Source organism: Adhaeribacter aerolatus (genome assembly GCF_007991635.1).
Classification (GTDB): domain Bacteria; phylum Bacteroidota; class Bacteroidia; order Cytophagales; family Hymenobacteraceae; genus Adhaeribacter; species Adhaeribacter aerolatus.
In genome coordinates this window covers 1-55,532 of sequence record NZ_BJYS01000034.1, presented here as the reverse complement: position 1 = coordinate 55,532, position 55,532 = coordinate 1, and the positions used below count along the sequence as shown (strand labels likewise).

At 44.8% G+C, this 55,532-nt stretch carries 47 protein-coding genes; 26 read left to right on the top strand and 21 right to left on the bottom strand.

The genetic code is table 11. The features are described 5' to 3' along the window. Positions 1 to 103: 103 nt before the first annotated feature. From AAE02nite_RS20210 to AAE02nite_RS20175, 8 genes are all read right to left on the bottom strand, one after another. Positions 104 to 1,216, bottom strand: a complete 1,113-nt coding sequence (locus tag AAE02nite_RS20210) for a M20 family metallo-hydrolase (protein WP_146902194.1) — start codon at positions 1,214 to 1,216, stop codon at positions 104 to 106. Between the two features lie 21 nt (positions 1,217 to 1,237). Further along, a complete protein-coding gene (gene proC, locus AAE02nite_RS20205; RefSeq protein ID WP_146902191.1) occupies positions 1,238 to 2,056 on the bottom strand; it encodes a pyrroline-5-carboxylate reductase in 819 nt (272 codons plus the stop codon). 73 nt (positions 2,057 to 2,129) lie between these two features. Next, complete coding sequence (argB, locus tag AAE02nite_RS20200; protein ID WP_146902188.1) at positions 2,130 to 2,936, bottom strand: acetylglutamate kinase; 807 nt, start codon at positions 2,934 to 2,936, stop codon at positions 2,130 to 2,132. Then, positions 2,911 to 3,897: a Rossmann-fold NAD(P)-binding domain-containing protein gene (locus tag AAE02nite_RS20195; RefSeq protein WP_146902185.1), complete on the bottom strand. Its 987-nt coding sequence runs from the start codon at positions 3,895 to 3,897 to the stop codon at positions 2,911 to 2,913. Before AAE02nite_RS20195 ends, argB begins: the two co-directional genes overlap by 26 nt. 2 nt (positions 3,898 to 3,899) lie before the next feature. Next, entirely contained in the window at positions 3,900 to 5,039 is a 1,140-nt protein-coding gene (locus tag AAE02nite_RS20190) for an aspartate aminotransferase family protein (protein ID WP_146902182.1), read from the bottom strand. Between the two features lie 185 nt (positions 5,040 to 5,224). Further along, positions 5,225 to 6,229 carry an N-acetyl-gamma-glutamyl-phosphate reductase gene (gene argC, locus AAE02nite_RS20185; RefSeq protein ID WP_146902179.1) on the bottom strand — a complete coding sequence of 335 codons (1,005 nt, stop codon included), beginning with the start codon at positions 6,227 to 6,229 and terminating at the stop codon, positions 5,225 to 5,227. Then, complete coding sequence (gene argG / locus AAE02nite_RS20180) at positions 6,219 to 7,406, bottom strand: argininosuccinate synthase (RefSeq protein WP_146902176.1); 1,188 nt, start codon at positions 7,404 to 7,406, stop codon at positions 6,219 to 6,221. Before argG ends, argC begins: the two co-directional genes overlap by 11 nt. A 97-nt stretch (positions 7,407 to 7,503) precedes the next feature. Next, a complete protein-coding gene (locus tag AAE02nite_RS20175) occupies positions 7,504 to 8,289 on the bottom strand; it encodes a GNAT family N-acetyltransferase (RefSeq protein WP_146902173.1) in 786 nt (261 codons plus the stop codon). 472 nt (positions 8,290 to 8,761) lie between these two features. Here AAE02nite_RS20175 and AAE02nite_RS20170 point away from each other — a divergent pair, with 472 nt between their 5' ends. Beyond that, positions 8,762 to 9,616 carry a prephenate dehydrogenase gene (locus AAE02nite_RS20170; RefSeq protein ID WP_146902170.1) on the top strand — a complete coding sequence of 285 codons (855 nt, stop codon included), beginning with the start codon at positions 8,762 to 8,764 and terminating at the stop codon, positions 9,614 to 9,616. An 18-nt stretch (positions 9,617 to 9,634) separates the two neighbouring features. Here AAE02nite_RS20170 and AAE02nite_RS20165 read toward each other — a convergent pair whose 3' ends face one another. Further along, a complete protein-coding gene (locus AAE02nite_RS20165) occupies positions 9,635 to 10,069 on the bottom strand; it encodes a Rieske (2Fe-2S) protein (RefSeq protein ID WP_146902167.1) in 435 nt (144 codons plus the stop codon). 401 nt (positions 10,070 to 10,470) lie between these two features. Here AAE02nite_RS20165 and AAE02nite_RS20160 point away from each other — a divergent pair, with 401 nt between their 5' ends. The 5 genes from AAE02nite_RS20160 (at position 10,471) to AAE02nite_RS20140 (ending at position 16,733) form a co-directional block, all read left to right on the top strand. Further along, a complete protein-coding gene (locus AAE02nite_RS20160; RefSeq protein ID WP_146902164.1) occupies positions 10,471 to 10,704 on the top strand; it encodes a hypothetical protein in 234 nt (77 codons plus the stop codon). Between the two features lie 77 nt (positions 10,705 to 10,781). After that, positions 10,782 to 13,334 (top strand): DNA gyrase subunit A, encoded by a 2,553-nt coding sequence (gene gyrA, locus AAE02nite_RS20155; protein ID WP_146902161.1) that lies wholly within the window; start codon positions 10,782 to 10,784, stop codon positions 13,332 to 13,334. Positions 13,335 to 13,370: 36 nt separating this feature from the next. Continuing rightward, positions 13,371 to 14,525 (top strand): tetratricopeptide repeat protein, encoded by a 1,155-nt coding sequence (locus tag AAE02nite_RS20150; RefSeq protein ID WP_146902158.1) that lies wholly within the window; start codon positions 13,371 to 13,373, stop codon positions 14,523 to 14,525. A gap of 446 nt (positions 14,526 to 14,971) precedes the next feature. Further along, entirely contained in the window at positions 14,972 to 15,742 is a 771-nt protein-coding gene (locus AAE02nite_RS20145) for a copper homeostasis protein CutC (RefSeq protein WP_146902155.1), read from the top strand. Positions 15,743 to 15,752: 10 nt separating this feature from the next. After that, positions 15,753 to 16,733, top strand: coding sequence for an isoaspartyl peptidase/L-asparaginase family protein (locus AAE02nite_RS20140; protein ID WP_146902152.1), 981 nt, complete (start codon positions 15,753 to 15,755; stop codon positions 16,731 to 16,733). Between the two features lie 457 nt (positions 16,734 to 17,190). Here the strand turns inward: AAE02nite_RS20140 and AAE02nite_RS20135 are convergent, their stop codons facing one another. Continuing rightward, entirely contained in the window at positions 17,191 to 17,556 is a 366-nt protein-coding gene (locus tag AAE02nite_RS20135; RefSeq protein ID WP_146902149.1) for a winged helix-turn-helix transcriptional regulator, read from the bottom strand. A 190-nt stretch (positions 17,557 to 17,746) separates the two neighbouring features. On the opposite strand from AAE02nite_RS20135, the gene AAE02nite_RS20130 reads away from it, so the two are divergent. From AAE02nite_RS20130 to AAE02nite_RS20120, 3 genes are read left to right on the top strand one after another with little or no spacing between them, the layout of a single operon-like run. Continuing rightward, on the top strand, positions 17,747 to 18,493 hold the full coding sequence (locus tag AAE02nite_RS20130) for an NADPH-dependent F420 reductase (RefSeq protein ID WP_146902146.1): 747 nt from the start codon (positions 17,747 to 17,749) through the stop codon (positions 18,491 to 18,493). Positions 18,494 to 18,510: 17 nt separating this feature from the next. Further along, positions 18,511 to 19,896 carry an NtaA/DmoA family FMN-dependent monooxygenase gene (locus AAE02nite_RS20125; protein ID WP_146902143.1) on the top strand — a complete coding sequence of 462 codons (1,386 nt, stop codon included), beginning with the start codon at positions 18,511 to 18,513 and terminating at the stop codon, positions 19,894 to 19,896. 40 nt (positions 19,897 to 19,936) lie between these two features. Next, the gene (locus tag AAE02nite_RS20120; RefSeq protein WP_146902140.1) at positions 19,937 to 20,617 is read left to right on the top strand and encodes an NADPH-dependent F420 reductase; all 681 of its coding nucleotides are present in this window, start codon (positions 19,937 to 19,939) and stop codon (positions 20,615 to 20,617) included. A gap of 198 nt (positions 20,618 to 20,815) precedes the next feature. Here AAE02nite_RS20120 and AAE02nite_RS20115 read toward each other — a convergent pair whose 3' ends face one another. Then, positions 20,816 to 21,478, bottom strand: a complete 663-nt coding sequence (locus AAE02nite_RS20115) for a transmembrane-type terpene cyclase (protein ID WP_218033528.1) — start codon at positions 21,476 to 21,478, stop codon at positions 20,816 to 20,818. Between the two features lie 458 nt (positions 21,479 to 21,936). Further along, on the bottom strand, positions 21,937 to 24,879 hold the full coding sequence (locus AAE02nite_RS20110; protein ID WP_146902137.1) for an FAD-binding and (Fe-S)-binding domain-containing protein: 2,943 nt from the start codon (positions 24,877 to 24,879) through the stop codon (positions 21,937 to 21,939). 431 nt (positions 24,880 to 25,310) lie between these two features. Here AAE02nite_RS20110 and AAE02nite_RS20105 point away from each other — a divergent pair, with 431 nt between their 5' ends. Next, positions 25,311 to 26,186 (top strand): sugar phosphate isomerase/epimerase family protein, encoded by an 876-nt coding sequence (locus AAE02nite_RS20105; RefSeq protein WP_146902134.1) that lies wholly within the window; start codon positions 25,311 to 25,313, stop codon positions 26,184 to 26,186. Positions 26,187 to 27,085: 899 nt separating this feature from the next. Beyond that, on the top strand, positions 27,086 to 28,087 hold the full coding sequence (gene yiaK / locus AAE02nite_RS20100; protein WP_146902131.1) for a 3-dehydro-L-gulonate 2-dehydrogenase: 1,002 nt from the start codon (positions 27,086 to 27,088) through the stop codon (positions 28,085 to 28,087). Between the two features lie 52 nt (positions 28,088 to 28,139). Here the strand turns inward: yiaK and AAE02nite_RS26765 are convergent, their stop codons facing one another. The 6 genes from AAE02nite_RS26765 to AAE02nite_RS20075 all read right to left on the bottom strand — a co-directional run bounded on the left by AAE02nite_RS26765 (position 28,140) and on the right by AAE02nite_RS20075 (position 33,871). Then, entirely contained in the window at positions 28,140 to 28,517 is a 378-nt protein-coding gene (locus AAE02nite_RS26765) for an FUSC family protein (protein ID WP_262713471.1), read from the bottom strand. Positions 28,518 to 28,532: 15 nt separating this feature from the next. Continuing rightward, positions 28,533 to 29,192, bottom strand: a complete 660-nt coding sequence (locus tag AAE02nite_RS26760; protein WP_246151196.1) for an FUSC family protein — start codon at positions 29,190 to 29,192, stop codon at positions 28,533 to 28,535. A 114-nt stretch (positions 29,193 to 29,306) separates the two neighbouring features. Continuing rightward, on the bottom strand, positions 29,307 to 30,806 hold the full coding sequence (locus tag AAE02nite_RS20090; protein WP_146902128.1) for a potassium/proton antiporter: 1,500 nt from the start codon (positions 30,804 to 30,806) through the stop codon (positions 29,307 to 29,309). A gap of 156 nt (positions 30,807 to 30,962) precedes the next feature. Next, positions 30,963 to 31,811, bottom strand: a complete 849-nt coding sequence (gene estT, locus AAE02nite_RS20085) for a macrolide hydrolase EstT (RefSeq protein ID WP_146902125.1) — start codon at positions 31,809 to 31,811, stop codon at positions 30,963 to 30,965. 153 nt (positions 31,812 to 31,964) lie between these two features. Beyond that, positions 31,965 to 32,456 carry a hypothetical protein gene (locus AAE02nite_RS20080; protein WP_146902121.1) on the bottom strand — a complete coding sequence of 164 codons (492 nt, stop codon included), beginning with the start codon at positions 32,454 to 32,456 and terminating at the stop codon, positions 31,965 to 31,967. Positions 32,457 to 32,959: 503 nt separating this feature from the next. Continuing rightward, entirely contained in the window at positions 32,960 to 33,871 is a 912-nt protein-coding gene (locus AAE02nite_RS20075; protein ID WP_146902118.1) for an NmrA family NAD(P)-binding protein, read from the bottom strand. 340 nt (positions 33,872 to 34,211) lie between these two features. On the opposite strand from AAE02nite_RS20075, the gene AAE02nite_RS20070 reads away from it, so the two are divergent. Together AAE02nite_RS20070 and AAE02nite_RS20065 are read left to right on the top strand one after the other, a co-directional pair. Further along, positions 34,212 to 34,781, top strand: a complete 570-nt coding sequence (locus AAE02nite_RS20070; RefSeq protein WP_146902115.1) for a D-lyxose/D-mannose family sugar isomerase — start codon at positions 34,212 to 34,214, stop codon at positions 34,779 to 34,781. Between the two features lie 273 nt (positions 34,782 to 35,054). Next, the gene (locus AAE02nite_RS20065; protein ID WP_146902112.1) at positions 35,055 to 36,491 is read left to right on the top strand and encodes a putative oxidoreductase C-terminal domain-containing protein; all 1,437 of its coding nucleotides are present in this window, start codon (positions 35,055 to 35,057) and stop codon (positions 36,489 to 36,491) included. A 290-nt stretch (positions 36,492 to 36,781) separates the two neighbouring features. Here the strand turns inward: AAE02nite_RS20065 and xylA are convergent, their stop codons facing one another. Further along, entirely contained in the window at positions 36,782 to 38,116 is a 1,335-nt protein-coding gene (gene xylA / locus AAE02nite_RS20060) for a xylose isomerase (protein WP_146902109.1), read from the bottom strand. 51 nt (positions 38,117 to 38,167) lie between these two features. Continuing rightward, the gene (locus AAE02nite_RS20055; protein ID WP_146902105.1) at positions 38,168 to 39,685 is read right to left on the bottom strand and encodes a xylulokinase; all 1,518 of its coding nucleotides are present in this window, start codon (positions 39,683 to 39,685) and stop codon (positions 38,168 to 38,170) included. Between the two features lie 322 nt (positions 39,686 to 40,007). Here AAE02nite_RS20055 and AAE02nite_RS20050 point away from each other — a divergent pair, with 322 nt between their 5' ends. From AAE02nite_RS20050 to AAE02nite_RS20030, 5 genes are all read left to right on the top strand, one after another. Continuing rightward, positions 40,008 to 40,697, top strand: coding sequence for an NUDIX hydrolase (locus AAE02nite_RS20050; RefSeq protein WP_146902102.1), 690 nt, complete (start codon positions 40,008 to 40,010; stop codon positions 40,695 to 40,697). A gap of 23 nt (positions 40,698 to 40,720) precedes the next feature. Next, entirely contained in the window at positions 40,721 to 41,395 is a 675-nt protein-coding gene (locus AAE02nite_RS20045; protein WP_146902099.1) for a response regulator transcription factor, read from the top strand. Between the two features lie 5 nt (positions 41,396 to 41,400). Beyond that, on the top strand, positions 41,401 to 42,786 hold the full coding sequence (locus AAE02nite_RS20040) for a HAMP domain-containing sensor histidine kinase (RefSeq protein ID WP_146902096.1): 1,386 nt from the start codon (positions 41,401 to 41,403) through the stop codon (positions 42,784 to 42,786). 125 nt (positions 42,787 to 42,911) lie between these two features. Beyond that, complete coding sequence (locus tag AAE02nite_RS20035) at positions 42,912 to 44,483, top strand: SulP family inorganic anion transporter (protein WP_146902091.1); 1,572 nt, start codon at positions 42,912 to 42,914, stop codon at positions 44,481 to 44,483. Between the two features lie 41 nt (positions 44,484 to 44,524). Beyond that, positions 44,525 to 45,172, top strand: a complete 648-nt coding sequence (locus AAE02nite_RS20030) for a carbonic anhydrase (RefSeq protein ID WP_307725559.1) — start codon at positions 44,525 to 44,527, stop codon at positions 45,170 to 45,172. Positions 45,173 to 45,317: 145 nt separating this feature from the next. Here AAE02nite_RS20030 and AAE02nite_RS20025 read toward each other — a convergent pair whose 3' ends face one another. Then, on the bottom strand, positions 45,318 to 46,250 hold the full coding sequence (locus tag AAE02nite_RS20025; RefSeq protein ID WP_146902088.1) for a hypothetical protein: 933 nt from the start codon (positions 46,248 to 46,250) through the stop codon (positions 45,318 to 45,320). Between the two features lie 328 nt (positions 46,251 to 46,578). Between AAE02nite_RS20025 and AAE02nite_RS20020 the strand changes: the two genes are divergently transcribed. The 8 genes from AAE02nite_RS20020 to AAE02nite_RS26575 all read left to right on the top strand — a co-directional run. Then, entirely contained in the window at positions 46,579 to 47,055 is a 477-nt protein-coding gene (locus AAE02nite_RS20020; protein WP_146902085.1) for a hypothetical protein, read from the top strand. Positions 47,056 to 47,303: 248 nt separating this feature from the next. Beyond that, complete coding sequence (locus AAE02nite_RS20015; protein WP_146902082.1) at positions 47,304 to 49,748, top strand: type IA DNA topoisomerase; 2,445 nt, start codon at positions 47,304 to 47,306, stop codon at positions 49,746 to 49,748. A 188-nt stretch (positions 49,749 to 49,936) separates the two neighbouring features. Further along, positions 49,937 to 50,764: a metallophosphoesterase family protein gene (locus AAE02nite_RS20010; RefSeq protein ID WP_146902079.1), complete on the top strand. Its 828-nt coding sequence runs from the start codon at positions 49,937 to 49,939 to the stop codon at positions 50,762 to 50,764. Between the two features lie 10 nt (positions 50,765 to 50,774). Next, a complete protein-coding gene (locus tag AAE02nite_RS20005; protein ID WP_146902076.1) occupies positions 50,775 to 51,383 on the top strand; it encodes a hypothetical protein in 609 nt (202 codons plus the stop codon). Between the two features lie 283 nt (positions 51,384 to 51,666). Further along, on the top strand, positions 51,667 to 51,888 hold the full coding sequence (locus tag AAE02nite_RS20000) for a DUF2905 domain-containing protein (protein WP_146902071.1): 222 nt from the start codon (positions 51,667 to 51,669) through the stop codon (positions 51,886 to 51,888). Positions 51,889 to 51,946: 58 nt separating this feature from the next. After that, positions 51,947 to 53,716, top strand: coding sequence for a DUF885 domain-containing protein (locus AAE02nite_RS19995; RefSeq protein WP_146902068.1), 1,770 nt, complete (start codon positions 51,947 to 51,949; stop codon positions 53,714 to 53,716). A 148-nt stretch (positions 53,717 to 53,864) separates the two neighbouring features. Then, positions 53,865 to 54,626, top strand: coding sequence for a YdcF family protein (locus AAE02nite_RS19990; protein ID WP_146902065.1), 762 nt, complete (start codon positions 53,865 to 53,867; stop codon positions 54,624 to 54,626). A 704-nt stretch (positions 54,627 to 55,330) separates the two neighbouring features. Further along, a partial coding sequence (locus AAE02nite_RS26575) for a hypothetical protein (protein WP_218033527.1) occupies positions 55,331 to 55,532 on the top strand: 202 nt, incomplete at its 3' end.

Genomic DNA, 55,532 nt, shown 5'->3' with positions numbered 1-55,532 from the left:
AAAGTCCTGTATATATTAAATGAGCGGGCAATTTAGTTAAATATTGGTTCTTTCTAATTATACAATTATGGTAACGTATCTCGTTAAACGTCCAACATACAACTTAAAATACCACCTGACTTAAAAGCCTAATGTATAAGTCAATTCCTTCTTCCAGTTCGCGTAAGTAAATATATTCATCGGCGGTGTGGGAGCGGGCCGAGTCGCCGGGGCCTATTTTTAAAGATGGAACCGGCATTAAAGCTTGATCGGATGTAGTAGGAGAACCATAAGTTTTACGGCCGAGTGCCAGCCCCGCCTGCACGATTTTGCTGTCTTTGGCGATGCTCGAAGAACGCAACCGGGTAGAACGGGGCGTTACTTCCGAATCCACCTGCTCCTTAATAAGAGCCAATACTTCTTCATTGGTATAACTATCCGTTACCCGCACATCTACCGTAAAGTTGCAACGGTCGGGAACGACGTTGTGCTGGGTACCGGCCTGAATAACAGTTACACTCATTTTTACCGGGCCTAAATATTCCGATACCTTCGGGAATTGAAAAGTTTGGAACCAATTAATATCCGGCAAAGCTTTATAAATAGCGTTCTCACCTTCCTCCCGGGCGGCATGCCCCGATTTGCCGGTCGTAACGCAATCCAGTACCATTAATCCTTTTTCGGCAACAGCCAAATGCATTTCGGTAGGTTCTCCCACAATGGCAAACTGAATATTCCCTAAATCGGGCCAGATACGTTCGATGCCATTGCGTCCCGAAATTTCTTCTTCGGCAGTAGCTGCTAAAACCAAATTATAAGCCAGGTCTTTTTGCGGGTAAAAATATAAGAAGGTTGCAATCAGCGAAACCAGGCAACCACCGGCATCGTTGCTGCCCAGTCCGAACAGCTTGCCTTCTTCTTCCAAAGGGAAAAAAGGATCCTTGGTCCAGCCTTTATTCGGTTTTACAGTGTCGTGGTGCGAATTTAGCAGCACCGTAGGCAAACCCGGATTATAATGTTGGTTAAAGGCCCATATATTATTTAGTTGCCGCTGGGTAGATACGCCGTGACGTTTCAAAAAATTGTTAATCAGGTCGGCCGTCTGATGTTCCTCACGGCTAAATGAAGGCACAGAAATTAAGTCTTTTAACAAACCCAACGCTTCCTGGTAAAGAAAACTGATTTGCTGATTTGCTGCCTGCCCAATATTCTGATTAAAAGAATCCGCTCCGCTCATGCCAATATTGTTGCCAAAAATCTAATCGTTTACGTAAAGGTTACCGGCTTTAATGGATGATTGCCGGATGCCTTTAATTAGCGCCGAGCTAAAGCCCGAGTGCTCCATTTCGTTCAGCCCGGCAATGGTACACCCTTTGGGCGAGGTAACTTTATCAATTTCGTTTTCCGGATGACTTTTGTTGGTCAGCAATAACTCGGCGGCACCTTTGGCCGTTTGGGCCGCCATGTGCAATGCTTCTGCCGCATGAAAGCCAATCTCGATGCCGCCCTGGGAAGCCGCCCGGATAGCCCGCAGGAAAAAAGCAATGCCGCAGGCACAAAGCGCCGTAGCCGAAGTCATTAATTCTTCGTGGATCTGCACGGTTTCGCCTACGGTATTAAACAGCTCTATTACCTTGGTAATATTTTCGGAAGAAGCATTCTGAGAGGCGATACAGGTCATGGATTCCTGAATGGCAATAGCGGTGTTGGGCATCGCGCGCACTACCTGTACATCTTTGCCCAGGCGGTTTGTAATATCACTCACGTTAACGCCCGAAGCTACTGAAATCAATAAATGCTTAGCCGGATCAACTACCTCCTGGATGGCATCGAGCAAAATATTTAATTGCTGCGGCAATACGGCCAGAACCACTATGCTGGCATAACGCACCGCTTTTACATTGTCGTCGGTAATCTGATACCCTTCTTCGGCCAGCTCGGCAATGGCCCGTAAGTTACGCCGGGTAATAATTATTTGGCCGGCTTCGTATTTGCCGGATTTTACTAATCCTTTGGCCAACGATAGCCCGATATTGCCACCGCCTAATATGGCGATTGATTCGTTTTGAGTACCCATTACTAATAAGTTAAATATTTAAACCGGGTTAAAAGTAGAAAGGACAGGGATTTTCCCCAAGTGAAAGACTTATCTATCTGTCGCCTTTAATTAATTTGGTACCGGCCGTCGCTTGCTTTTTCAGAATACGCAATAATTCGTCGGCGTGGCATATAATAACGGAGTTAACGCCGGCTTCAATGGCCCGGAAAGCATTATCGAGTTTCGGAATCATGCCCTGCGCGATGGTACCATCATTTTTAAGCGACTCATATTGATTTGGGGTTATCTGATGAATGACCGAATTATCATCGTTGATATCTACCAAAACCCCTTTTTTCTCGAAACAATAAGTAAGCTGCGTCGGGAAAATATGGGATAAAGCTACGGCCAAAGCCGAAGCAATGGTATCGGCATTGGTATTTAATAAATTGCCTTGCCCATCGTGCGTAAGCGGGGCAATTACCGGCGTTAAATTATTATCGAGTAGTAACTGCAAGGTAGCGGCTGGAATTGCACCTTCGGCAATATCGCCCACAAAACCATAGTCAATATCCTTCACCGGACGTTTGGTAGCCGGAATTATATCTGCATCGGCTCCGGTTAAACCCAAGGCATTGCAATTATTAGCCTGCAGTTTGGCTACAATATTTTTATTTACTAAGCCACCGTACACCATGGTAACAACCCGTAAAGTTTCGGCATCGGTAATGCGCCGGCCATCTACCATGCGGGCTTCAATGCCTAGGCCTTTACTTACTTCGGTAGCTATTTTACCGCCGCCGTGCACCAATATTTTAGGGCCGGTTAACCGGGCAAAGTCTTTTAAAAAAGAATTTAGTTTGGCTTCGTCGTCGATGATGTTACCACCAATTTTAACTACCTGCAAAGCGTCTTTCATCGGCTTGTTTAATATTGGCTTCCAGCATTTTTTTTAATACTATCTGGGCGGCCCACACCCGGTTACCGGCTTCTTTTATTACCAGCGAATCAGTACTATCCAGGATATCGGCGCCTAATTCCAAATCGCGGCGCACCGGTAAACAGTGCATTACTTTGGCGTTATTTGTAACCCCCAGCCGGTCGCGGGTCAGCATCCAACTTGGGTCGGTGGTAATAACTTTGCCGTAATCCTGGTACGACGACCAGTTTTTGACATAAATAAAATCTGCGTCTTGCAGGGCTTCTTCCTGGTTGTAGCTAATATTCGCGCCGTTGGTAAACTGCATATCCAGTTCGTAGCCTTCGGGGTGGGTAATGGTAAAATCTACATCGGCTTTACACATCCACTCGGCAAAAGAATTGGGTACGGCCTGCGGTAAGGCTTTTACGTGCGGAGCCCAGGTTAATACCACTTTCGGCCGACGGCCCTGCGGCGCATGTTCGGTAATGGTTATTAAATCGGTCAGGCTTTGCAGCGGATGCCGCGTACCTGATTCCAGACTTACCAAAGGCAAACCCGAGAATTTTATAAATTTATTTAAAATATCTTCGCTGTAATCTTCGTCTCGGTTTTGCAGGCTCGGAAAAGAGCGGATGCCCAGAATATCAAAATATTCGCCCATTACACCAGCCGCCTCCCGGATGTGTTCTACGGTGGTATCATTCATCACCACACCATCGCGGGTTTCTAGCGCCCAGCCTTCCTTATCAATATTCATTACAATTACCTCCATGCCCAGGTTTAAGGCGGCTTTTTGGGTACTGAGACGGGTACGCAAACTTGGATTTAAAAATATTAAACCCAACGTTTTATTTTTGCCAAGTTCTTTATGCGCGAAAGGATTTTGCTTTAAGTGTAAAGCTTCCTTCACCAACCCGGAGATGTCAGTAACATCATTAACAGACGTGAATAATTTCATGCTTATACTAGAGATTTCGTCAGTACATTTGAAAAAGCTTCGAGGAAAATATCGGCTTCTTCTTTTTTCAGGTTCAGGGCCGGCAAAATACGCAACGTATTTTTATTAGAAGCCGAACCCGTAAATATCTTGTATTCGTTCAGTAGTTCTTTCCGCAAATCCGCCACCGGATAAGGCATTTCTACCCCAATCATCAAACCCTGGCCGCGCACTTCCAAAACACCTTCGGTCTGGCGTAACTTCTCGATTAAATAATTGCCAACTTCTGCCGCATTCTCCACTAAATTCTCTTCTTTCAGCACATCTAATACCGCAATAGAAGCCGCACAGGCCAGGTAGTTTCCGCCAAAAGTAGTGCCCAACATGCCGTATTTCGCCTCAAACTTCGGACTCAATAAAATACCACCCACCGGAAATCCGTTGCCCATACCTTTGGCCATGGTAATAATATCGGCTTGTACATTGGCATATTGGTGGGCAAAGAATTTACCCGAACGGCCATAACCCGATTGAATTTCATCGAGAATTAAAATAATATTATGCTGGTCGCAGAACGCGCGAATCTGCGTCAAGAATTCAGCATTAGGGGTATAAACGCCGCCAATCCCCTGGATACCTTCAATAATTACCGCACAATATTCCTCCGGATTCTGTACTTGCTCAAACGCAGCAGCATCATTCAATGGTAAAAACAATACCTCGTGCCCCTTGTTGATGGGTGCTTGAATTGATTTATCGTCGGTGGCCGCAACGCCCGCAGAAGTACGGCCGTGAAAGGATTTACTAAATGAGATTACTTTTTTCCGACCGTTGTAAAACGAGGCCGCTTTCAGGGCATTTTCGTTCGCTTCGGCTCCGGAATTTATCAGGAATAAACTGTAATCCGAGTAGCCGCATTGTTTCGCTAATTTATCGGCTAATTCTTGTTGTTGCGGAATCTTAACGGAGTTAGAGTAAAACCCAATCTGGTTTAGTTGTTCCGTTAGCTTTTGAACATAGTGGGGGTGGCTATGGCCTATAGAAATTACCGCATGCCCGCCGTACAAATCCAAATATTTAATGCCTTTCTCATCCCAAACGTAAGAGCCTTCAGCTTTTACCGGCGTGATGTCGAAAAGAGGATAAACGTCAAATAATTTCATGTTGTGGTAAGTTTAACGTTGTTTAAACTACGTTGTAAGTTTGACCATGCAAGCAGCGTTACCTTTTTTCATTTTTAAAAAGAGTCTAAGCTGCCAACTTTTGTCATTCAGGAGGAAACTATGTAGCAGACAACTACAAAGTTTCCTCCTGAATGACAGATTTTGCTTACTTTTAGGTTTAAAATTTAGAAGCCTGATGGTTTTAATTGCAACCCAGCCGTCTCTGCCAAACCAAAAATAAGGTTCATATTTTGCACGGCCTGGCCGGAAGCGCCTTTAACCAAGTTATCAATCATGCTGATAATAACTAACTGGTCGCCCACCTTATCTACGTGCAAAATGCATTTATTTGTATTAACCACTTGTTTTAAGTGTGGATTAACGTCTGATAAATGCACAAACGGATGCGCCTGATAATAACTGTTGTAAAGCGCTCTGGCTTCTTCCAACGTTAAGTTACTTTGCAAATAAGCCGTAATCAATATTCCCCGGGTAAAATTGCCCCGGTAAGGCACAAAATTAATAGCCGGAATTTCAGCGGTTTGCAACTGACCTAAGCTTTGCCTGATTTCGTGCAGGTGCTGGTGGTTAAATAATTTATAGGTCGAAATATTGCTGTCACGCCAACTGAAATGACTGGTTTCGGATAAACTTTGGCCGGCTCCCGTAGAACCGGTGATACCGCTGATATGTACCGGCGCATTTAGTTTGTTCTGGCTGGCCAATGGCAATAAAGCCAGCTGAATGCAGGTAGCAAAGCAACCGGGATTAGCAATATTTTCGGCGTTAACAACCGCCTCTTTCTGTAACTCCGGTAAACCGTATACAAAGATGCGGCCATCAAAATTAGCAGTAGCCGCTAAACGGAAGTCCTGGCTTAAGTCAATAATTTTTACGGTTGCCGGAAATTTTTGTCCTTCCAGAAACTTTTTAGCTGCCCCGTGGCCCACGCACAGAAATACGACATCTACCGCATCGGAATATTCGGTACTAAAAGTTAGTTCGGTTTCGCCGAGTAGATCGGTATGGACTTCGTAAACCGGGCGGCCACCGTTGCTGGAGCTGTGCACAAAGCTGATGTCGGCGTTGGGATGCTGCAGCAAAATGCGTAATAACTCGCCACCGGTATAACCAGCGCCCCCAACAATGCCCACCCGTACTTTCTGGTCGGAGGTTTGGTTAGCGCTCATTTACTTTCTGGTAAATCATGGTTTGGTTACCGAATATTTTCGAGAAGCCTTTCACGTCTTCGCCGGTCCAGGCGTTGTTCATTTCGCCGTAAGAACCAAATTTAGATGCCATTAAATCGTGCTCCGATTCAATACCAACCACGTAGAAGCGGTAAGGCGCCAGCCCTACGGTTACCGTGCCGCTAACGGTAGCTTGGGTATCTTCTAAAAACTTCTCAATGTTCCGCATTACCGGATCTAAAAACTGACCTTCGTGCAACAAGTTACCGTACCATACCGCTAACTGATCTTTCCAGTAAAGCTGCCATTTGGTAAGCACGTGTTTTTCCAGGGCATGGTGCGCTTTAATAATTACCATGGGTGCCGCGGCTTCAAAACCAACCCGACCTTTAATACCAATAATGGTATCGCCCACGTGAATATCGCGGCCTACGCCGAAAGGCGCGGCAATTTCGTTTAACTTTTGAATAGCTTCTACCGGGTTTTCGAACTGCTGGTCGTTGATGCCTTTCAGTTCACCATTTTGGAAAAGCAGTTTTACTTCCTCGGGGTTTTGTTTGGTAACCTGAGTAGGCCAGGCCTCTTCGGGTAAGTAACCGTAAGAAGTAAGGGTTTCTTTTCCGCCTACCGACGTGCCCCACAAACCTTTATTTATAGAATAAGCCGCTTTCTCAAAATTCATTTCCACCCCGTGCTGCTTCAGGAAATCAATTTCCTCCTGGCGCGATAATTTCAAATCTCTTATTGGCGTTAATATCTGAATATCCGGAATCATGATATTAAATATCATGTCGAAACGTACCTGGTCGTTACCGGCGCCGGTGCTGCCGTGGGCTACGTAATCGGCATCTATTTCTTTGGCGTAGCGGGCAATGGCCAAAGCCTGGTACACGCGCTCGGCACTTACCGAAAGGGGATAAGTGTTGTTTTTTAAAACATTACCAAAAATCAGGTAACGAATACAGCTATTATAATAATCTCCGGTTTCGTCCAGGGTCAGGTGTTGCTTTACGCCTAAGGCATAAGCCCGCCGCTCAATTTCAGCCAGTTCATCGGCAGAAAAACCGCCGGTGTTTACAATAGCCGAATAAACTTCCAGGTTTAACTCTTCGGAAAGATATTTAACGCAATACGAGGTGTCGAGGCCGCCACTAAAGGCTAATACCACTTTTTTCATGTAGAAAGGTTGATAGGGTTTTGATACATGTAATAACGCCTTGGGGCGCATTACCTGTACCTAAAATATTTTTTTAACTAAACGCAAATATAAACCACTAAAACAAACTGTTCAAAACAGTACGCAACGAGTGCATTATGCCTTTGTTTTTACGTTCGCGCAACAGCACGTGCTGCTTAATCTGCATCCACCGCTCATAAAGCTTTGAATTCTTAACAAAATCCAAAAGACCTTTATCTTCTTTCTTATCCGGCTCCGAGTTCTTAATGCCGTTTTTAGCCTTATTTTTTGCTTCTTCCGCCGGGTCGTACAACATGGCCGTACACAGGCAGTTTTTTCGCTCTTTGGCCGTTAAAATATCGAAGTTAACACAACTGCGGCAGCCTTTCCAGAACTCTTCGTCGTTGGTAAGTTCCGAGTAGGTTACCGGTTTATAACCCAGGTCGGAGTTAATTTTCATAACCGCCAGCCCGGTGGTTAAACCAAATATTTTAGCGTGCGGATATTTCTTCCGCGATAACTCAAATATTTTTTCTTTAATCCGCTTTGCTAAACCGCTTTGGCGGAAGTTGGGCGAAACAATTAAACCCGAATTGGCCACGTACTCGCCGTGGCCCCAGGTTTCGATATAACAGAAACCCGCCCACACGTTATCGTGGCTTAAAGCTATTACGGCTTTGCCTTCGAGCATTTTTTCTTTAATATATTCCGGCGAACGCTTGGCAATACCGGTACCGCGCAGCTTGGCCGATGACTCCATTTCATCCACAATAATCTGGGCAAACTGGGTGTGGTTGGCGGTAGCTACCTGTATGATAAAATCTGCATCAACCTGTGGTGGTACAAGTTGTTCGGCATTAACAGATTTATTATTTTGGATCATCTGATCTAAAAAAATTTAAAAATGAATAAAAATCCTGCTTCAGGAATACTTAAAAAACAAAAAGAAGTTGGAAAGAAGGCAACTACGTAGGTCGCCCGGAACAGACTACGCCCGCAAGGGGTAGACCTGTCTATACGCAGGATTGATAAATGGAGACGACACGACCTTAGGGCAAGGTGCGGCGGCAAAGAAGTTGCGATATGTGGTATATTTCTCCATTAAATTCGCGGCAAATGTAATAAATTTACTCAATTAGAAAATCTTTGTTTTAAAAAATTTAAAAATTAAATAATTATTAAGTTCTACCACTTTGTTTTTCTTTTAGAAGCCGGGTAAAAGCTTTCTAGTACTATAAAAAAAAATCTTCTGCTATAGTTCAAAAACCGCGCCTAAATTATTTAAACCCATTTCGTGGCCAATGCTTTCGGAAAAGATATTTGGAATTTAAGAAAGAAACTTGTCATTTAGCGGTATGAATATTTGTATTGTGGGCCTGGGCCTGCTGGGCGGGTCGTTTGCTTTAGGATTAAAACAACTGCCATATCATTATCATTTTATAGGGGTAGACAACAACCCGGAACATGCGGCTAAAGCCTTGGAATTGGGCTTGGTGGATGAAATATCGGACCTGGAAGCGGGAGTAAAAAAAGCTGATTTAACGGTGCTGGCGGTGCCGGTTAATGCTTTAATAGCCATGCTTAATCCGGTGTTAGATATGCTCCCGGAAAAGGCCACTTTAATAGATTTTGGTTCTACGAAAGAACTTATTTGCGGCGTGGTGCAGAACAACCCCAAACGCGCCCAGTTTGTAGCGGTGCACCCCATTGCCGGTACCGAAAATTCGGGGCCCGAAGCCGCTTTTGCCGGGTTGCTGCCCCGCAAAATAATGATCATCTGCGACAAGGAAAAAAGTCGGCCCGAATCGGTAAAACTGGTGGAAGACATTTTCCGGCAACTGGACATGCGCTTGAGTTACATGCCCGCCGATTCGCACGATTTGCACCTGGCTTACGTGTCGCACCTGAGTCACATCAGTTCTTTTGCTTTGGGCGCTACCGTCCTGGAAAAAGAGAAAGACGAAGAAAATATTTTTAATATGGCTGGTAGTGGTTTTTCTTCCACGGTGCGGTTAGCCAAAAGTTCGCCCGAAATGTGGGCGCCTATATTTACCCAGAACAGCCGCAATATTTCTGCCGCCCTGGATAGTTACATCCGGAAGTTGCAGGAATTTAAAAACATGATCGATAACCAGGACGAAGCGGCCAGCTTTGAACTCATGAAAAAAACGAACGATATCCGGCGGATTTTAAGCGGAATCGATCAGTAGGAATATTTTGTGACGCGGCTAATCTTCGTACACCCGCAAAGTGTCGCCGGTTAAGGTAGTTTTGTATTGTTTCAGGGCAGTAGCAGCCGGGCCATTCAGCACCGAGCCATTCTCGTTAAAAGCCGAGCCGTGCACCGGGCAATCAAATCTTTTGCCGGTAGCGTTGTACATTATAGTGCCGCCCTGGTGGGTACAGGTAGAAGACACTGCCACATACGTAGAGGTATTGGTGAAAGCCACGATTACGCCGCTGCTGATCAAGGCATTGCCCGGTGTTTTGAGGCTGGCATTAGCGGGTAAAGCTAAGTTTAAGGTGAAGTCTTTTTTGGGCTGATTCCCGCCACCCGGCTGCGGATCCTCCGAATCGGAGCTGGAACAGCCTCCTAAACAACCAACCGCAAATAATGCTGCTGCACTCGATCCCAATAGCGATAAGAATTCTTTTCTTTCCATAGTTGATTTATTTCCTCGTTATTAATTTCTTGATTGTGCCGCCTGCACGGAAATAATTATGGAAGGGTTGCCTGCTGCTGAATAAATATCTCTTTCTTCTTCGGCCGGACAGTGCGCACGACTCCGGGAAATATATTTAACGGTGATAAAATTGGAGTTTAATATTTTTAAAAATTTTGCAGACGAACGGCAAACAACTGAAATGCTGAAAAGCTGAAGCAGCTTTTCTTTCTTATTTGGTTTGTCAGCAACTGATTTACTAAATAATTATTTAGTTTTAAAGATATTTGATTTAACCTTTAGAATAAACTTTTAATAATTTCGTTTATACAAAGGATCTTGAACCTGCTCTGGTTGTTCTTTTGCAGCCTGGAAAAGCCGGATCATTTTCTTTAAAATTTATGCATAAGTATATTTTAATATTTTTCGTTTCATTATTAAGTTTCTCGGCTTGCAAACCGGCTTGCAAAATTTATTCCTGCCACATTCGCAAACAGCATTTGCACGGCAAAAAAGCCTATCGGGGGCAACCCATCTGGAAAAAACAAAACCCGCGCATTGGCGAGAAACTACCCAACAGGCCCGCCCAGGACAATCAAAAATCGCAACGGAAGGACCGCAAGAAGCAGAAATAAAGCTAGGGAAAACGGCAAAAAATGCGTAACTTGCAGCTTTTATTGTAAATAATTAAATAAATTTTTGAGCTATCTCTATGGCTGAAGGCGAAAAAATAATTCCTATAAATATTGAAGATGAAATGCGCGGCGCCTACATCGATTATTCGATGTCGGTTATCATCTCACGGGCTTTGCCCGATGTGCGCGACGGCTTAAAACCAGTGCACCGCCGGGTTCTGTACGGTATGTCGGAACTGGGGGTGTCTTACAACAAAGCTTACAAAAAATCGGCCCGTATTGTGGGCGAAGTACTGGGTAAATACCACCCGCACGGCGATGCCTCGGTTTACGATACCATGGTGCGGATGGCCCAGGATTGGTCGTTGCGTTACCCGCTGGTAGATGGCCAGGGTAACTTTGGTTCTATCGACGGCGACTCACCGGCTGCCATGCGTTACACCGAAGCCCGTTTGAAGCGGATTGCCGACGAACTGCTGGCTGACCTCGAAAAAAATACCGTTGATTTTGTGCCTAACTTCGACGACTCGCTGAATGAGCCCAGCGTAATGCCGGCTAAAATCCCAAATTTATTGATAAACGGTACGTCTGGTATTGCAGTGGGTATGGCTACGAACATGGCGCCCCACAACTTATCGGAAGTAGTAAATGGCATTATAGCTTACATCGATAATAATGAAATTACCATAGCCGAGCTCATGGAGCATATTACTGCGCCGGATTTTCCGACCGGTGGTATTATTTACGGCTACGAAGGCGTGCGTACGGCTTTTGAAACGGGCCGCGGCCGGGTTATTATGCGGGCCAAGGCCACTTTCGAAACCACCCCAACTGGCAAAGAACAGATAATTGTTACCGAAATTCCGTACATGGTAAACAAAGCTGCCATGATCGAAAAAACGGCCGCTTTAATCAACGAAAAGAAAATAGAAGGAATTTCGGACTTACGCGACGAATCGGACCGCGATGGCTTACGCATTGTGTACGACCTGAAACGCGACGCCATGCCGAACGTGGTGCTGAACAACCTTTACAAATATACCCAACTGCAATCTTCTTTCGGGGTAAACAACGTGGCATTGGTCGCAGGACGGCCTATGACCCTGAACCTGAAAGACCAGATTAAATATTTTGTGGAACACCGCCACGAAGTAGTTATCCGGCGCACCGAGTACGAACTGGCCGAAGCGCAGAAACGGGCGCACATCTTGGAAGGATTATTAATTGCCCTCGATAACCTCGACGAAGTTATCAACCTCATTCGCTCTTCACGCGATCCGGAAATTGCCCGGGCCGGTTTAATTGAGCGTTTCAGTCTGAGCGATATTCAGGCGCGGGCCATTCTGGATATGCGTTTGCAACGTTTAACCGGCCTGGAGCGCGATAAAATTGTAAAAGAATACGAAGAGATAAAAGCTTTTATCGCCCGTTTACAAGAGATATTAGCCAGCGAAGCCGTCCGGATGCAGATTATCAAAGATGAGCTCCTGGAAATTAAAGACCGCTACGGCGATGACCGCCGGACCACGGTAGAAATGTCGTCGAGCGATTTCTCGATGGAAGATATGATTCCGGATGAGAGCATGGTTATTACCATTTCGCACGAAGGCTATATTAAACGCACGGCTTTAACCGAATACCGCAGCCAAGGCCGGGGAGGCGTAGGTTCGCGGGGAGCATCGGCCGGCAAGCAAGACGACTTTACCGAGCATTTATTTATTGCCAGCACGCATAATTACATGCTTTTCTTTACCGAGCTTGGCCGGGTGTTCTGGTTAAAAGTTTACGAAATTCCGGAGGGCGGCAAAACCACCAAGGGCCGGGCTATCCAAAACCTGATCCAAATAGAGAAAGATGATAAAGTACGCGCCGTTATTAACGTGCACGATTTAAAGGATCCGGATTACGTTTTAAATAATTATCTTATTTTCTGTACCGAAAAAGGTATTATCAAGAAAACACCGCTCGAAGCTTATTCGCGGCCTCGTTTAAACGGTATTAACGCTATTACCATTAACGAAGGCGACTGCCTGCTGGATGTGCAGTTAACCAACGGTACCAACGATATTGTACTGGCTTTAAAATCGGGCCGGGCGGTGCGGTTTAACGAAGACAAAGTACGCTCCATGGGCCGGAACGCCGCCGGTGTGCGGGGCGTAACCCTGGCCAACGACGACGATAAAGTTGTTGGTATGGTTTGTGTTAAAGATGAGCAGATGAATTTGCTGGTAGTTTCGGAAAAAGGTTATGGCAAAAAATCGGCTATTGAAGAATACCGGATAACCAACCGGGGCGGCAAAGGCGTAAAAACCTTAAATATTACCGAAAAAACCGGCCATTTGGTAGCTATCCACGGCGTAATTGATACCGATGATTTAATGATTATAAATAAATCCGGTATTACCATTCGCTTACGGGTTTCCGATTTACGCGTTATTGGCCGGGCTACCCAGGGGGTACGGCTAATTAAAATAAACGAAGGCGATGAAATATCTTCGGTAGCTAAAATAGAAAACGAAGAGAAAGCCGATGAATTGGCCGAAGAAATAGTGCTGAATCAATCGGAACTGCCCGCCGATGAATCGTTAAACCCTGATTTAATTGATCCGGATTTGATTAATGAAAACTAATTTTTAAACTTAACCCAAACACACAAAAATTAATTTATGAAAAAGCTCTTATTAACAGCAGTTGCGGCGTTTAGTATGCAACTTGCTTTTGCCCAAAAGTCGGCTGTTACTAATGCATCTTTACACCTCAAAAACGGGACCTTAGATAAAGCAAAAACGGAAATTGACAAGGCCGTGGCACACGAAAAAACTGCCAATGACCCCAAGGCTTGGTTTACCAAAGGTGAAGTGTATGCCGGTATGATAAGCAATCCGATTTACGGCACTTTGGCTCAAGACCCTTTAACAGAAGCATTAGCTGCCTACGACAAAGCCATTGCCTTGGATAAGCCGGACGGCGAATACGCCAAGCAAGCCAAAGAAAAGAAAGCGGCACTAGGCGAAGTGGTTTACGTTACGGCGCTGAACGAAGGCGTAAAAAATTACCAGGAGCAGAAATATGCCGAAGCTTTCACCGCTTTTACCAAAGCGCAGGCCGCTCGTCCGCAGGATACCACCGCCTATTTATATGCTGCTACCTCGGCCGAACAGTCTAATAACTTTGCCGGGGCCAAAGAAAATTACCGCAAGCTGATTGGTATTAATTATACCAAGCCTAACGTTTACAACCGCTTGTATTACATTGCCAAAGAGGTTGATAAAAACGAAGCAGAAGCCATGAAAGTGCTGGAAGAAGGTTTAAAAGCCAACCCGAACAACAAAGAGTTGATGCTGGAAGAACTGAACGTTTATATTAGCTCAGGTAAAAGTACCGAAGCCATTTCTAAGCTGGAGAACGCCATTAAGGTAGACCCCAAAAATATAAACTTATACCTGGTGTTAGGTCAGGTGTATGAGCAAACCAAGCAATTTGATAAGGCAGAAGACAATTATAAAAAGGCTTTGGCATTAGAGCCGGCAAATGCTACCGCAAACTTTAATCTGGGTGTGGTTCACTTTAACCGGGGTTTTGAGATTAATAAAAAGCTGCGCGCTATGAACTCTGCCACCTACTCTAAAAACGCACCTAAGATGGAGCCCGAAATGAAAAAGCATTTCAATGCTTCACTGCCTTTCTTTGAAGCTGCTTTAAAGGCTAACCCGAACGATGCCAATACCATGGATACTTTAGCTAAAGTTTACCTGGCCTTAGGCCGCAACAAAGATGCTGACGCCATGAATAAGAGAGCCGATGCTGTTAAGCAGAAATAAGGTTTTTAGTATGTAAATAAAAAAAGGGAAGCAATAGCTTCCCTTTTTTATGTCCAGACTACACCAATTAGAATAATCACTTATCATCCTATAAAAACTTCCTGGTTGTCAGGCTGAAAGCATCTATTGTTTAGAAAGTAAAGGAGGTGATTACCGCTTTACCGGTTTCATCTGTAAGCCGTTTTAACCAATAGTTTCTTCCAGGATGACAGAACCGAAGAATCTCTTTTGGAGGAGCGTGAATACTACTTGGTATTCGAATCAAATATTACGTGCAGGCGGCCGATTGTTTGAAAATAGAAAGGAATATTCTACTTTTAAATAGAGAATGCCGCAACATCGTTGGGGATTTTCCAGGTTCTGAATAATTACTCATTATCCATTCAGAAATAAGTTTTGCGCCAGTACCTTTATACCTTTAATTACGAATTTTGAATATTTACCAAGTGCTTGCAGATAAAAATAACCCCACCATAGCGCTCGAAATCTGTACCGATTCGGTAATATCTTGTTTGGAGGCGCAGCAGGCAGGAGCCGCCCGGGTAGAGTTATGTTCCGGTTTGTTTGAGGGTGGATTAACCCCCAGCCAGGGCTTAATAGAAGTAAGCCGCCAAAGTATCAGCATTGGCCTGCACGTGCTAATCCGGCCCCGTGGTGGCGATTTCTGTTATTCCGATTTGGAGTTTGAGGTAATGCTGCGCGACATCGCTTTGGCCAGAGAAGCGGGCTGCGATGGCGTGGTAATAGGTATTTTAAACCCCGATGGTACCATCGATGAGGAACGGACCAGTGCATTATTTGCGGCGGCCCGCCCCATGTCGGTCACTTTTCACCGGGCGTTTGATATGGTGCCGGAGCCTTTAGCTGCTTTACAGGAATTAATTTCCATGGGAGTGGATCGGTTGTTAACATCAGGGCAGGAAAAATCAGCATTGGAAGGCTCGGAGTTGATAGCACAGTTAGTACAGCAAGCCGCCGGCAGGATTATTATTATGCCGGGTGGCGGTATTACCGAACGCAATATTGCCCGTATTTGCCGGGAAACCGGCGCCCCTGAATTTCATTTATCAGCCCGCAGGAAACAACCGGGCAACATGCAGTACCGCAACGAGCGCGTGTCTATGGGCGGCGAACTGCGCCTGCCCGAATACGAATTAGCAATTGCCGATGCCGGCAAAATTAAGGCAGCCCTGCAGGCGGTGAATGTCCGCGCTTAAACAATATATCATGAATAGCCGTCGTAAATTTATTCTGAAGTCTTTTTTGGGGGCAACCGGCCTGAGTGCTTTGGCTGGCAAGCTTCCTTTATTTGCCCAAATCCGAAAGCCATTATCCGCCATAAAACCCATTGTAATTTCTACCTGGAACCACGGGTTGGCGGCCAATGAAGCCGCCTGGCAAGTATTAAATGCCAAAGGCCGGGCCTTGGATGCCGTAGAAACCGGCGTGAAAGTAACGGAAGCTGACCCGAAAGTAACTACGGTTGGTTACGGTGGTTACCCCGACCGGGAAGGGAAAGTGACGCTGGATGCCTGCATTATGGATGAAGAAGGCAATTGCGGCTCGGTCGCCTTTTTGCAAAATATTAAACACCCAATTTCGGTGGCGCGGCTGGTTATGGAAAAAACGCCGCACGTGTTTATGGTAGGCGAGGGGGCACAACGGCTGGCCTTGGCGCACGGATTTAAGAAAGAAAATTTGCTAACGCCCCAGGCCGCCAAAGCCTGGAAAGAATGGCTGAAAACCTCTAAATACAAACCAGTAATAAACGCTGAAAACCACGATACAATAAGCATGTTGGCCATTGATGCCCAGGGTAACATGTCCGGGGCCTGTACGACCAGCGGTGCCGCCTGGAAAATGCATGGCCGGATTGGCGACTCACCCATCATTGGCGCTGCTTTATTCGTCGACAACGAAGTAGGTGGGGCTTGTGCTACCGGTTTAGGCGAAGCGGTTATTAAAATGGTGGGCAGCCATTTGGTAGTGGAATTAATGCGGCAGGGGCTTTCGCCGCAGGATGCCTGCCGGGCGGCCGTAGAACGCATTGTAAAAAAACAGAAAAACTATAAAGAATTACAGGTAGGTTTTCTGGCTATGAATAAAGCCGGCGAAACCGGCGCTTACAGTGTGCAGCCCGGCTTTAATTATGCCGTGCATAATGGCCAGGAAAATAAATTAATCGACGCCCAAAGTATGGTGAAGTAGCAAGTACTACTTACAGGTGTTACGAAATTTGAACTTAATAACTTTAATTCTTAGCTTCTGAGATTAACAAACCTGCTTTCTATAAAAAGTTTTGTTTAATAGTTAGCAGCTTTAAAAGAGCATTCCTTGTTCAGTGGCTTCGCGTACCTGCTGCTGTTGAATAAAGTTCTACCCTAAATAATATCAAAAGTATGCTGCGTTTAATGCGATTGCCGTCTTGCTATTAATAGTCATTTGCTGGCCAATAGCCTTCAAAAGCCCAAGTAGTTTAAAAGTAGCGCAGGTTTGGAATAATTTAGGAAATAAGATGCAATAATCACCGGGAAAAGCTTGTCCGTTGATTTCCCCCCAAAAGTACCAGAAAATATTTTAGAAATAGGTTCGTTCAGAAAGCTGTAAACGCGTTTTTGCCGATAACTGGTATTAGGTTAAATAAAGGTTATTTCTGGCTTTTGTCCTAATTTACTCTAGACACTTCTGGGTGAAAAATTTTCTGCCGGTGGTTTAATCCCCACTGCTTCAAAGCATCAATAATAGGCGTCAAGGTATCGGTATAGGGTTCTGGTTTATACAAGATTTTAACCGGGTAATCCTCTACTACCACACGTTTAATCAGTTGGTGCTGCTCCAATTCTTTTAGTTCTTTGGCCATAACTTTCGGGGTAATACCGGGAATACTCTCCTGGATATCGGTAAATCGTTCATTACCCACTGCTACCGAAATGATGATGGGTAATTTCCACTTGCCATTAATTACTTCCAGCGCATCCCGCACCGGCTTAACTGTGTCTAGGCAGGATAAGTATCCTTTTTTTGCTGCCATAAGTCTTCGTTTTAAAATATTCTACTATCCTTTAGGAAAGTACTATACAAAGTAAAGTAAATAGTCTTAATTTTGCAACCCATTATTAACCTGTTATTTATCCATCCGGCATCCAGGAGGCCATTCAGGAGTCGATTCTAAAACAATTCTCCTGTTTTAAGTTTGGTTAAAAATAAATTAGTAGAAAAGTATGAAAATAGGAATTATTGGCGTCGGCCATATTGGTAAAACGTTAGCCTTGACCTTGAGTGCGGCAGGACATGAAGTACATGTTGCTAACTCGCGCGGTCCGGAAAACATCGGGGCTGATGTGCTGGCTACCGGGGCAAAGCCGGTTACCGTTCAGCAGGCTATTATAAACAAGGAGGTTATTATTATATCCATACCTCTAAATCGCATTCCCGAGATTGCACCCCTTTTTACGGGTGTTCCGGAAAATACGGTTGTGATTGACACCTCCAACTACTATCCGGCCCGGGATAACAAAATTGCCAGCATTGAGGCCGGTCAGGTCGAAAGTCTATGGGTGCAGGAACAGTTAGGGCGTCCGGTGGCAAAAGCCTGGAATGCCATTGGTTCCGATTCCTTTGCAAAAAAAGGTAAACCGGCCGGAAGCCCTGACCGAATTGCTATCCCTATAGCCGCCGACCGGGAACTTGACCGAAAGGTAACTAGGACGTTGGTAGAAGATACTGGGTTTGATGCATTCGACGCAGGTGCCTTGCAAGAATCTTGGCGGCAGCAACCAGGTGCGCCTGGCTACTGCACCGACCTTTCGTTAAAAGAACTACCGGCGGCTATTGCCGCAGCTGATAAGGCGCGATTACCTAAAAGACGCGATTTGGCCGTAGCAGCATTTCAAGAACGGTTGGGAGATGCCACCACGAACCCGGATGCCGATTATGGTGTCCGCTTAAGCCGGGTGTTATTTATGTAATTTTTAAAATTACCAGGATGGACTTATCCCAAGAAAAAATAGAAAATAGCACCAAGGTGGATAAGAAGATGCTTATCGGCCTGCATTTAGGCAATGGATACGGTTCTCAGCCCGGAGCATGGCGCATGCCGGGTGTTGATCCGACCAGTTATACCAGTTTTGATGCGCGGGTAAAACAGGCTCAGTCAGCGGAGCGTGGGAAGTTTCAGTTTATCTTTTTGCCGGATGGTCCGGGTGCGATGCTGGCGGACATAGAAAATGAAGCGCCAAGTTTTAACCTGGATGTGATGCTCACGCTGGCTGCGGTTGCCCGCGAAACCAAGCGCATCGGATTGGTGGCCACCGGCTCTACGACATTTAATGAGCCGTACAATTTAGCCCGGCAATTTAAAGCACTGGATGTTATGAGTCATGGTCGTGCCGGCTGGAATGCCGTTACCTCCAGTGGTGAGGCAGTCGCAGCAAACTACGGCAGAACTATCCCGTCCAGTGAGGAACGATATGGACGGGCACATGAGGTTATCCAGCTCATCCAGGCACTTTGGGGCAGTTGGGAAAAAGACGCCTGGGTACATGACCAGGAGAGCGGACAATTTGCCAAGAGCGAACAAATCCTTCCAATCAATTTAAAAGGAAAATATGTGGGCTCTCGGGGACCACTCTACATTCCTCCGTCGGAACAAGGTCAGCCTATCATTTTTCATGCCGGTGGCAGTCCTAATGCGCATGAACTGGCCGGTCGTTTCGCCAATGCCGTTATTGGCGCCGCTTTTACCATTGAAGATGCACGTGCCCAACGTAATGCTTTCCGGGAAGCAGCAGAACGTTACGGTCGTAATCCGGATGAGATAAAATACATTCCCGGCCTTATGACCACCATCGCTAAAGATAGACGCACGGCACTCGATCGCCGGATTCAACTCACGGAACACCTTTTTCCGCAACGCGTGGCGTATCTTCAACAGATGCTCGGCGTACGCCTTGATATTAACCGTCTGAACGAACCGCTCTCAAAAGAACAATTGGAGGCTGCCCGCCCATCTCCGTTTGACCCTCGCTCACGTCATGCCCTGAAGATTGCAAAAGAAGGGTGGCGCCTGCGAGATGTCCTGGCCCACGGTGTGATTGATTATCACCCCGTGATTGTGGGGCCGGGAATGGAGGCAGCCAATCATATGCAAGCGTGGTTTGAAGCTGGAGCCGCCGATGGTTTCTGGATTTCCGCCGACGTTAACGCAGATGGCATTGATGCCTTTGTGGATGAAGTGGTTCCTATCCTGCAAGAACGCGGTCTCTTTCACCAGGATTATGCAGGCAAGACTTTACGCGAACACCTTGGTGCTCCGGAACAGTATGGAATTGACCCTCGCGTTTCCTCGCCAAGTAAAGTTAGCGTAGTGTAATAAGTAATATTTAATAAATTAAACCAAAATAGATACAGCTATGGAAATAGGAATTATTGGAGCCGGTAACATAGGCAGCACACTCGCTCGGTATTTGACCAATCTGGGACACCAGGTTATGATTGCGAACTCGCGAGGCCCGGCCTCTTTAAGCAAAGTTGCGGCGGAAACCGGCGCGACTCCCGTGACGACAGAAGAAGCGGCCGGCGCTAAAGACCTTATTATTATTTCTATCCCTGAGAAGGCCATTGTAGACCTTCCGATATCCATTTTGGCCGCTTCCCAGGCCATCATTATCGATACGGGTAATTACTATCCTTCTCGCGACGGGCGGAATGCTGCTATCGAAGGTGGACTAACGGACAGCGAATGGGTAGCCCAGGTGCTTGGCCATCCGGTGATCAAGGCTTTTAACAACATCGTTGCCCCCAGCTTAGCTGCGAAGGCTGTTCCAGCCGGAAGCCCGAATCGAATTGCCCTATCTGTTGCCGGTAATGAGGAGCGGGAAAAGCAAGTTGTCATGCGACTCATTGAGGAGATTGGCTTCGACGCCATTGACGCCGGCTCGTTGTCGGAGTCATGGCGACAGCAACCGGGTGAGCCGGCCTATTGTCAGGATCTGGATAGAGAGGCGTTGAAATCTGCGTTGCAAAAAGCCGATTTAAGTAAGCGCGCAGCTAACCTGGCCATGGCAGACGAAATAGCACGCCCCTATTTTTAGAGGTATATTTATGCTTCTAATTCGGAATGCCGCTGCTGCATAAAACTGGGTCAATAGTTGGCTTATAAGTCAAGTTATGTTACATAAATGCCTTTCTTGAATTGATAATATATCTGCAATGTGAAAAATAAAGTAAAGGAATGGGACCATTGTTCTATAAAAAACGCAAGCCTACTATCGCGCAATTAAAATATAGGTTTACCACCGCTGCCAAGGTTGGAATCCTTCGGCTTTCAACCTGTTCCGGAGTAGGAATAAATAAATAATATCGTAAGAGAATATGGCAAAATAGAGCAGCAGGAGCAGGTACGATTTGGGAAAGTACAGGTAAAAAGTAATGGAAGCCAGGATGGTCCCCAGCATTTTAAATAAAGCAATGTAAACCGACTGGCCTCTCACATTATTTCGCTTGAATAACATGGCGATGAACAACACCGACATGAGCAGGTTTTGACCAAAAGCAGCGTAATAACCGATGTATTCCTCAAATTCCACGGATATAAAAGCAATTATTAAAGACGAAAATACCAGCCCCAGAAGAAAGTTTAAATAAAATACGGGGGAAGAAAACCCTGCCGGGAATTCTTTTTTACCGAACTTCAGGTATTGCCACATAATACCTAAATCGAAGGTAAGCCAGATATAATTTACGACCCGTTGCGGATACGGATGCGGGAATACAAAGGCAAAAATAAACTCCCAGGCCAGGTTTGCACATAAGGCGGCCACCGGCATACCATATATCTGGTCTTTAGTCCCGCGCCGCAAAATAAGCAGGTAAGTCAAAGTCCAGAATAGGCCTGAGCCGATGAGTAAAGAATTTGCCAACGTAGGTTCTACCGGTACCGGTTTAGGAATCATGAAATTATGTTTATAAAAAAAGTAGGCAGAAACAAATTTTTATGCTCTAATGTAATACAGCGTTAAAACCGGAATGTTTAGTTTAGTGTTTTCCTGTTCCTATTCAAATTATGGGATAGCAGTCAACCTTATTTAAAAATAGTTTCTTACACTATAACACCGTGGCAAAAATAGGCCACGAGTTAAGTTTAGCAATACTAATTTAAGAAGGTGGCAAAGATGAAAAAGTAAGGGAATATTTACGGCTGTCTTCAAGGCGCAGGTTGCTTTGGGAGCGCTTAAAGAGCAGCAAACACTGTCGGCTGTAGCCGGGATGAGCTACAGCCCAACCAAATATCACAGTAGAAGCAGGCGTTTGTAAAGAAGCCTAAACTGGTATTTGGCAGGAGCCTTAGCTTAAACTACAGCGTGGGGCTGGATTATTGCTGCTATCTATTTCCCGTACAAGGTGGCCAGGTTTATTTTACCAGGGCATCCCAGAGGATTTCTACCGGGTGTAAGGCCAAACGGCCGGTGCCGTCTTTAATCTGGTGGCGGCAACTGGTGCCTGGCGCTGCTACCAGAACCTCGTCGGACATTGCCCGCACCGCCGGAAACAATACCAATTCCCCAATTTTCATCGACACCTCGTAGTGTTCAGCTTCGTAACCAAAAGAGCCCGCCATGCCGCAGCAGCCCGACGGAATAACGGCTACATGATAGTTAATAGGTAACGACAATATTTTAACGGTAGCGTTTACCGAAGACAAGGCTTTCTGGTGGCAATGGCCGTGAATTTGTATATTTTTTCCGTCGGTGGTAAACTGCTCTGGTTTAATCTGGCCCCGGCTGATTTCGGTAGCCAGAAACTCATCGATTAAAAAGGCTTGTTTGGCGATAGCCTGGGCTTGCGGCAATAAAGCATCGGGTACTAAATCCAGGTATTCATCCCGGAGGGTTAAAATAGCCGAGGGTTCCAAGCCCACTATTGGCGAGCCGTCGGCGAGTACCTGGCTCAGGAGTTCGGTGTTTTTGATAGCCAGCTTTTGGGCCTCCCGCAGCAACCCTTTCGATAGATACGTGCGGCCGCTTTCTTCGTGTTTGGGTACCAGTACCTCGTAACCCAGGGCGTGGAGCAATTGTACAGCTTTCTGGCCGACGGTTACATCGTTAAAATTAGTAAATTCATCGGCAAATAAGTAAACCCGGGGGGCATTAGCTGGAGCCGGCGTTTGGGCGCGCCACTTCCGAAACCAGGCGATAAAAGTGGTTTGGTGCAGGCGGGGCAGGGAGCGCTCCGGGGCAAACCCCATCATTTTTTTCGCCAGTTTGCCGGTAGCGTTATCGCTCATGAGTAAATTGTAAGCGCCGGGTAATATGGAGGCGAGCGAATTTAATTTTGTAAAATTCCCGATAAGCCGGGTACGCAAAGGCACGCCGTTGGCATCGTAATAATGTTGCAGAAATTCGGCTTTCATTTTGGCCACATCTACCCCCGACGGGCATTCGGTTTTACAGCCTTTGCAGCTGATGCACAAATCCATAACACTCCGGATTTCTTCGTGGTCGAAGTGGTTGGGTTTGGCAGAGTGGGTGAGAAACTGACGCAAAATATTGGCGCGGGCGCGGGTAGTATCGTGCTCCTGGCGGGTGGCCATAAAGCTGGGGCACATGGTACCACCGGTTAAATTGGTTTTGCGGCAATCGCCGGATCCCGAACATTTTTCGGCCAGCCGTAAGATGCTGCCTTCTTTCGTAAAGTTAAAAACGGTTGCGTGCTTGGGTGTTTCCTGTTCTGGCGTGTACCGCAAATATTCGTCCATGGGTGGCGTATCCACAATTTTGCCGGCGTTAAAAATATGCTGCGGGTCAAAGGCTTGTTTTACCTGCCGGAACAACTCATAAACACCCGGTCCCATTATTTCGGGAATAAACTCACCGCGCAACCGACCGTCGCCGTGCTCACCACTTAAAGAGCCGTCGTATTTTTTTAATATTTCAACGGTATCGGCCAGTACCTGCCGGAATAAATTTTTTCCGGTGGTCGTTTTCAGGTTCAGCATGGGCTCGATGTGCAGTTCGCCGGCCCCGGCGTGGGCATAATAAGAGGCTACCAGGTTATGCCGGCGGAGCATGGCGTCTACATCGGCTACGTAGGCCGGCAAATCGGCGGCATCTACGGCACAATCTTCGATTAAATTTACCGGTTGGGTATCGCCGGGCATGTTGCGCAGTAGGCCTAAACCACCTTTTCTTACATCCCAGGCCCGGTTGGCATCGGCCCCCACCAATATCGGGTAAGCGTAGCCGATATTATTGTTTTTTAAATCCGCCACTAAATTTTGGGCACGTTCCTGTACGGCCTCTTGGGTGTCAGCGAAAAATTCTACCATTAAAATAGCTTCCGGATCGCCCTGGATGAAGAAACGGTTGGGTAAGTGGCCCGGATTGTCTTTGGTAAAATCCATAATCCGCTTATCTACCAGTTCTGAGGCTGTGGGGTCGTGTTGCAGAGCTACTAAGTTTGCTTGTAAAGATTCCTGCAACGTTTCGCAATGGATGCAGACGAGCGCATTTTCCTTGGGCGGTAAATCCAGCAGGTTAATTTTGAGTTCGGTTAAAATGCAAAGCGTTCCTTCGGACCCTGCCACCAACCGGCATAAATTAAACGGTACCAAGGGGTTTTCAAATGGCTGGGTATCGAGCAAGGCATCCAGGGCATAGCCCGTGTTACGGCGGGTGATTGTTTTTTTAGGAAAGTTTTGCCGGATGAGTTGCTGGTTTTGCGGTTGGTTTAATAAATGACCCACCGCCTGGTAAATAGCTTTCTCCTGTGAGTCAGCTCCTTGGGAATTAACTTCTAACTCGGTCGGGGTTAAAGCTTTAAAAGTGGCCTCGGAACCATCGCTTAATAATACCTTGGCTTCGAGCAGGTGGTCGCGGGTGCTGCCCCATTTAATGCTGTGCAGCCCGCATGAGTTATTCCCCACCATACCGCCAATCATGGCCCGGCTGGCCGTGGAGGTTTCGGGCCCGAACATTAAGCCATAGGGGAGCAGGTGCTTGTTTAAATCGTCGCGGATAACGCCGGGCTGTACCCGCGCCCATTTTTCGGCGGCATTAATTTCCATGATCTGGCCGAAGTGCGTAGAAATATCCACTACAATGCCGCGGCCTACTACCTGTCCGGCCAAAGAAGTACCCGCTGCCCGCGGAATGAGCGTTACCTGTTGCTGCCGGGCAAATTGTATCAGGGTTTTTAAATCTGCTATCGTTTTAGGTAAAGCCACGGCCAGCGGTTTTTCCTGGTAAATGGAGGCATCGGTGGCGTAAACCATCCGCATGGCGTTATCAATGCCGGTTTCGCGGTAATAAAAATCTCCTGACAAGGCAGTTTTCAGGGAAGCCAGTTCTTCGGTCATGGGATAGTAAGGCAATATCTAAAACACTAATTCCGGCAAGCTGTAGGGCTGTTCTGAGCCGCGACCTGCAGGAACAAGGGTAAAAATAAAACACTAAACCGACGGAAAAAAGTATAGTAACACAGACAACTTTTTAATTTTAACGGCGCCATTATTTTATTCTTAAAGGAAGGACAGGTTCGGTCATTTTTGTTGGTCAATAAATAAAGGTAAATTGTTGATAATGACAGGTTTATTTTGCGTATTTAAAACGCGTGATTAAATATTTAGCTACTTTTACATAAATACCCGGGTGAGTATTTTACCGGAAATAAATTAATGATATATTTCAAGCCGGGTAATTTTTGTAGCGCAGGAAATCTGGTATGTAAGTTGTTTTATAAGTCTGAATCTTTAAATTTTTCCACCCACAATCCATAATAGAATATTACATGAATTTAAATCGTAGAGCCTTTTTAAAGCAGGCCGGTATGCTTACGGCCGGGGCCTTAGTTGCACCTCATTTGTTAAAAGCAGCACCTGGCCTGCCTGCACCCGGCCTGCAGCTGTATACCGTACGCACCCTCCTGGAAAAAGACCTGAAAGGCACCCTGCAAAAAATTGCAGCCATCGGGTATAAAAATATGGAGTCGGCGGCGGGTTCTAAAGGTCATTATTATGGCCTGAAGCCGAAAGAGTTTACCAGTATGCTGGCCGATATGGGTATGAAGTTGCGCAGCTCCCACGTAATGGTAGGTTCGGCCGGACCTAAAATGCCTTTTGCTACTTTGCAAAACGATATGCAGAAACTGGTAGATATGGCGGCCGAATCGGGCCAGGAATATTTAACCTGCGCGTATTTAATGCCGGATGAGCGGAAAACCCTGGATCAGTATAAAAGCCACATTGCCTTGTTTAACAAAACCGATGAGGCCTGTAAAAAAGCCGGAATTAAATTTGCCTACCACAACCACGATTTTGAGTTCGAAACTTTGGAAGGCCAGGTACCTTACAATCTGCTGCTTTCGCAAACCAAAGCCAAAATGGAGTTGGATTTATACTGGGCCGTAAAATCGGGCAACGAACCGGTAAGCTTGTTTAAAAAATATCCGGGCCGGTTCGAGATGTGGCACGTTAAAGACATGGATAAAACCGAAAAGAAATTTTTTACCGAAGTAGGCAACGGTGTAATAAATTTTAAACCGATTTTTGCCGCCGCTAAAACTGCTGGTCTTAAATATTATTACGTAGAGCAAGACCAGACCCCCGGGAACCCACTCGACAGCATTACCACCAGTTATAAAAACTTAACCAAAATACTGGCGTAAGTAGAACCATAAAGACAAACCAAAAACGGCCTGATTAATTTCCGGCCGTTTTTTTGTGTTATTGGTAGCGGCTGGCTTCAATATTTGCAGGCTGTAAATACTATTATCAAACAGAAACTGCGCCTTGAAAGGAATTATTGCAGGGGAAAAGATTCTTTGTAGTCCGTCCAAGGTTATTTGCTATTCTTTAGCGTGTTTGCTAGCTTTCGTTTGTGGGGCGGCACTTGCTTTCTCCTAAAAGCGTTTAACCCTTCCGCCCTCCGGGCACCTTCCCTGATTCAGGGAAGGAGTTCGGCCGAACCGGAACATCGCTGAATAGCTTTGTTGGGAAGGTTTAGTATTTAATAATGATTGAACCTGGTAATGCATTATCTACTGGCATATTACAGCAGTTTGGACAATGAGGGCCTTTGGGAAGATGCTCTTCCGGTGCTTTAGCATTGCGAGGTACGAGCAAAGGAAAGATGAGCAGCCCGAGCGGCCAAACGGGGGGCGCCAGCCCTGAGGCTTCTTAGACCTCTCAATACAGTTAGCACCTGAACATGGAAAGATGGAATCTTTCAAAAGATAGACAAATAGAACTGACCATTATAAAACCGACCATTCATGTAATATATTAAGAAGAGGCAGTAATATATTTAAGATGATTGTTATTAAAGATACCACTTTTTTCAATTAGTGCCTTTGTTGCGGCTTAATACCAGCAAGTGGTGGGCGAAAATACATCTCAATTTCAACCAGCGCCTTTATTGTTATATCCAGTGGGAATATTACCAGCTGTATACAACTGAATTAAAATGGTTCAACGGTACGCCAGGTAACGTTTTTCAATTTACCGGGCTTAATTACTTGTCCTTGCCAAATTAAGCTTTAATATTAAGGCCGAAAAAAAGTTAAAGATGCGCATACCAATCGCTACCCTGCAAGCTGAATTACAACGAATTCTGGAAAAAAAAGGCATTACGGCAAAAAGGGCTACGCTTTGTGCCCGGTTATTTTCCGAAACTGACCGCGACGGCATCTATTCTCACGGCCTGAACCGTTTCCCGCGATTTATGCAGTATCTACAAAAAGGATATGTGATTCCGGATGCTGAACCCTTACTAGAACATAAACACGGGAGTTTTGAACGGTGGAACGGACAGCAGGGGCCAGGAAATTTAAACGCTTTTGCAGCCATGAACCAGGCTATTGCGCTGGCCAAAAAAGCGGGCATCGGTGGGGTGGCGCTCCGCAACACCAATCATTGGATGCGGGGAGGAACGTACGGCTGGCAGGCGGCCGACGCCGGCTGCGTGGCTTTTTGCTTTACTAATACTATTCCGAACATGCCGCCGTGGGGCGGCAAAACCCCGGCCATTGGCAATAACCCCTTTGTAGTGGCGGTACCGCATTCCAGCGGGCAGCACGTGGTATTGGACATGGCCATGAGCCAGTATTCGTACGGCAAACTGCGGAAGTACGCCGAGGCCGGACAAGAACTGCTGGTACCCGGCGGCTACGATGCAGCCGGAGATTTAACCCAGCACCCGGCTGCCATCGAGGCCACCGAAAGGGCATTGCCCATTGGCTTCTGGAAAGGATCTGGCTTAAGTATTTTATTGGATTTAGCCTTAGGCATATTGGCTGGCGGCCGGACCACCGCCGATATTGCCGGTTTAGAAGAAGAATACGGCGTGTCGCAGGTATTTATTTGCCTGGACGTAAGTCAGTTTCAGGATAGTGCATTTACCGATGACATTATCCGGCGAACCGTAGATTTTATTAAAAGCAGTACACCGGTAAGCCCCGGTAGCGCTATTTTGTACCCCGGCGAAAATACCTGGCGCACCCGTCAGGAAAATATTAATTTAGGCGTACCGGTGGATCCGGTGACTTGGGAAAAAGTGCTGCAGATGTAAAACATAGGATAAGAAAACCTGTAATTCAAAAGTTTTAAAACAGGGCCGTATGTTATTTCCGACGCAAAATAACCATTCTGGTTTTCCGAAGCTGCCGGGTAGTAATAAAATGTAACTTTTCGTTATACAATATCCAACCGCCCACGGCACCAATTACACTCCCGGTCAGGATGTCCAGAAAGCGCGTAAATATGAGATCATTGGGGCTATTAGTTAATGTTTCGCCGGATTCGGCCAGGAATATAGTAAGAATGGTAATGAAAACTACCGCAATGCCATAGTTCCGGACCACCAGCAATTCAACTACGCTTTGTAACAGAATGATGCTGATACAAATAGCCAGGAGAGAGGGTTGCAGGTACAAAATAAGCCAGGTTAAGCTTAATCCAACCAGTGTGCCGATAACGCGCTGTAAACTCCGTTGCCAGATATGTTTGGTACTAACTCACTGCATAACGGCGGCACAGGAGGTAGGAGCCCAGTACGGGCTGTCGAGCTTTAATAAATAAGCTACCAGCAAAGCCAATCCAACAAATAAGCCGAACGTTAGCGATTGAATAAAATTAATGTATTTGCCTGGCGCCAGGCTAATTACTTCCTGAGCGGGTGGCATTCTACGGAGCGTTACCAGGCTATAGAGCAGGCCCAGAGTGCAGGAAATCATGGTGCCAATACCTACAAAACCTATTTTTTCAGGAATGGTTTCTATTTGATAAGGCATACTAATAGCCACCGAAGCCACCATAATAAAGAAAAAATTACCTGGTGGCCGCACCATTTTTAAGTAATACAAAGCCAGGTGCACCGCAAAAGCATACAAGCCCAAAACAAAGGAAGCTACGTAAGGGTTAAACCCGAAAAATATTCCGACCGAAAAGGAAACCATAATGCCAAAGGAACAAGCCATCAGGGTAATCATCCGGTGGGCCAGGTTTTGGGAATGAATATACAAAATCACCAATCCGGCCAGCGAGGCCAATTTAACGGCCGGCATATTGCCGGTATAGTAGCCAGCCAATAGTGGAATACCCACCGATAAGCCGGCCAGCACCCCGAAATGCCATTTCCGGTCGGTTTGTTTAAATTCCAGAAGCTGTTTTAGCATCTTTTTAATTTTATGCGGCGGGAACAAGTGCAAGTCCGCAGCCAAACTGTGGAACGGGTAGTTTCCGTATCCTATTCCCAATTCTGCATCTTTGAAAACGTAATTCAATAATATTTAACTGGTAGAATCTACTTTTAAAGTTTTATAAGTTTCCAATAAAGCCTCATGGTCGTCGGTTATAATTAATAATATATCGTGCTCCTGAATAATGGTTTTTCCTTTCGGTACAAAATATTTATCACCCCTTTTTACCATTACGGCCAGGGTTTTATCCGGTAGCGGCAAATCCATTAATCGGTTGCCAAAGGCCAGTATGTTCCTGCTAATTTCTATTTCGGCCGTTATAGATTTTATCTCTTCCGAGAATTCAACATCAAAATCCCGGAGCTTTTTAATTTCACGTGGTTTCTCTGCCAGTCCCAGCCATTTTGCCATAATAGGCAGCGAGGTGCCTTGTACTAACAGCGATACCAGGGTACAGAAAAAAACAATATTAAAGATGAGTCTCGCGTGGGGTACCTGTTCCGCCAGGGGTATGATGGCAAAAATAATCGGAACCGCTCCTCTGAGTCCGACCCAGGAGATATAGGTTTTATCTTTATTAGCCATTTTACAGAAAGGAAGCAGGCAAAGAAAAACAGTTAACGGCCGGGAAATAAATATCATAACAAAGCTGATTATCAGGCTGGGTACAATAATGGGTATTAACTCGGCAGGATTAACCAGCAAACCTAAAGTTAAGAACATCAATAGCTGGCTCATCCAGGCTAATCCATCAAAGAAATTAAGTGAGGATCGTTTGTGCACAAACTTGGCATTTCCGATTACCAATCCACCAATATAAACAGCCAGGTAGCTATTGCCTTTAATAAAATAGGTTAGGGAGAATATAAAAATACAGAAGGTAAAAACTAATATGGGATATAGCGAGTCGTTGCCGATGCGGATCCGGTTTATAACATACACGGCTAATTTACCCAGCGCAAAACCGGCCAGGGCCCCAATAATCAACTGTAATAATAACTGAAATCCAACCAGCCAGTAATTAGGAACTGCTTCCAGTTTAATAATTTCTATCAAGGTAATTACCAGAATATAGGCCATGGGGTCGTTACTGCCGCTTTCCAGCTCCAGCATGGGCCGGAGATTATTCTTTAAGTGCAACCCTTTTGAGCGAAGAATTGAAAAAACAGAGGCCGAATCGGTGGAAGACATGGTGGCAGCCAACAGCATTGCGGTTAATAAACCTACCCCGGCCGATTGCATGGTCATTCCTAAAATCCACCAAATAAGAACCCCGCTGATAAGGGCCGTTAAAAGTACCCCAATCGTAGCTAATACTACTCCCTGGGCAAAAATGGGACGTATTTCGGCAATCTTGGTGTCCAGGCCGCCGGAAAAAAGAATAATACATAAGGCAATGGTGCCAATGATTTGGGCCGCCTGAATATTTTCAAATTGTATACCCAGCCCGTCGCTTCCACTTAACATACCTACCGACAAAAACAGTAATAAGGCAGGCACCCCAAATTTAGAACTGGCTTTACCCGCCAGAATACTTAGAAAAAAAAGAATTGATAAACCAATTAAAACTAATTCTATCTGTATGTTCATTAATATTTATTTTATTCGAATGATGACCAGTGATAGTGCCGGTAATAAGTAGTGGACGATTATTGGTTTCGGTATATGAAATTTTAAGGCAGGTTACCGGCTTCAGATACTACCCAAGTGCTTTGGGCTAAATGGCTTTTTGGGGAACCTGGCTATTTAGTTGTTGTCCTTTACATGTTTTGATATTCCTGCAATAATGGTGTCCCAATCTTCAAAATGTAATTCGTGTCCTGTTCCATCTAATTGAATTAATGTAGCATCTTTGATTTTATCTAATAAAACGCCTGTGTGTTTAAAATGCCAGATAAGGTCATCTGTTCCATGAATTATTAAAGTGGGTTGTTTAATCTCCTCTAAACGGTTGTAATATGTTTCACCGCCCTGTAAGGCGGCATGATTAAACATACTTAAATAGTTGTTGGCTCTGTTAAATTCTGCTCTTATTAATTTCTCACTTCTTTTCTGGTCGAATTGTTTTCTTCCGCTCATTAAGGCTGCTCCTTCCACCAAATATTGCACAACACTATCTTCATGCGTCCAATCAACCGTTCCCGATTTATTGTGAAAGTCTATAATTCGGGAGTCCATTGGGGGAATATTGGGCTCTGAGTCACCCCAAGGTCCAGTTGATAGGAGGGTTAAGGATTTAACCCAGTCAGGATATTTTATGGCGGCTATTTGTGCGATTAATCCACCTAATGACATGCCAACCAAATGTGCCGTTTCAATTTGGTAACCGTCTAAGATAGTTATAGCATCATCCGTTAAATCAACAATGTCATACGGGGTTGAACCTGGTTCATAATAGGTCGATTTTCCCACATCTCTGTTGTCATACCTAATTACGAAAAATCCATTGTTGGCTAATCGCTGACAGAAATTTTCGTCCCAATAGAGCATAGAAACTGTTGCACCTGCTATCAGTAAAATGGCTGGATTACCTATATTGCCATAACCTTCTGTATAAAGTTTAATGTTGTTCGCTTCTATTACGCTCTCTTTCATTAATACATAATTTGGATGACAACAACTAAATGTCAGTTATATAATTAAAATAAAGCTTTGTATTTTTTATTTTGAATTCTTTGGTTACCTAAATATTGCTTTATAAGGTGCGCCGACCCGTCATGAAAGCAGCGGAAAGATTGGCAATTGACCCTATTTATAATTATTAATAAGAATTTTCAACTTAGATATTTTCAGTTTTTTAAATAATTGCAAATACTTTAAATCATTTTTGCTATCATACATCAACTGAACCTCAAAGTAATTTATATGTTCCAGTATGGCTAAAATTAAAAAAGCAATTGCCCCAACCTGTTCGAAAGTACTTTTAAATTGATTAACAACGATTAAATTCAGCGTCAATATTATTAGAAGTAAATTGATAAATTTGAAAAGTCGTAAAATACTAATGAAGTCAGTATTAAGCTTGGTGGTGAGTTTACGATAAATGCTATACCAAAGAAAGGAACCTTCAAGAAGAATTATTCCATTCAGAATAAATGCCGCTATGGAGTTAATTCCAATAGGTTGTTTATGAACAATGCTGTTAAGAACAAATAAAAAAGGTAAGCCGAATGCATTAAAAAATTCAAGGCGATAATGAGATCTTAGCCTACCTAGTAACTTTTCCCTTTTATTCTGCATTTTCCTTTGTATTAAATCTTATAAGATATTATATAAATGATACCACTTGGTGCTGGTTAAATATGATTTTTAGAAAGTTATCTTGCAAATAATAATAGCCTTAATTTTAGTATAGATGATTTCTGAATCATTTTTATCTAATTTTAAGCTGGCGGGTCACTAAGGTAAATTAAAAATTGTTTGGCTCTGTTAAATTCTGTTCTTATTTAATTCTCACAATTTTTATGGGTGAAATGTTTTCCACCATTTATTAGGGTTGCCTGGAAGCAAAATTATTATCACTAACTTGTCTAACTCACTTTTATCCATTTGGCATTATTAATTAATTTCTGTGGTAATCTAAGGTTTGCTTCTAAGGATTTGCAGCTATACGCAGGCAAAGATTCTTAGCACTTAATTTCTTATGAAGGACTGAACATTAAATTTAGCATTTTCTGGCGCTAATAAGCACTGAGCCCTTGCTTGCCTATAGGTACTGTTATGCTTTTCTTGTTTTTCTGTCGTTAGTTTATTCTTAATTTTATATTTTCATTTATCAAAAAATTTTCCACATTAGTCCACTTAATATTGGAGTATCTTTCATTGTCATATTTCTGAAATACAACTCTTCCTTCCATCATATCTCTCATATATTGCATTCCTTGCCATGCTGGATATAAATCATTTTTAGATGGTGAAAAAAATCTGGTTACCTTAATTAGAAAATTTAAAAGAGAAATACCGCCAGGTTTTAATAATTTAAATTTTTTTCCTGTCAATTTAGTTAAGAGTTCTACAAAGTCATTACAGGTTAATTTATCGCCGGCAATGTATAAATTTCTTGGTGTTTCCTCATCCATAGCAGCTTGGGCAGTGAAGTCAGCAATGTTTTTTGTGGTGGTAAATTCCATCATTTGATTAGGATTGCCCCAACAAAGTATTCTCTTATGTTTAAATAATATCAATGGCATATCCGTTGTCAATAAATCCATAAATGGTCCATTGAATATTGTTGTAACATTGATAGGTTTGTCTTCTATATATTTATGAAATTCCCTTCTTAAATCTAAATTTCTGTTTTGACCTTCCATAAGGTTAGTAAAGTCAATTGCATAATCGCTGGGAATAAATCTCTTTACATTTGCTCTAATTGCAGCATCTACTAGTATTTTTTGGGCATCAATTATAGTTTCCCTTAAGCCAGATAATGCTGAAACTACACAGTCTGCTCCTTTACAGCACTTTGCTATTTCTGGAATACTTGAAGTATCAATTTGAAAAACGGTAACGCCTTTCTTTTCTAATGCATTAATTTTGTTTTTGTCTGTTTTCAATCGGGTAATAGCAACAACTTCTGCACCATTTTTTAATAATGCATTTACTATTTTTCCTCCTAAATTGCCTGTTGCACCAGCAACGATAATTTTTTTTGACATATATTATTTCTTTACGGCTTCTACCAATTAGGCATAACTGTTAAAGGCCGCAAAAGTTTTTTCTCAACCAGAACAGGCGTATATCAATAACAGAATTTATGAATATATTATATTATTCTGAACTGTATAAGAACACGTTTCCTTTTTTAGAATTAACAGTTACCCCTATTTTCCTGAATTAACTTAGCTTTTTATCAAAAATCAATACCAGCTTTAGCCCTTGAATTTACTTTTGCGTATGACTTTATAAGCTCTTTAAAGAACAACCGAATGCGGTGGTATTTGAATATTTTGTTGTGCTTGTAAACAGAGAATTTACGGTTCTGCTATTATTCCGGAGATGAAAAGGTCAGAGGTTAACGCGGCAATCCGGCACGCGGCCGAATTTCTGGAGGCAAATGGCTGGAGCCTGCCACCCAGCCCCCAATGGGATGTGACAGATTTTGGTCTGGATAATTTTTTGCAGGAAGGGCAGGTGGGCATTATTTTAGCGAATGAACCGGAATATTGCGAAAAGTTGGTGTTTGTTACTAAAAGCCAGCGCACGCCACTGCATTACCACCAGCACAAGAAAAAAGATATTGTTTGCCGCAACGGTTCTTTAGCCATACAGGTTTGGCCCGGCCTATCCGATGCCGCCGCACCAGTTCCGATAGAGGTTCACCTAAATAACCAGAGACAAACTGTTTTGGCCGGGCAAAATATTCATTTGGCTTCCGGGGAGCGCCTCACGCTCCTGCCGGGTTGGTATCATTCTTTTTACCCGGAGTCGGATAAATGCCTTTTCAGCGAAATATCAACCGGTAACGACGACCAGCACGATATATTTTTCCTGAATGCGGCCGTAATTCGTTTTCCCGAAGTAGAAGAAGATGAGCCGGCAATCGCCAAACTTGTCTGTGACCAATAATTAATTATTCTAATAACCGGCTTTATATACAATAATTAACTTCAGAATTCTTATGCAGCCCAAGTGTTGGCGTAAGGTCTAAGATTTTGATAAGCCTGGTATATAACTTTACGCAGCGAGGCTTTAAGAGAAATATTACTCCGGCAATTGGCCCGGATTAAGCATTCCGGTAACGTTGTCGGAATAATTTTTAAGATTTTTTATTTAGATCCGGGTAAACTCCCCTTAATTTATAGCCGGAATCAAATTCACCACTATAATTCTGAGAGAATAATGTTAAAAAATTTAGCTACGGTTACTTTGCCAGGTTTAGCTTTATGCCTGCTGTTTTCCTGCTCTTCTAAAAATAATACGGCTAACTCCGAAACCGACACTGCCAGTGCTGACTCGACATCAGTGGCGGCAGGCGCCGGCAGTATAAAATTAATTACGTTGGATCCGGGCCATTTCCACGCCGCGCTGGTACAAAAAACCATGTATAACCAGGTAGACCCGGTGGTACACGTGTACGCCCCGGCCGGTGAAGATGTGCAGGAGCACCTGAAAAAAATAGAAGCCTATAATACCCGTCCGGAAAATCCGACGCAGTGGAAAGAGGTAGTGTATACCGGAGCCGATTACCTGCAAAAAATGGTATCTGAAAATAAAGGCAACGTGGTGGTAATGGCCGGCAACAACGCCCGCAAGACCGATTACATTAAAACGGCGATAGATGCGGGCTTTAACGTGCTCGCCGACAAACCCATGGCCATTAATACCCAGGATTTCGCCCAATTAAAAGAGGCCTTTGCCTCCGCCGGACAAAAGAATATTCTGCTATACGATATCATGACGGAGCGGTACGAAATAACCACCATGCTGCAACGCGAGTTTTCGCGCTTACCGGAAGTGTTCGGCACCTTACAGAAAGGTACGCCAGCCGACCCGGCCATTACAAAAGAGAGCGTGCACCACTTCTTTAAATATGTATCGGGGGCGCCCATTAAGCGGCCGGCCTGGTTTTTTGATGTTACCCAACAGGGCGAAGGCATTGTGGACGTAACAACCCACCTGGTAGATTTGGTACAGTGGGAGTGCTATCCGGAACAAATAATCGACTATAACAAAGATATCGCTATCAACTCGGCCCGCCGCTGGAAAACGACATTAAGTCCGAGCCAGTTTAAAAAGGTGACGGCTTTAACTTCTTATCCGGAGTTTTTGCAAAAAGGCGTAGAAAAAGATAGTATGCTGGGCGTTTATGCCAACGGCGAAATAAATTATAAGTTGAAAGATACGCACGCCAAGGTGTCGGTTATCTGGAATTTTGAAGCCCCGGAAGGCGCCGGCGATACCCATTATTCTATCATGAAAGGCACCAAAGCCAACCTGGTTATCCGGCAGGGAAAAGAACAAAAATACAAACCCCAGTTGTATATAGAACCGGCTAAAGGTACCGATATGAAAGCCTTTGAGGCCAGCCTGAAAGGGGCTTTGGCGAAAGTGCAGGCCACTTACCCTGGAATTGAAGTAAAGCAAATTAAAACCGGCTGGCAAGTGGAAGTGCCCGAAAAATACCACAACGGCCACGAAGCGCACTTTGGTCAGGTTACGGAAAAGTATTTACAATATTTAGGCGAAGGCAAATTGCCTGAGTGGGAGGTGCCCAACATGCTGGCCAAATATTATACCACCACCAAAGCCCTGGAAATGGCCCGAGGAGCGAAATAAAAAAATAAATTCTTGTAAAAAAAAGGCCTTGCTAGTAGTAGCAAGGCCTTTTTTTTAGGTGAAAACAATGTTATTTTCCAAGCTATTACTTTGGTTAAGCATGAATAAAAGGGAGTGGATTGGCAAAATCCACTATTGTCATTCAGGAGGAACCTTGTTAACAGGCAGCCAACAAGGTTCCTCCTGAATGACAAGATTTGGATCAGGTACAGAAATTTTTCAGACCCAAGGCTGATTATTATATATTATCAGGCGATGCGTCCTCTCCTGTACTTAAACCCAAGAAGGAATTAAATATATTGGTTAATAATATTTTCCAGTAATTCCTGCTTACCGCTAATTTGTTTAGGCTCGCCGTTCTGAGAAGCCAGTTTATGCAAATCTTCGAAAGATAGTTTACCCTGCTCAAAAGCCTGGCCGTCGCCGCTGTCGAAAGAGGCATAGCGGTTTTCGCGGATTTTGCGGTAGTCAGATTTTTCCAGAACATCGTGGGCCACCATTAAAGCGCGGGCAAAAGTGTCCATACCGCCAATGTGCGCAATAAATAAATCTTCTAAATCGGTAGAGTTCCGGCGCAGCTTGGCATCGAAGTTAATACCACCCGTGGTTAATCCACCGGCTTCCAGGAACACCAGCATGGCTTCGGTTAATTCGTATAAATCAACCGGAAACTGATCGGTATCCCAGCCGTTTTGGTAGTCGCCACGGTTCGCATCCATCGAACCCAGCATACCGGCATCGGCAGCAATCTGTAATTCGTGGGCAAAGGTATGGTTGGCTAAAGTGGCGTGGTTGGTTTCGAGGTTTAATTTAAAATCTTTATCCAGGCCGTACTGACGCAGGAAGCCAATAACCGTAGCGGCATCAAAATCGTACTGGTGTTTCGTAGGTTCCATTGGCTTTGGCTCTATCAGGAAAGTACCGGTAAAGCCGGCTTTGCGGCCGTAATCGCGGGCCATCGCCAAAAAGCGGCCTAAGTGGTCAAGCTCCCGTTTGGTATTGGTGTTCAGCAAAGACATATAACCTTCGCGACCGCCCCAGAATACGTAATTTTCGCCGCCTAAAGCTATAGTGGCATCAATGGCACCTTTTACCTGCGCCGCGGCATAAGCCAGCACGTTAAAATCGGGGTTGGTAGCGGCGCCGTTCATGTAACGCGGGTGCGAAAACAAATTGGCGGTTCCCCACAGTAATTTAATGCCGGATTCCTGCTGTTTTTGTTTTGCGTAATCCACAATGGTTTGCAGGTTTTTTTCCGATTCGGCTAAGCTTTGGCCTTCGGCTACCACATCAAAATCGTGGAAACAATAATAACCGGCGCCCAGCTTAGAGGTAAACTCAAAAGCTGCATCCATTTTTTCTTTGGCGCAGGTAATCGCATCGGAGCTGGTAGCCCACGGAAAAACGCGGGTGCCCGGACCAAACGGGTCGCCGCCGGTGCCGGTAAAAGTATGCCAGTAAGCCACCGAAAACCGGAAATGGTCTTTCAGGCTTTTACCGGCTACTACTTTGTTTTCGTCGTAATATTTAAAGGCTAAAGGATTGTTCGATTCGCGGCCTTCGAATTTTATCTGGTCGATGCCGGGGAAATAAGTTTTGTTTCCGGTTACTACTTTAATGGACATAGCTGGATAGTTTAGGTTTTATTTTGACAATGGCTATAATAAAATTTTGAATTAGGTGGTCTTGGTGAGCCGCAGCTGGTTTTCTAACAAGGCGCACCATTTCCGGTAAACTTCTTCGTAAAAATCTTGGCGGCTGGTTTCCGGCTCGATGGTACGGGTACAGGCCAGCCCCACAAAAGCGCTTTGAAAATCCGGATAAATGCCGGCTCCTACGCCGGCCCCGCGGGCTGCCCCCTGCGACCCATCGGTGTTGTACAGTTCTACGGTAGTATCGGTAACGGTGGCAAAAGTCTGGGCAAATAAAGGGCTTAAAAACATATTTGCATCGCCGGCCTTAACCGTTCTGGCCTGAATGCCAATGCCGTTCATAATATCAAAGCCGTAGCGCAGGGCAAAAATAATTCCTTCCTGCGCCGCCCGGGCCAGGTGCCCTTTGGTGTGGGTAGTTAACGATAAGCCGCTGATGACCGCCCCAATTTGCCTGTTTTGCAGAATACGTTCGGCCCCATTCCCAAAAGGTAAAATCAGCAAGCCATCGGCGCCGGCCGGTGCCTGGGTCGCGATTTCGTTTATTTCGGGGTAAGAATACTGGTAGCTATATTTTTCCGAAGAAAACAAGTTTTTGCGCAGCCAGGAGTTTAAAATACCGGTGCCGTTCACAATCATCAGGGTGCCGGTTACCGGGTTTTCGGCGGTGCCGTTTACGTGTAAAAACGAGTTTACCCGCGATTGCGGATCGTAATTTATCTGATTGTTGATGCCGTAAATTACGCCCGAAGTGCCGGCCGTGGCGGCTATATCGCCGGGGCTTAATACATTAAGCGAGAAAGCATTATTGGGCTGGTCGCCGGCACGGTAACCAATTACGGTACCCGGCGCTAAACCCAGCGTTGCCGCCGCTTCCGCCGAAACTTCTGCCTGAATCCCAAAGGTTGGTACGATTTCGGGGATTAAATCGGCGCTGATTCCGTAATATTCCAACAGCTCGTAAGCCGGCCGACTTTCTTTAAAGTTCCACAGAATTCCTTCGGATAAGCCCGAAGCGGTGGTCTGGATTTTACCCGATAATTTCATAGCGATAAAATCGCCGGGTAGCATGAATTTATAAATTTGGCTGAATATTTCGGGTTCGTTTTCCCGTACCCATTTCAGTTTAGAGGCAGTAAAGTTAGCCGGCGAGTTCAGGAAGTTAGACAAACAAACTTCTTCGCCCAGGCCTTTAAAAGCCTCGTTGCCAATGGCTACGGCCCGGCTGTCGCACCAGATAATAGATGGGCGTAATACCTGCTGGTTTTTATTTACCACCACCAGGCCGTGCATCTGGTAGGCAATGCCAATGGCTTTAATATCGGTGGGGGCCACGTTGCATTTAGCTAAAACCTGGCGGGTAGTTTCGGTAACGTACTGCCACCAAAGTTCCGGGTCCTGCTCGGCCCAGCCTTCCTGTTTCACCAGCATTCCCATTTCGTTGTTAGGGGCAAAAGCCGAAGCCAGCGCCTTACCGGTAGCGGCATCGGTTAAAGTAGCTTTTACCGAAGAACTGCCAATATCATATCCGAGTAAATACATGTATCAGGGCTTATTGTAATTTTTACAATAATAGAGGGTTTAAATTTATGATTCAAATTTTTTGTGCTTAATTTATCTTTTAAATGGTCCAAAGAATCAGCCAGTAATTAATTATACTTTTCAGGATAAATTTTGGAAAACATTTTAGTGTACTGACTGCTAAACAGAAAGGTTAAAGGATTTAACTTTTACCGGCTTCGAAAATCTACCGTTTAGTCGTGTATATTTGAAAATTAAAAAAGAAAAAGTGCAAGTGAAAAGATTTCTTTTTTACCTTGCTGGTCGGATGAACCTAAATAAAACATCCTTTTAATTAATAATTATGGATTACAGGCCGGAAGATATACTGCCTTCCATCTCGACGGATAATATTATTTTTGGATTAGATAACCGGAAACTGAAAGTGTTGTTAATCCGGCGGAATATTGAGCCCCTAGCGGGTTCGTGGGCATTGCCGGGCGGTTTTGTGCTGTACAACGAAGATTTAGATATGTCGGCGCGGCGTACCCTGCAAAACATGACCGGTATGTCGAACGTGTATATGGAGCAGGTGTATACCTTTGGCGCGGTAAACCGTTTTCCGGACAGGCGGGTAGTTACGGTAGCTTATTACGCCCTTATCAATTACACCCTCGAAAACCTGAAAGCCGGCCCGGACGCTACCGATATTAACTGGTTTGATATTCTGGAGTTACCCGAACTGGTATTTGACCACCAGCACATTTTAGATACAACGCTGGAATTTCTGCGGGCCAAAGTAAGAACCGAGCCCATTGGCTTTGAATTATTGCCCCAAAAATTTACCTTAACCGAATTGCAGGGTTTGTACGAAGCCGTGTTGGGAACTGTGTTTGATACCCGGAATTTCCGGAAGAAAATATTGAAGATGAATCTGCTGATGCCCCTCGACGAAACCCAGGTAGGCGTGGCACACCGGGCGGCTCGTTTATATAGTTTTAATAAAGAAACGTACCACAAGCTAAAAGATAAAGGTTTTACCTTCGAGCTTTAATTCTAAATTACCGGCTGGTTTGTATGAAAATATTGGTGGTAGAAGATGAACCCAAAGTATCGGCGTTTATAAAGAAAGGATTGGAAGAACAGGCATACGAGGTTGATGTGGCCTACGATGGATATTTTGGTAAAAAACTGGCGACCGAAAACGAGTATGACCTGGTAATTCTGGATGTGATTTTGCCCAAGCAAAGCGGGGTAGAGGTTTGCCGCGAAATCAGGCAACAGAAACCGGCTATCCCCATCTTAATGCTAACCGCCCTGGGCAGTACCGACGATAAAATATTAGGCCTGGACTCAGGCGCCGATGACTACCTGGTTAAGCCTTTCGTATTTCAGGAACTGCTGGCCCGCATACGGGCCTTAACCCGCCGGGCGTACGAGGTTCCGAACAATGAAATATTAAAGGTGGCCGATCTGGAGTTAAACCTGACGAAGAAAACCGTTATCCGTTCAGGCGTGCCGATTAGTTTAACCGCCCGCGAATTTTCCCTGTTGCATTATTTACTCCGGAACAAAGAGCGGGTGGTGTCCAGGGTAGATATCATTGAGCAGGTTTGGGAAACGTCTTTTGATACGGGCAGTAACGTGATAGACGTTTATATTAATTTCCTGCGGAAAAAAATAGATAAGGATTTTTCGCCTAAATTAATTCATACCCTGGTAGGGATGGGTTATGTGCTGAAAGAAGTTTAGTTGGTATGAAAATCAGGACCCGGCTTACTTTACAGTTTACTTCTATTTTTGCCATTATCCTGGTTTTGTTTTCGCTTACCGTCTATTTTTACACGGCTATTACCCGCAGCATTTCTTTTTATGATAGCCTGGCCAACCGGGCCAATATTGTGGCCCATGTGTTTCTGGATGCCGATAAGGTAAGTGAGGCCACCTACCGGCGTATCCTGCAGAAATATTACCAGACCTTACCTTACGAAATTGTGCAGGTGTATAACTTGCAGGGAAAAGTAGTTTTCCGCGAAGGAGAAGGCACCTTCAACCTGTCACCGGTAATTTTTGACAAAATAAAGCAGAACCGCCTGCAAGAGTGGAAAGAAGGACGACGTCATTTTACGGGTTTAGTTTATAAAGACGTATCCGGCGAATACGTGGTGGTGGCTTCATCGATAGATGTGATTACCCTGGAGAAACTGGGCGACCTCAGGCTCATTCTGGTAACGTGTTTTCTGGGATCCATGCTGGTTGTGTTCGTGGGTGGCTGGTTTTTTGCGAAACAGGCCTTGCGACCCATTCTGAAAGTAGTGCAGGAAGTGGAGAAAATCAACGCTTCGGATTTGCATTTACGTCTGAGTCAAGCCGACGGGAAAGACGAGGTTTCGCACCTGGCGCTTACATTTAATTATATGCTCGACCGGCTGGAAAGCGCGTTTGACATGCAAAACACCTTTATTTCCAACGCCAGCCACGAACTTCGTACCCCGCTTACAGCAATTATCGGCGAACTGGAAGTGGCCTTGATGAAGCCCCGAGAATCCTACGAGTACAAGCAGGTACTGCAATCGGTACTCGACGAAGCCCGTCTGTTAGCCCGCCTTTCGAACGGAATGCTCCAGATTGCGCACGCCAGCTTCGATATTTCTAAAATTAAACTGGAGCCGCTCCGTTTCGATGAGTTGGTTTTTCAGGCCATAGAAGAAGCTAAAAAACGCCAGCCCCACGCCCTGATTGACATAAATTTTGAAAACTTACCCGACGATGAACGGCGACTGAATTGCCGGGGCAATGAATCGCTGCTGCTGATTGCGTTATTAAATATTATCGAAAATGCCTGTAAGTTTTCCGGGCGGGGCCAATCCATCAAGGGTAGTATATCGGCGCACCGGAATTTTGTGCAGCTGCAAATAAAAGACGAGGGCCGGGGCATGTCGCCGGACGATTTAAAAAAGGTTTTTGTGCCCTTCTGGCGTGCCGATAACGTGCGCGATATTTCGGGCCACGGCATTGGCTTGCCGCTGGCCGAAAGAATAGTAAAACTACATAAAGGCACTATTCAGATAAACTCTAAACTGGGTGTTGGTACCGAAGTAGTCGTTACCATTCCGGCTGCCGAAATTTTAATCTCATTTTAATTTCAGTTTAATACCCCCTTAATGTAGTGCTGGTAAGTTTGCAGCACTAAAAATAAAATAGAACAATCCTGCAGTTTCCTGTTTAAGTTAAATGCGGTGATATATAAGGGGAAAACTGAAATTTTATGAAAGAAAATACTTACAACCCAAGCTACCTGGCCAATCTGGGGAAAGATATACCTGCCGGATTGGTTGTTTTTTTTGTGGCGCTACCCCTTTGTTTAGGTATTTCACTTGCCTCGGGCGCGCCGCTCTTTGCGGGAGTGGTTACCGGTATAGTAGGAGGTATAATAGTAGCCTGGCTAAGTGGCTCCGAGCTGAGTGTTAGTGGCCCGGCCGCCGGTTTAACGGTTATTGTACTCAATGGAATTGAAACCTTGGGTAGTTTTGAGTCTTTCCTGCTGGCCGTAGTGCTGGCCGGTGCCATTCAGTTGGTACTGGGCTTCTTAAAAGCCGGCGTTATAGGTCTTTACTTCCCTTCCTCGGTAATCAGGGGAATGCTGGCCGCTATCGGGCTTATTCTTATTCTAAAACAAATACCTCATTTTTTAGGGGCCGATGAAGATTTCTTCGGAGAAATGGATTTCTTCCAGCCGGATGGGCGCAACACGTTCTCAGAAATTGGTTTTGCCTTTTCTCAATTAGAAGCCGGAGCCTTGATAGTAGGTGTTGTATCGCTGATTATTGTATTGTTATGGGATAAGCCCCAGTTAAAGCGGTACTCCTTTTTTAAATTAATACCCGGTGCTTTGGTTGCGGTTGGACTGGCTATTGTTCTTAACCTGATTTTTAAGAACTATTTTCCTGCGTTGGCTATAGCCCCCAGCCACCTGGTAAACTTGCCGGTAGTAGACGGTATTGCCGATTTAAAAAATGAACTCCGCTTTTTGAGCTTAGAAAAATTAGCGGATCCTTCGTTGTATATTGTTGCTTTTACCATTGCCATTGTGGCCAGCCTGGAAACCCTGCTGAGTGTGGAGGCCGTTGACAAACTAGACCCGCATAAGCGCCGCAGCCATACCAACCGGGAGCTTCGGGCACAAGGGGTAGGCAACATAGTGGCAGGTCTATTAGGCGGTTTACCCATGACAGCCGTAATCGTGCGCAGTTCTACCAATGTGGCAGCCGGCGGACAAACCAGGGTTTCGTCTTTTGTGCATGGTATTTTTCTGCTTTTGTCGGTACTTTTTCTGGCCAGCCTCATGAACCAGATTCCGCTTTCGGCGCTGGCCGCTGTTTTACTGGTGGTAGGGTATAAACTCACTAAACCCAGCTTATTCAAGGCACAGTTTAAACTCGGGTTCGAGCAGTTTTTCCCCTTCATCGTTACCGTAGTGGCCATTCTGTTTACCGATTTGCTCATTGGTATATGCATCGGTTTGGCAGTAGGTATTTTCTTTATCCTGAAAGCCAATTACAAATCGCCTTACTTCTATCAACGCGAAGAGAGCTCTGATCGCCAGACTATCCGCCTCCGGTTAAGTGAGCACGTATCGTTCCTGAACAAAGCCAGCATCATTCTTACCCTGGATAAGTTACCGGCTAATTCGCATGTAATTATTGATGGTGAAAACTCGGAATACATAGATTACGATGTTCTGGAAGCAATCCAGGAATTCAGGAAAGCCGCCCACGAGCGGAATATTAAAGTAGAGCTGCTGAATGTGCCCGAAGTAGGTGTACTGGAAATGCACTAAAGTAACGAATACAGCAGTAGTTAAGAACACGTAAAAAAAAGATGATGGAAAAAATATTTGAAGGAAACCGTAAATGGGTAGCCGAAAAGCTTTCTGAGGATCAGGAATATTTTAAGAAACTGGCCCTGGGCCAAAAGCCGGAATATTTATTTATAGGCTGCTCCGATAGCCGGGTACCGGCCAACGAAATATCGGGTACCAGACCCGGCGAAATGTTTGTACACCGCAACATTGCCAACATGGTGGTGCATACCGATATTAATTTATTATCGGTTTTACAGTATGCGGTAGAGGTTTTAAAGGTAAGACACATTATTGTGTGCGGGCATTATGGCTGCGGCGGGGTGCTCGCGGCCATGAGCGACAAATCGTACGGGCTGATTGATAATTGGCTAACGAATATTAAAGACGTGATGCGCCTGCACGAAGTAGAATTTTTACGGCTGAAGGACGATGCGGCAAAAGCCCGTCGGCTGGTAGAATTAAATGTAATTGAGCAGGTCCGCAACCTTGCCAAAACCTCTATTATTCAAACCGCCATGAAATCGGATAATCCACCGCAATTGCACGGCCTGGTTTATGACATTGGCGAAGGCATTCTGAAAGATTTAAACTGGAAGGAAGATGATTTGAAACGGTTTGAGCATATTTACAACATGGAGCCGGCTCCGGTTGAAAGCCCGGCTTAGATACCTGTTGTTTAGTTTTTTGTTTTGTCTGATTATTAAAAAGCCTTGCCGAAGAAATCAGCAAGGCTTTTTTGTAATTAAGTTTAAAAGGTAAAAATTGAAAGTTAAAGACACGCTAATTTTTTAACGTTCAACTCCTTTTCCCTTACCACTCATAATCGCGGCGGGAAGAGGAACCATAGTTGTAAGGTGGTCCACTGTTGCCGGAGGTGCGGTTATGGCTGCGGTTGTCGTCATCGTTCCAGCTATTGCTCCGGTTCCGGTTAGCGCGTTCCTGATCATCGCGTTCTTCCTGGGTTATATTGTGCCAGGCATTGCTGATATAATTACCTACCCGGTCAAAGAAACCTTCGCCTTCATGCTCATCGCGGCGATTATCTTGGTCGTAATTGTTCCGGCGTTGGCTGTAGCGGTTTTCGTCGTAGCCACGGCCCTGGTTACTGGCGTTATTATAGCCATAATCCGAGGAGTACCTACGTTGATTATCACCCGAATTTAGATTACTCCGGTTCTGGTCGTAACGGTTGTTTTGATAACGGTTTTGGTCGTCATCGTTGGTCCAGCGGTTCCAGGTTTGGTTCATCTGGTCCCCGGCCCGTTCAAAGAAATTCCGATCACCGGAACGGTGGCGGTCGTAATCCCGGTCCTGCGAGTGGTTGCCGTAATTATTTTGGTACTGGCGGTTATCCTGCGGCCAGCGGTTCTGCTGGCCAGCTTGCCAGTTGCTGGATTGATTAGACTGCCAATTACTTGATTGCGAAGATTGGCGGTTGTTGTAATCCCGGTTTTGGTTTGACTGCCAGTTATCGTTTTGATTCCGTGGTTCGTTCCAACTCTGGTAATTAGATTGGTTCCGATCGTTTCGTTGATCTTCGTTGCGATGCTCCCGGTAATCCTGGGGTTGGTGCCAGACGGAGTTGTCCTGAAAATGGTCGGCTGTACCAAAAGTAGAGCCGCGCCGGGTTACCGAAGCCGGGCTACCATAGCCGGTCCGGCTGGAAAGTTCTCTTCTGGGATTTTCGCTCCCGGAGCGGTAAGTATTGAAGGACGACGTGTCCGAATTCTCGTAATCTCTCATAGTTTTTGCATTTAGGTTAAAAATAAATCCTCTCTAAAAAAACTAAAAAGGCCTTCCTATATTACGAATACAGCCCTTTTTGGTTTGTCCCTCCGCTAAGTGGACGTTTTTTTTAGACCTCAGAAAAATAACAAACCATAATGATCGTTTACAAAGTTATAAGCGCGCCTTTAACGAGTTCTTTTACGCTAATGTTTCAAGGTTTGTTAAAAAAGTTATAATATTTAAGTTATTTTATTATTAAAGTACAAAACTTTATAGGTTAATATAAATGTTGTGTTCCTTTAAGCAAAATACCCAAAAATAAGTTTTACCATATATTTAGATTATGAAGTATACTAAATTTGCTTTCGTGGCCCTAGTAGCTGTATTAACCGGTTGTGAAGAATATTTTGCGAAAAAAGACAGCGAACCCGATGGTTCTAAGCCCTATATAGCTATTTCGGCACCGGCAGATAATAGTGTATTTTCAAGTAACCAAGCCATTAAAATAGAATCGGTTATTTCGGATAAAGATAAAGTTAAAGAGTTAGAAGTGCAGGTGGTAAAGCTGGGCGAATCAGCTACCGGAAACGGTAACCCCAACGCAAACCCCAATAATAAAGGCTTGGGAATCGGCCAGGGAAATGATAATAGCAGCAAAGCTTTGTGGAGCTTTAAAGACTTCCCGGTGAAAAATCCGGTTGTTATTGATACGGCTTTCTCGGCCGCTACCCTGCCCGCCGGCGAGTACTTGTTAACCCTGAATACCGTTGATGGCCGGACCAATGTAGGCATCAAAGAAGTTCATTTTACCGTAAAATAAAGATATCCTTTTTCCCTGGTTGCAAATGTATATTTGCGGCCAGGGTTTTTTATGGCCTTATCCACGCGTAGCTTTTAAAGTCACACCCCACCTTCCTGCAGCTTTCGGGCATCAAAATTTAATCTTTCTTACCTGCCATCCAGGCATGTACCAGCTGGCACTTTTACAACCTGTTTTATTTAAAGCGGAAAATCGGTCAGATACCCTTATTTTTGTACCGTAATTAAGTTTAACCTAGCCCAGCAGCGTTGAAAGTTTGTATTGCGGAAAAACCCAGTGTGGCCCGGGAGATTGCTTCGGTAATTGGGGCGAAAAATAAAAAGGACGGCTACTTCGAGGGCAATGGCTATCAGGTAACCTGGACTTTCGGTCATTTCTGCCAATTGCGCGAACCCGACGATTACCGCCCCGAATGGAAGCGCTGGAGCATTCATGATTTGCCCATGATACCCGATCAGTTTGGCATTAAACTGATGCAGGATAAGGGTGTGCAGAAGCAGTTCGGCATTATTAAAACTTTATTACAAGGTGCTACAGAGGTTATAAACTGCGGCGATGCGGGGCAGGAGGGAGAAGTGATCCAGCGTTGGGTGCTTACCGAAGCCAAATTTCGCCGCCCCTTCAAGCGGCTTTGGATTTCTTCTTTAACCGAAGAAGCCATCCGGCAGGGCTTTGCGCAATTGCGCGAAGGTTCGGAATTTGATTCTTTGTATCAGGCCGGTAAAAGCCGCGCCATTGGCGACTGGTTGCTGGGCATGAATGCCACCCGGCTTTTTACCTTAAAATATGCGCAAGGGCGGCAGTTATTATCTTTAGGCCGGGTACAAACGCCTACCCTGGCCATGCTGGTAAACCGCTACCACGAAATCCAGAACTTTAAACCCGAACCTTACTGGGAGCTGAAGACCCTTTACCGCGAAGCAATATTTTCGAGTATTACAGGTAAATATACGGCCGAAGAAAAGGCGGCGGCTGTTCTGGAAGCTATTAAAGGCCAACTGCTTACCATTACCGATATAGAGGTAAAAAAAGGTGTAGAAAGCCCCCCCCGTTTATTCGACCTGACTTCGCTGCAGGTTGAATGCAATAATAAATTTGGGCTTTCGGCCGATGAGACCCTGAAAACAGTGCAGAGTTTGTACGAAAAAAAAGTGGTTACCTATCCCCGGGTAGATACCACTTTTCTGCCCGACGACATGTATCCGAAGATTTCGGGCATTCTGCAAAACCTGAACGCTTACCAGACTCTAACTCAGCCTTTGCTGCAAAATAAAATCCGGAAAACTGCCAAAGTTTTCAATAATAATAAGGTTACCGACCACCACGCCATTATTCCCACGGGTGGTTCGGCCGGTTTGGCGGGTTCGGAAGGGCGGGTGTACGATGTTATTGTCAAACGCTTTATTTCGGCTTTTTACCCCGACTGTATTGTGAGCAACACCACCGTGCTGGCCGATGTGGCGGGACACGGTTTCCGGGCCAAGGGCCGGCAAATATTAGAACCAGGGTGGCGGGTAGTTTACGACAAAGAGCCCAAAGAACAAAATACCAAAGAAGCCGAAGGCGAAGACAAAGAAGAAAATGCTATTCTGCCTATTTTCGAAAAAGGTGAACAAGGACCGCACGAGCCGGTATTAGATAAAAAAATGACCAGCCCGCCCAAAGATTATACCGAAGCGACTTTGCTGCGGGCGATGGAAACGGCCGGTAAGCAAATAGAAGACGAAGAACTGAAAGAAGCGTTAAAAGAAAATGGGATTGGCCGGCCTTCTACACGGGCCGCCATTATCGAAACCTTGTTTAAGCGGCAGTATATCCGGAAAGACAAAAAGAAAATTATTCCTACCCAGATGGGCATCGACCTGATCGGGCTGATTCAGAACCCTACTTTAAAATCGCCGGAGCTAACCGGCCAATGGGAACGAAAGCTCCGCCAGATTGAGCAAGGTAATTTTAACGCTGATGCTTTTCTGCACGAATTAAAACAACTGGTTTCCGAAATGGTGCAGGAGGTAAAAGCCGATCGCCAAACCATGCACCTGGAAGCCAAGCCAGCTACACCGGCTGCCGCTCCCGAGCCTAACAAAGCAAAAACAGCGGAAAAAAAAACAACGGCTAAACCAGTCTCCAATCCGGCTTCAGAAGGTTATGGTCCTTGTCCGGTTTGCCAAACCGGCCGGGTACTAAAAGGTAACCAGGCTTTTGGTTGTTCGCGCTGGAAAGAAGACTGCAAATTCCGGCTGCCACTCATGTATAAAGAAAAAACCTTGACCGATGCCCAGGTAATTACTTTGCTGCAAAAGGGAAAAGTAGTGGTAAAAGGCTTGACCGAGGACGGCGGAGGAACGCCTTATCCGGCGGAGTTAACGTTTGATGAAAACAAAAACTTAACCGCTAACCGCGTAGAGAAAACGCCTAAAGCTGACACGCCGCTGGTGTGCCCCAAATGCAAACAAGGCCAGATGCTGAAAGGCAAAACAGCTTACGGTTGCAGCCGCTTCCGGGAAGGTTGTGGTTTTTTGGTTCCTTTTGTGGTTAGCAGTAAAACCCTTACCGACAAACAAATAGAAATGCTTTTACGGAAAGGAAAAACATCCAAAATAAAAGGCTTTGTATCGCAGAAAACGGGAAACGCCTTTGAAGCAGCTTTGCTGATAAATGCCGATGGGAAGGTAATATTTGGGTTTGATTAACCGAAAACAAAATATCCGGTGCATCGGTTTTAAAACTAATGAATAGAACTATGGGTAAACCTTGGTTTTAGCTAAAGCCCTTACTGCGTAACTTAGGGGTAAGTTAAGGTTCCCGTCGAAATCCCGTGCAACTGAATCCGCCACCTCCCGGTATACGCATTAAAGTATTTATTTTTCTCTACCTAACTATGAAAAACGATTACTACCGAAAGCCCCTGCTGGTAGTTTTAATGGGGTTATTGCTGGTATTTAATTCCTGCGAATTAGTTGAATATAGCCCTTATCAGGTTAAGCTGAAAGAAAGCGAAAAGGATTTGAACCGGAAGAATGCCGAGAAAATTGCTGCTTTGGGTTTAAAACCAACCGACACTTTACGCATTGCCCTCATATCGGATACCCAGCGCTTTTACGACGAAACCGAAGATTTTGTACAGGCCATCAATCAGCGAACGGAGCAGAAAGGCCATAAAATTCATTTTGTACTACACGGCGGCGATATTTCGGATTTTGGCTTACTGGAAGAATACCGGTGGCAGCATCAGATTTTAAAGAAACTAAAAATGCCTTATTTGGTAGTTTTGGGTAACCACGACTGCGTAGCCAACGGCGATAAAGTTTATGCTAACATGTACGGTCCTTTTGAGCAGGTTTACCAGTTTGCCCGTAACCGCCTTATTCTGCTCAACACCAATACCATGGAGTTTACCGAAGACATTGTGCGGCTGGATTTCCTCGAAAATAATTTGCGCGATACCGAAAATTACGACAATGTTATTGTGCTTGCCCACGTAAGCCCGTTTGATGAGGATTATGACAGAAAGAAAGAAGCGCCTTATGCGCAATTAATCCGCCAATACCGAGCCTACCCGCTGCATGGGCATAAACATACGCACCGTATTATGCAGCCTTACAACGATGGCATTAATTATATGATTATTGGCAGTGTATCGAACCGGCGGTATGTGGAGCTAACCATTGTTGGCAAAAAGATTACCCACGAAGTAGTAGATTTTTAATTGGGTTGTCATGAATAAAATCAGAAAAATATTACTCGTGGGGCTATTGCTGCACATGACTATCCTGGGCAAAGCGCAGGATTCGCATACTTCTAATACCAGCCGGCCCTGGTATTTGCCCGACCATGCGGTAATGCAGTTTGCCGGCAATATTGGCCTGCTTTCTGCCGGACCGGGTTATAGTTATGCGCGCGATAAAATGCAAACCGATATTTTATACGGCTTTACCCCAGGCTTCGAAATTAACACCAGTATTCATATTCTTACCGCCAAAACCGCTTACCACCCGTTTAAGGTAGAACTAAAAAATGGTTATTTACTGGAGCCGTTACGGCTGGGCCTGGGTATTAGCTATTCGGTTGGGCACCAGTTTTATACCACCTGGCCGGAGCATTACCCCGACGGCTATTACTGGTGGACCACCAGTTTTCGGTTAACACCTTTTTTAGGCGCATCTATTAGCCGGCAGGTGGGCAGCGGAAATGCAGCGATTAAGCGGGTGCAATTGTATTCCGAATTAGGCAGCCATGATTTGGCAGTGGTTAGCTTCTTAAACAACAAAAAATTGCCGGTAGGCCGTATTCTGAATCTAGCCCTGGGTACCAAACTAATTTTCTGACGTAATAAACGCACCTTTTTGAATATAAGCAGGTGCCAAATCGAGTTATTTGCTTGGCAGACGATTGGTATTCCGGTAAAGAAGGAAGCGGTACCCATAGCTTTATCTGCAAATAATCTTATCAGGACTTTTGCAAAATTATCCAAACTTCCCCTTCGGAGGGGGCAAGGGGGAGGATTTACAATGTTAAAAAACCATTTTGCGAAAGTCCTACTTATAACACTTATATAATTGGTATTTGAAAACCTGGAACTGATTACTTAAAACTTACTACTTCTTTATAATGCAGCCAATCGGGAAAATATTAGTTTTAGTTGGTTTGGGAATTGTATTCATCGGCTTATTAATCTGGCTGTTCGGGAATAAATTAAACTGGTTTGGCAACTTGCCCGGCGACATCCGGATAGAGCGGCCTAACTTTAAGTTTTATGCCCCTATTATGAGTATGCTGTTGCTGAGCATATTCATCAGTTTAGTGCTTTGGGTAATCCGGCGTTTATTTTAGGCTAACCTTTACCGCGGGCCTTTCCGTATCGGCCTAAGTATGCTTTTCAGCTCCCGATATGAGAAAATATTTACTTCTGCTTTACTGCAGCCTTTTACTTTTAATATTTATTTCCCCGGCCTGCCGGAATCAGGAAAAAACAGAAAAAATTTCTGAAGAAGATATCCAATTTACCGAGTTTAAAGACCGGCTGGTCCTGAAATTTTGGAAGTTGCACCCGGACTGGGCCACTGCCGTAGGCTTCCATAAATACGATAACCTGTTGGTAATTCCGACACCGGAGCGGCGGGAAGCCGTTATTCGTTCGTACAAAGCATTTACAAAGGAATTAGATTCGTTTTCGCCCCGGAAATTATCGGAAAATAACCAAATCGATTTTTGGATGTTGCATAATTTTCTGGAAGAAGGTATCTGGCGCTTGCAGGAATTTAAATCTTACGAATGGGATCCTTCGGAATATAACCTGGGAAATCCGGTAGCCGAAATCCTGAACGGGCGTTATGCCGATTTAAATACCCGCTTACGGGCGATATCGGAAAAAATGGCTGGCAGCGTAGATTATTACGAAGCCGCCATTAAAAACTTGCGCCGACCCACTTTGGAGCATACCCAACTGGCTATTGATCAGAATTTAGGTGCGTTGCCGGTTTTTCAACCTGCCCTGACCGATTCGCTGGAAAATAGCAACTTGCCGGATTTAGAAAAAATGTTACTGCGGCAACGGATAGAAACCACCCGCCTCGCCATTGAAAATTTTGTAAGTTACCTCCAGGAAAAAGAATTGCCTAAGTTGCAACAGGAGGGTGGGCGAAACTTCCGGATTGGTCGGGATGCGTTTGAACAGAAATTCCGGTACGAAATCCAATCGGGTTACACCGCCAGCGAAATTTACCAGAAAGCTATGCTGCACAAGCAGGAGTTGCATAAACAAATGCAGCAGGCAACGCGCCAACTCTGGCCCCAATATTTTCCGGATCAGCCTATGCCCGAAGGTTTGGCCGCCGTTAAACAAATGATTAACCGGCTTTCCCGGAACCACGTTCCCCGCGATTCTTTTTTAACGGCCATAGAAAACCAAATTCCGCAACTGGTAAAATTTGTAAACGAAAAGAACCTGCTTACCCAGGACCCAACCAAGCCGCTAATAGTCCGGCCAACCCCGCTTTACATGCAAGGTGTGGCCGGCGCTTCTATTTCGGCGCCTGGCCCTTACGATAAAGCCGCTCCTACTTATTATAATGTTGCCCCGCTAGATAAATATACCCCCGAACAGGCCGAGAGCTATTTGCGGGAATATAACCGCTATATGGTGCAGATTTTAAATATTCACGAGGCCATACCGGGGCATTATACCCAATTGGTTTACAGCAACCGCTCGCCGTCTATTATCAAAGCCATATTGGGCAATGGAGCGATGGTAGAAGGCTGGGCGGTGTACGCGGAGCGGATGATGCTGGAAAACGGCTACGGGCAAAACAGCCCCGAAATGTGGCTGATGTGGTACAAGTGGAATCTACGCGTTACCCTCAATGCCATTCTGGATTATAGCGTGCACGTATTAAATATGAGCCGGGCCGATGCCCTACGTTTGTTGACCGAAGAAGGCTTCCAGGAAACCGCCGAAGCGGAGGCCAAGTGGAAGCGGGCCACTTTATCGCAGGTGCAACTGTCGAGCTATTTTACCGGCTACACCGAAATATACGACCTCCGGGAAGAACTGAAAAAAACGCAGGGAGCAGGTTTTAACCTGAAGGCCTTTCACGAGAAGTTTCTGAGCTACGGCAGCGCCCCGGTAAAATATATAAAACAAATGATGCTGGCGGAGTAAAAGCGGAGTTTTAAAAAGAACCGTAAGTTCTTAACTTGCCGCCCAAATACGAATAAGCACCCGTGAAAATAAAGCTGCACAAAGATATAATTGCCTTATTGGTAATGGCAATACTGCTGCTGGTGCTTTTTACCTTCTTCTAGTATTTATGTTTTTTATATTATCGAAAGTGCTTTTTTACCTCATTATGCCTATCATCTGGATTTTGGGGTTCTTTTTGTACGGCCTGCTTACCAAAAATCAGAAAAGAGGCCGGGTTTTCTTATGGTTGAGTTTGGGTTTGCTGCTGTTTTTTTCTAACCCTTTCTTAATAAACGAAGCCTGGCTGGCTTGGGAATACGAGCCGGTACCTTTAAAAAAAATAAATCAATACGATGCCGGCATTTTGTTAACTGGTTTTACCTCCCTCGAAAAATCACCGCACGACCGGGTATACACCAATAAAGGTGCCGATCGGCTGCTGCACACCGTAATGCTTTACAAGACTGGACATATAGATAAAGTATTGGTTACCGGCGGTTCGGGTGCTTTGCGTAAAGTTTATGCTTCCGAGGCCGAAGAAGTAAAAAAACTGCTGCGGTTGTCCGGCGTGCCTTCAGCCGACATCATATTGGAAGATAAAAGCCGTAATACTTACGAAAACGCCCGGTTTACCAAAAAGCTGTTAGCTAACCATCCCGAACTGAAACGCTTCATTGTCATTACTTCTGCTTTTCACATGAGGCGTTCCACCGCGTGCTTCAGCAAAGCCGGCATTCCGCACGATGTATTCCCCACCGATTTCAACTCCACCGACCGGCTTTTCCGCATCGAAGGTCTAATTCCCGCCGAAAGCGCACTGGCTGGCTGGCACAAATTGTTTCACGAAATTAGTGGGTATATTATTTATAAGCTAATGGGGTATTGTTGAAAAACATCCTGTGGCAATACTGCTCGGCTTGAATTTCTTAATCCGAACAGCCATCCATAAATAATTGCTTACCTGAAATTTACTAGCATCCTTAAAAAATTATATTGATCCTTTTTGGGACAATTATCATGTAGTATTAAGGAATCTGTTTTTAGCTATATGCAACAAAAATAGTTTGTTTTTGTGCGCATATAACTCGTTTTATAGAAAGTACATTCAGCTAAAGTGCCTGTAATTTAAATTAAGAGTTGGTATAATCCTATTTACTTATAAATTTATAAATAATCAATTAGATAAATCTGATAAAATATCTTGTGTTTTTATTGCTTTCGCGATAATATATTTGTAAGTTTAAATGTAGTTATTGAAATCCATAAAGTCTTAATATCTCATTTTCTGAGAGGCATCTAACCAAAAAGTTAGAATTTTTTGCTGATTAATAGCCTATTTTCCGTCTACTTAGAGGCTAAAAAGCCTTTTGCTACCAACTAAAAGTAATATTTTTTCTGACGCTCCACTGATTTAATTATTACGCGTGCCTATTTGGGTTTAAGTTAATAGTTGGTGATGTATTTTCGGCTGGTGTTATTATCACCAGTGCCTGTTGTTGGTTTAAATACCTAATTGGTTGCTTTTTAATTAAGTAGTTCCTCTGCCCCTTACGGTTTCCTTACTGTTCTACCCACTCAAACAAAATTCATTTTATGAAGCAGTTCTCCTATTATTTAAACCAAATTAATAATCTAAAAGCAATTAGCCATTGTAAAAAGGTGCTAAACGTTATAGGATTAACCTTTAAATCAAGGTTGAACTTTTTAGATTTATATAAAATTTCAGCGCTAAGTGCCCGAAAGGTTCAACCACTACTGCGGGTTGTTTGGATGTTAGTAGTGTTAGTGTTGCTGG

Excerpts from the sequence above, each read along its gene's own strand:
- AAE02nite_RS20130 (WP_146902146.1), top strand. The coding sequence starts at position 17,747 with ATGAAAATAGGAATTATTGGCGTCGGCCATATTGGTAAAACGTTAGCC.
- argC (WP_146902179.1), bottom strand. The coding sequence starts at position 6,229 with ATGAGCGCTAACCAAACCTCCGACCAGAAAGTACGGGTGGGCATTGTT.
- AAE02nite_RS20125 (WP_146902143.1), top strand. The coding sequence starts at position 18,511 with ATGGACTTATCCCAAGAAAAAATAGAAAATAGCACCAAGGTGGATAAG.
- AAE02nite_RS20090 (WP_146902128.1), bottom strand. The coding sequence starts at position 30,806 with ATGAACATACAGATAGAATTAGTTTTAATTGGTTTATCAATTCTTTTT.
- proC (WP_146902191.1), bottom strand. The coding sequence starts at position 2,056 with ATGGGTACTCAAAACGAATCAATCGCCATATTAGGCGGTGGCAATATC.
- AAE02nite_RS20080 (WP_146902121.1), bottom strand. The coding sequence starts at position 32,456 with ATGCAGAATAAAAGGGAAAAGTTACTAGGTAGGCTAAGATCTCATTAT.
- AAE02nite_RS20165 (WP_146902167.1), bottom strand. The coding sequence starts at position 10,069 with ATGGAAAGAAAAGAATTCTTATCGCTATTGGGATCGAGTGCAGCAGCA.
- AAE02nite_RS20160 (WP_146902164.1), top strand. The coding sequence starts at position 10,471 with ATGCATAAGTATATTTTAATATTTTTCGTTTCATTATTAAGTTTCTCG.
- AAE02nite_RS20020 (WP_146902085.1), top strand. The coding sequence starts at position 46,579 with ATGAAGTATACTAAATTTGCTTTCGTGGCCCTAGTAGCTGTATTAACC.
- AAE02nite_RS20175 (WP_146902173.1), bottom strand. The coding sequence starts at position 8,289 with ATGATCCAAAATAATAAATCTGTTAATGCCGAACAACTTGTACCACCA.
- AAE02nite_RS20045 (WP_146902099.1), top strand. The coding sequence starts at position 40,721 with ATGAAAATATTGGTGGTAGAAGATGAACCCAAAGTATCGGCGTTTATA.
- gyrA (WP_146902161.1), top strand. The coding sequence starts at position 10,782 with ATGGCTGAAGGCGAAAAAATAATTCCTATAAATATTGAAGATGAAATG.
- AAE02nite_RS20005 (WP_146902076.1), top strand. The coding sequence starts at position 50,775 with ATGAATAAAATCAGAAAAATATTACTCGTGGGGCTATTGCTGCACATG.
- AAE02nite_RS20110 (WP_146902137.1), bottom strand. The coding sequence starts at position 24,879 with ATGACCGAAGAACTGGCTTCCCTGAAAACTGCCTTGTCAGGAGATTTT.
- AAE02nite_RS19995 (WP_146902068.1), top strand. The coding sequence starts at position 51,947 with ATGAGAAAATATTTACTTCTGCTTTACTGCAGCCTTTTACTTTTAATA.
- AAE02nite_RS20010 (WP_146902079.1), top strand. The coding sequence starts at position 49,937 with ATGAAAAACGATTACTACCGAAAGCCCCTGCTGGTAGTTTTAATGGGG.
- argG (WP_146902176.1), bottom strand. The coding sequence starts at position 7,406 with ATGAAAAAAGTGGTATTAGCCTTTAGTGGCGGCCTCGACACCTCGTAT.
- AAE02nite_RS20075 (WP_146902118.1), bottom strand. The coding sequence starts at position 33,871 with ATGTCAAAAAAAATTATCGTTGCTGGTGCAACAGGCAATTTAGGAGGA.
- AAE02nite_RS20035 (WP_146902091.1), top strand. The coding sequence starts at position 42,912 with ATGAAAGAAAATACTTACAACCCAAGCTACCTGGCCAATCTGGGGAAA.
- AAE02nite_RS20055 (WP_146902105.1), bottom strand. The coding sequence starts at position 39,685 with ATGTATTTACTCGGATATGATATTGGCAGTTCTTCGGTAAAAGCTACT.
- AAE02nite_RS20190 (WP_146902182.1), bottom strand. The coding sequence starts at position 5,039 with ATGAAATTATTTGACGTTTATCCTCTTTTCGACATCACGCCGGTAAAA.
- AAE02nite_RS20040 (WP_146902096.1), top strand. The coding sequence starts at position 41,401 with ATGAAAATCAGGACCCGGCTTACTTTACAGTTTACTTCTATTTTTGCC.
- xylA (WP_146902109.1), bottom strand. The coding sequence starts at position 38,116 with ATGTCCATTAAAGTAGTAACCGGAAACAAAACTTATTTCCCCGGCATC.
- AAE02nite_RS20120 (WP_146902140.1), top strand. The coding sequence starts at position 19,937 with ATGGAAATAGGAATTATTGGAGCCGGTAACATAGGCAGCACACTCGCT.
- AAE02nite_RS26760 (WP_246151196.1), bottom strand. The coding sequence starts at position 29,192 with ATGCTAAAACAGCTTCTGGAATTTAAACAAACCGACCGGAAATGGCAT.
- AAE02nite_RS20140 (WP_146902152.1), top strand. The coding sequence starts at position 15,753 with ATGAATAGCCGTCGTAAATTTATTCTGAAGTCTTTTTTGGGGGCAACC.
- AAE02nite_RS20150 (WP_146902158.1), top strand. The coding sequence starts at position 13,371 with ATGAAAAAGCTCTTATTAACAGCAGTTGCGGCGTTTAGTATGCAACTT.
- AAE02nite_RS20025 (WP_146902088.1), bottom strand. The coding sequence starts at position 46,250 with ATGAGAGATTACGAGAATTCGGACACGTCGTCCTTCAATACTTACCGC.
- AAE02nite_RS20170 (WP_146902170.1), top strand. The coding sequence starts at position 8,762 with ATGAATATTTGTATTGTGGGCCTGGGCCTGCTGGGCGGGTCGTTTGCT.
- yiaK (WP_146902131.1), top strand. The coding sequence starts at position 27,086 with ATGCGCATACCAATCGCTACCCTGCAAGCTGAATTACAACGAATTCTG.
- AAE02nite_RS19990 (WP_146902065.1), top strand. The coding sequence starts at position 53,865 with ATGTTTTTTATATTATCGAAAGTGCTTTTTTACCTCATTATGCCTATC.
- AAE02nite_RS20195 (WP_146902185.1), bottom strand. The coding sequence starts at position 3,897 with ATGAAATTATTCACGTCTGTTAATGATGTTACTGACATCTCCGGGTTG.
- AAE02nite_RS20065 (WP_146902112.1), top strand. The coding sequence starts at position 35,055 with ATGTTAAAAAATTTAGCTACGGTTACTTTGCCAGGTTTAGCTTTATGC.
- AAE02nite_RS20030 (WP_307725559.1), top strand. The coding sequence starts at position 44,525 with ATGATGGAAAAAATATTTGAAGGAAACCGTAAATGGGTAGCCGAAAAG.
- AAE02nite_RS20000 (WP_146902071.1), top strand. The coding sequence starts at position 51,667 with ATGCAGCCAATCGGGAAAATATTAGTTTTAGTTGGTTTGGGAATTGTA.
- AAE02nite_RS20210 (WP_146902194.1), bottom strand. The coding sequence starts at position 1,216 with ATGAGCGGAGCGGATTCTTTTAATCAGAATATTGGGCAGGCAGCAAAT.
- AAE02nite_RS20105 (WP_146902134.1), top strand. The coding sequence starts at position 25,311 with ATGAATTTAAATCGTAGAGCCTTTTTAAAGCAGGCCGGTATGCTTACG.
- AAE02nite_RS20115 (WP_218033528.1), bottom strand. The coding sequence starts at position 21,478 with ATGATTCCTAAACCGGTACCGGTAGAACCTACGTTGGCAAATTCTTTA.
- AAE02nite_RS20070 (WP_146902115.1), top strand. The coding sequence starts at position 34,212 with ATGAAAAGGTCAGAGGTTAACGCGGCAATCCGGCACGCGGCCGAATTT.
- argB (WP_146902188.1), bottom strand. The coding sequence starts at position 2,936 with ATGAAAGACGCTTTGCAGGTAGTTAAAATTGGTGGTAACATCATCGAC.
- estT (WP_146902125.1), bottom strand. The coding sequence starts at position 31,811 with ATGAAAGAGAGCGTAATAGAAGCGAACAACATTAAACTTTATACAGAA.
- AAE02nite_RS20135 (WP_146902149.1), bottom strand. The coding sequence starts at position 17,556 with ATGGCAGCAAAAAAAGGATACTTATCCTGCCTAGACACAGTTAAGCCG.
- AAE02nite_RS20050 (WP_146902102.1), top strand. The coding sequence starts at position 40,008 with ATGGATTACAGGCCGGAAGATATACTGCCTTCCATCTCGACGGATAAT.